Origin of the sequence: Pseudoxanthomonas spadix BD-a59, from assembly GCF_000233915.3 — a bacterium.
Classification (GTDB): domain Bacteria; phylum Pseudomonadota; class Gammaproteobacteria; order Xanthomonadales; family Xanthomonadaceae; genus Pseudoxanthomonas_A; species Pseudoxanthomonas_A spadix.
The window spans coordinates 2,555,820-2,611,956 of record NC_016147.2; the positions used below are offsets into that span (position 1 = coordinate 2,555,820).

Genomic DNA, 56,137 nt, shown 5'->3' on the forward strand with positions numbered 1-56,137 from the left:
GCCGAAGCGGCGCGCGGCACTCGCAGGACGAGGCGCAATCTGGCACTCTCCAATGCATTGATCAATCTTGATCGCATCAATCAACCTGTTGAGCCTCCACGCCCAGATGGACGACGACCTCATCCCCGCCGCCCAGGCCTGCCAACTGCTGGGCATCAGTGCGGCCACGCTGTACGCCTACGTCAGCCGCGGCCGGCTGGTGTCCCGGCCCGGCACCGACCATCGCAGCCGCATGTATCGCCGCCAGGACGTGGAGCGCCTGGCCCGCAACAAGCGCGCCGGCCGCGGCGCCGCGCGCGGAGCGGCGCAAAGCCTGGACCGCGGCCTGCCGGTGCTGGAAACCCGGATCTCGCTGATCCAGCCCGACGGGCCTTACTACCGCGGGCAGTCGGCGGTGGCCGCGGTCCGCGCTGGCGCCACCCTGGAGGACGCCGCCCGGCTGCTGTGGGATTGCGGAGCGCACGACCCGTTCGCCGCCACGCCCGCGCCCTGGCCCGAGACACTGGCAGGCCTGGCCGACAACGCCGCCCTGCCCCCGCTGGAACGCACCCTGGCCTGCATGCCGTTGCTGGCCCTGGAGGTGCGCCACTCCTTCAACCTGGCCCTGCCGGTGCGCCACGACCTGGCTGCGCTGCTGCTGCGCCAGAACGCCGCGCTGCTGACTGCCGGCCATCCCAGTGCGGCTCCGGTCCACCAGCAGCTGGCCGACCACTGGGCGCCCGGCAACGCAGAACTGGCCGAGCTGGTCCGGGCCGCACTGGTGCTGTGCGCCGACCACGAACTGAACGTGTCGGCCTTTGCCGCGCGCGTGGTGGCCTCCACCGGTGCCCACCTGCACGCCACGGTGTGCAGCGGCCTGGCCGCGCTGTCCGGCCCACGTCACGGCGGCGCGACCGCCCGCGCCCATGCACTGCTGGAAGCGGGCGCCGACGAGGTCATCGCCCGCTGGAACCATGGCGACGATCTTCCCGGCTTCGGCCATGCGCTGTATCCGCACGGCGATCCGCGCGCGGCCGAACTGCTGGCCATGCTGCGCCAACGCGCCGCCGGCACGCCACGGCTGGCGCAGGCGGAAACGGTGATCGCGCGTGCGCACGAAGTCAGCGGCCTGCGCCCGAACGTGGACCTGATGCTGGCCACGCTCTGCTATGTCCATGGCCTGCCCGCCCCGGCCGCGCTGGTGCTGTTCGCCTGCGGGCGCCTGGCCGGGTGGCTGGCGCACGTGCTGGAGCAGCAGACCCTGGGCAAGCTCATCCGCCCGCGCGCGCAATACACCGGCGTGGCGCCGGCGCGCGTCGAGCCGTAGGGCGGGTCTTGACCCGCCACCGCCACACCGATTGAACCATGCGTAGCGGGTCAAGACGGCCACCGCCACACACTGGTTGAACCATGCGTGGCGGGTCTTGACCGGCCACCGCCACGCCGGTTGAACCATGCGTGGCGGGTCAAGACCCGCCCTACGCGCCCGAATCCGGCCCGCGGCTCAGCGCGCGCCGCACTTCCTCCAGCGCGTTGGGATCATCCAGCGTGGACAGGTCGCCCGGGTCGGCGCCCTGGGCCAGCGCCTGGATCGAGCGTCGCAGCAGTTTGCCCGAGCGGGTCTTGGGCAGGCTGCTGACGATGTAGACACGCGCCGGCCGTGCCAGCGCACCCAGGTCGGTTTCCACCATCTTGCGCATGCCGTCGGCCGCCTGGTGGCGGGCCTCGGTTTCCTCGGTGTTCTGCCGCAGAGTGGCGAACACCACCGGCACCTGCCCCTTGAGCGGGTCGGCCACGCCAACCACGGCCGCTTCGGCCACCGCGTTGAAACCGGACACTGATTCCTCGATCTCGCGGGTGCCCAGGCGATGACCGGCCACGTTGATCACATCGTCGGTGCGGCCCTGGATGAAGATGTAGCCGTCCTCGTCCTTGATCGCCCAGTCCAGTGAGCTGTACAGCAGTTCCTTGAAGTGGCTGAAGTAGCTGTCCAGGAAGCGCTGGTCGTCCTTCCAGATGGTGGTCATGCAGCCCGGCGGCAGCGGCGGCTCGATCACCAGCACGCCCTTGGTGTTGGGCGGCACTTCGGCACCGGTGGACTCGTCGATGATCTTCATCTTGTAGCCCAGGTTGGGGAAGCCCGGCGAGCCGAACCGCAGCGGTTTCATGTCCAGGCCCGGCAGCAGGGTCAGCGCCGGCCAGCCGGTTTCGGTCTGCCAGTAGTTGTCGATCACCGGCTTGCGCAGCGCATCGGTGATCCAGTGCGCGGTGGGCTCGTCCAGGGGTTCGCCGGCCAGGAACAGGTACTTCAGCTGCGACAGGTCGTGGCGACGGATGAAGTCCACGTCGTGCTTCTTCAGCACCCGGATTGCGGTGGGCGAAGAAAACATGGTGCGCACGCCGTACTGCTCGCACAGCGCCCACCAGATGCCCGGGTCGGGGTTGGTCGGCAGGCCTTCGTAGAGGATCGCGGTGCAACCGCCGATCAGCGGGCCATACACGTTGTAGGAATGGCCCACCGCCCAGCCCACATCCGAGGTGCACAGCATCACCTGGCCCGGCGCGCAGTCGAAGATCGTGCGCATCGATTGCGCCATCGCCACCGCATAGCCGCCGACATCGCGCTGCACGCCCTTGGGCTTGCCAGTGGTGCCGGAGGTGTAGAGCAGGTAGCTGGGTTCGTTGGCTTCCAGCCATTCCACCGGCACTTGGGCATTGCCCACCTGCGCGCGCAGTGTGGCGTAATCCTGGTCGCGTCCGGGCACTTTCGGTTCGGCCGGATCCAGCCCACGCGAGACGATCAGGACCTTGGGCGGCGGGAATTGCGCCTCGGCGCAGGCCGTATCGATCAACGACTTGTACGGAATCAGCTTGCCGCCGCGAATGCCGGCATCGGCGGCAATCAGCAACTTGGGCTGGGCGTCGTCGATGCGCAGGGCCAGGTTGTGCGCGGCGAAGCCCCCGAACACCACCGAGTGGATCGCGCCGATGCGCGCGCAGGCCAGCATCGCGAACACCGCCTCGGCCATGTTCGGCATGTACACCACCACCCGGTCGCCGCGCGCCACACCCAGGCCCAGCAACACCGCGGCAAAGGCATTCACCTCGGCGTGCAGTTCCCGGTAGGTGATCTCGCGGGTGACGTTGGTCTCGGTGGACACCGCCACCAGCGCCAGCTGGTCGCCGCGTTCGTCCAGGTGGCGGTCGATCGCGTTGTAGCAGAGGTTGGTCTGGCCGCCGACGAACCACTTGCGGAACGGCGGGTTGGAGTAGTCCAGGATCTTCTGCGGCGGGACGTGCCAGTGGATCGCCTTGGCCTCTTCGGCCCAGAAGGCCTCGGGCTGTTCGATCGAACGGCGGTAGACCTCTTCATACGACATTGCAATCTCTCCAGGAACATGTCGTCGAGCATAGAGGGGGCCCGCCGGCCGCACCTCACGACCTTGGTCGAAGCTGCAGGTCCGCGTCAGCTGCCCGACAGGTCGCGCGCGCGCTCGCGCAGCAGGAATTTCTGCACCTTGCCGGTCGAGGTGCGCGGCAGCTCGCCGAACACGAAGGCGCGCGGCACCTTGAAGCCGGCCAGATGAGTGCGGCAATACTGCTGCAGGGCGTCGGCTGGCAGCGGCTCGCTGCCGGCCTTGAGTTCAATGAAGGCGCATGGGGTTTCGCCCCATTTTTCGTCCGGCCGCGCCACCACCGCCGCGGCCATGACCGCAGGATGACGACACAGCGCGTCTTCGACCTCGATGGAGGAGATGTTCTCGCCGCCGGAGATGATCACGTCCTTGGAACGGTCGCGGATCTTGACGTAACCGTCCGGATCCACCACTGCCAGGTCGCCGGTATGGAACCAGCCGCCTTCGAACGCCCGCGCGGTGGCGTCCGGATTCTTCAGATAGCCCTTCATGGTGATGTTGCCGCGGAACATGATCTCGCCGATGGTCTGGCCATCCCACGGCACCGGCTGCAGGGTCTGGGGATCGAGCACCTGCATGTCCTCCTGCAGCAGGCAGGCCACGCCCTGGCGGCTGTTGAGGTCGGCGCGGGCCTGGATATCGAGCGCGCTCCATTCTTCTTTTTGCTGGCACAGCGAGGCCGGGCCGTAGGTTTCGGTCAGTCCGTAGACGTGGGTGATGTGGAACCCCATGCGCTCCATGCCTTCGATCACCGCTGCCGGCGGCGCCGCGCCGGCCACCTGCGCGTGCACACCGCTGATGCCGTGCTTCCACTCCTCCGGGGCAGCCACCAGCGCGCTGTGCACGATCGGCGCGCCGCAGTAATGGGTCACGCGGTGTTCGCGCATCAACTCGAGCACGTGCCTGGGCTCGAACCTGCGCAGGCACACCTGGGTGCCGGCCACCGCCGCCATCGTCCACGGGAAGCACCAGCCGTTGCAGTGGAACATCGGCAGTGTCCACAGGTACACCGGATGCGGCGGCATGGACCAGTCGATGATGTTGGCCACCGCGTTCAAGTACGCGCCGCGATGGTGGTAGACCACGCCCTTCGGGTCGCCGGTGGTGCCGGAGGTGTAGTTGAGCGAAATCGCATCCCACTCATCGTCCGGCAAGGCCATCTCCAAGGCCGCATCACCGCCGGCGATGAAGGCCTCGTATTCGATCTCGCCGACGAAGTCGCCTGCGGTCACTTCCGCATCGTCAACGTCGACCACCCGCGGCGGCTGCCTGCACAGCTTCAGCGCCTGGGCGATGACTGGCGCGAACTCGCGGTCGACCAACAGCACCTTGGCTTCGGCGTAGTCCAGCATGAAGGCGATCGTGGGCGCATCCAGGCGGGTGTTGAGCGTGTTGAGCACCGCGCCCAGCATCGCCGGCCCATAATGCAGCTCGAACATGGCCGGCGTATTGGGCAGCATCGCCGCCACCGTATCGCCACGACCCACGCCCCAGCGCTGCAGCGCGGACGCCAGCTGGCGGCAACGTCGGTACTCCTCGCCCCAGGTCAGGCGGCGCGGGCCATGGATCAGCGCCACCCGCTGCGGATGCAGCAGCGCCGCCTTGCGCAGGAAGCTCAGCGGCGACAACGGCGTGTAGTTGGCCTGGTTGCGTTCCAGCCCCTGTGTGTAAGCCTCGTGCGACATTGAAATCCTCCCGGTTGCGGGCCGATGGAACGGCTTGAAGCGTAGTGCGCCCAGACCGCGCCCGCGTTTCGACCTTGGTCTTTAGTCACTGGCAACGCCGGACCTTGCGGCCCGGCGTTTTCATGACACCGGCGTCAGCGTGGATCAGCCGAGCAGATGGGCCACGCCCGAACGCTCTTCTTCCAGCTCGGCCAGGGTCTTGTCGATGTACTTCTGGCTGAAGTCGTCGATCGGCAGGTCCCTGACCAGGGTGTACTCACCGTTGGCCGTGGTCACCGGGAAGCCGAAGATCAGCCCTTCCGGGATCCCGTAGGCGCCATCGGAGGGCACGCCCATGGTCACCCACTTGCCGTTGCTGCCCAGCACCCAGTCGCGCATGTGGTCGATGGCCGCATTGGCGGCCGAGGCGGCCGAGGACGAGCCGCGCGCCTCGATGATCGCCGCACCGCGCTTGCCCACGGTCGGGATGAACGTGTTGGCGTTCCACTCCTGGTCGTTGATCGCCTCGCCGATCGAGACGCCATCAGCGGTGGCGAAGCGGTAGTCCGGGTACATGGTCGGGCTGTGGTTGCCCCACACCACCAGCTTCTCCATGCCGGCCACCGGCTTGCCGAGCTTGAGCGAGAGCTGGCTCAGGGCGCGATTGTGGTCCAGGCGCAGCATCGCGGTGAAGTTCCTGGCTGGCAGGTCCGGGGCGGACTTCATGGCGATGTAGGCGTTGGTGTTGGCCGGGTTGCCGACCACCAGCACCTTGACCTTGCGGCTGGCGACCTTGTTCAGCGCCGCGCCCTGGGCGGTGAAGATCTTGGCGTTTTCCAGCAGCAGGTCCTTGCGCTCCATGCCCGGGCCGCGCGGCCGCGCGCCGACCAGCAGCGCGTAGTCGGCGTCCTTGAATGCCACTTCGGCCTCATCGGTGCCGACCATGCCGGCCAGCAGCGGGAAGGCACAGTCCTCCAGCTCCATCATCACGCCCTTCAGCGCGGCCTGGGCTTTCTCCATCGGCAGCTCCAGCAGCTGCAGGATGACCGGCTGGTCCTTGCCCAGCATTTCGCCGGAGGCGATGCGGAACAGCAGGGCATAGCCGATCTGGCCGGCAGCGCCGGTGACGGCAACTCGGACGGGTTGTTTCATGGTCAGGATTTCCTCGAAGCATCGTGGGCGGGCCACGGCCCGCCGCGTGGGAGAAGGCGCGCTAGCGGCGCCGGACGGTGGAGGGGAATGCGAAGGCGGCGGCGCGGCGGGAGCCGGCATGGGCCAGACACGGGGCGGCGCGGGGCGGCTTCAAGACGGCAACACCTCTTGGGTGGATCTGGCGCCGCAGCGATTTTTGCGGCGCGGCATTTTACCACGCAGGCCGCTGTCGGCCGGTGTCAGGTGCTTGCGACCAGCGCCGGGCACCCCTGCAGCCCTGGGTTCAGGCGGCCAGGTGCTTGTTCCACTCGGCCACCCGATCGGCCCGGGCGGCCAACGCAGCGTCGGCATCGCCCTCGATCACCACCGTGTCGATGGTGTCACCCTGCTTGACCGCGTCGACCACTTCCAGGCCGGAAACGACCTTGCCGAACACGGTGTGCTTGCCGTCCAGCCACGGGGTGGCCACGTGGGTGATGAAGAACTGGCTGCCGTTGGTGTTGGGGCCGGCATTGGCCATGGACAGCACCCCGCGCTCATGGCCCAGGCCGTTGTTGGTTTCGTCCTCGAAGCGATAGCCCGGGCCGCCGCGGCCGGAGCCTTCCGGGCAACCGCCCTGGATCATGAAATCGGGGATGACCCGGTGGAAGCTCAGGCCGTCGTAGAACCCGCGTTTGGCCAGATTGACGAAATTGGCCACCGTCAGCGGCGCCTTGTCGGGATAGAGCTCGACCTGAATGGGGCCGCGGGAGGTGTTGAACGTGGCAGTCAGGGACATTGATTTAACTCCTGGAGAGCAAGCAGCCCGGAGCCGGGCGGTAACCGGCTATAATACGCGCTTCCCTCCCCAGCCCTGCGTGCATCCTGCGCGCCCGCCGACGCATGTCCATCGAGAACCTCCGCAATATCGCCATCGTCGCCCACGTCGACCACGGCAAGACCACCCTGGTCGATCAACTGCTCAAGCAGTCCGGCACCCTGTCCGAGCGCACCGTGCTGGCCGATCGGGTGATGGACAGCAACGACCAGGAAAAGGAACGTGGCATCACGATCCTGGCCAAGAACACGGCCATCACCTGGGAAGACAAGCGCACCGGCGTCAAGAACCGGATCAACATCGTTGACACCCCCGGCCACGCCGACTTTGGCGGCGAGGTCGAGCGCGTGCTGTCGATGGTGGACACCGTGCTGATCCTGGTGGACGCCATGGACGGGCCGATGCCGCAGACCCGCTTCGTCACCCAGAAGGCCTTCGCGATGGGCTTCAAGCCGATCGTGGTGGTCAACAAGGTCGACCGCCCCGGCGCACGTCCCGAATGGGTCGTGGAGCAGGTGTGGGACCTGTTCGACCGCCTCGGCGCCACCCCCGAGCAGATGGACTTCCCGATCGTCTACGCCTCGGCCCTCAATGGCTACGCCGGTCTGGAAGACACCGTGCGCGAAGGCGACATGACCCCCCTGTACGAGGCGATCATGCAGCACGCGCCCAAGCCGGAAGTGGATCCGGACGGCCCGTTCCAGATGCGCATCAGCCAGCTGGACTACAACAATTTCGTCGGCGTGATCGGCATCGGCCGGATCCAGCGCGGCACGTTGCGCAAGAACATGCCGGTGGCGGTGATCGACCGCGAGGGCAAGAAGCGCCAGGGCAAGGTCCTGCAGGTGCTGGGCTTTCTGGGCCTGGAGCGCATCGAGCAGGACAGCGCGCAGGCCGGTGACATCGTGGCCATCTCCGGCATCCAGGAGCTGACCATCTCCGACACCATCTGCGCGCTGGACACGCCCGAGGCGCTGCCGGCGCTGACCGTGGACGAGCCGACCATCTCGATGACCTTCCAGGTCAACAACTCGCCGTTCGCCGGCAACAAGGACCTGTCCGGTGGCAAGTTCCTGACCAGCCGCCAGCTCAAGGAGCGCCTGGAGCGCGAGACCGTGCACAACGTGGCGCTCAAGGTCGAGCAGCTGGAAGACGCGGACAAGTTCCTGGTCTCCGGCCGCGGCGAGCTGCACCTGTCGGTGCTGATCGAGAACATGCGCCGGGAAGGCTACGAGCTGGCCGTCTCGCGTCCGGAGGTGATCATCAAGGAGATCGATGGCCAGCTGATGGAGCCGATCGAACAGCTGGTGGTGGATGTGGAGGAAGTCCACCAGGGCGGGGTCATGGAAAAGCTGGGCATGCGCAAGGGCCAGCTGAAGAACATGGAGTCCGATGGCAAGGGCCGGGTGCGCCTGGACTATGAAATCCCGGCGCGGGGCCTGATCGGCTTCCAGAACGAATTCAAGACCCTGACCCAGGGTTCGGGCCTGCTGTTCCACGTGTTCGACCATTACGGCCCCAAGGAACAGGGCGCCATCGCCAAGCGTCCCAACGGGGTGATGATTGCCAATGCACCAGGCGCCACCCCGGCCTATTCGCTGGGGCCGCTGCAGGAGCGCGGCAAGCTGTTCGCCGCCGAGGGCGACCACGTGTACGAAGGCCAGCTGATCGGGATCCATTCCAAGGACAACGACCTGACCGTCAACGCGATCAAGACCAAGCCGCTGACCAACATGCGTGCTTCGGGCAAGGACGATGCAATCGCGCTGACCCCGGCGATCAAGTTCTCGCTGGAACAGGCCCTGGATTTCATCGACGATGACGAGCTGGTGGAAATCACGCCCAAGGAAATCCGCCTGCGCAAGAAGTTCCTGACCGAAAGCGACCGCAAGCGCGCTTCCCGCGCGGCCTGATCTGGCCCGCCACGGGCCTGCTGGCCCTGATTGCCTGCGCCAGTGTGGACGTGGCGGCCTCGGACTCAATCCGCCGCTCCACCCGATGATCGCCCGGTTCAACCTGGACGATGTTGCGCGCCCTGTCGCCTGCGTTTAGCCTGCGGCCTTCCCCCATGCGGAAATCACCGATGCGTGCCTGGCCTGCGCTGACCCTGTCGTGCCCGATGCTGCTGGCGCTAGTCGTGGCCGGCTGCTCGGCCCCGGCCACCGCGTCCAGGGACGCCGCTGCCGCGCCGACGCAGTTCCTTTATGCCGAGCAAACCATCGCCCAGCTGCAGCAGCGCATGCAGGCCGGCGAGCTGGACAGCCGAACCTTGACCCGCGCCTATCTGGACCGGATCGCCCAGATCGACCGCGCCGGGCCCAGGCTCAACGCGGTCATCCAGCTCAATCCGCAGGCCATGACCGAAGCGGCCCTGCGCGACCGCGAACGCGCCGGCGGCGCGGCCCGCGGCCCGCTGCAGGGCATCCCGATCCTGCTCAAGGACAACATCGACGCCACGCCGATGGCCACCACCGCCGGCTCGCTGGCGCTGAAGGACTTCCGGCCCAGGCAGGACGCTTTTTTGGTCAAGCGCCTGCGCGAAGCCGGGGCGGTGATCCTGGGCAAGGCCAACCTGAGCGAATGGGCCAACTTCCGCGCCAGCGATTCGATCTCCGGCTGGAGCGCCGTGGGCGGCCAGACCCGCAATCCCTACGTGCTGGACCGCAACCCCTGCGGCTCCAGCGCCGGCAGCGGCGTGGCTGCTTCGGCCAACCTGGCCGCGGCCACGGTCGGCACCGAGACCGACGGCAGCATCATCTGCCCGGCCGCGGTCAACGGCGTGGTCGGCCTGAAGCCCACCGTCGGCCTGGTCAGCCGCGATGGCATCGTGCCGATCTCCTGGAGCCAGGACACTGCCGGCCCGATCACCCGCACCGTTGCCGATGCCGCCATCCTGCTGTCGGTGATGGCTGGTCGCGATGCCGCCGACGCCAGTACCGCCCATGCCGCGCTCAACGCCCCGCTGGACTACCAGGCACGCCTGCGTCCAGGTGGCCTGAAGGGCGCGCGCATCGGCGTGATCCGCAGCAGTTTCAGCTTCGGTCCGGACGTGGCCAGGGCGATGGAAGGCGCGGTCGCCACCCTGCGCGCGGCCGGGGCCACCGTGGTCGATGCCGAGATTCCCACCGTCGGCCAATGGGACGATGACGAGCTGCTGGTGCTCAAGACCGAGTTCAAGAACGGCCTGGCGCGCTACCTGACCACCCACGATGCGCCACTGTCCTCACTGCAGCAGCTGATCGGCTTCAACCAGCAGCACGCGCGCGAGGAGCTGGGCCTGTTTGGCCAGGATCTGTTCGAGCAGTCGGCGGCGATGGGAGGGCTCAACGATCCGGTCTACATCCAGGCTCGTTCGCGGATCAGACGCCTGGCCGGCCCGGAAGGCATCGACGCCGCGCTCAAGGCCCAGCACCTGGACGCGCTGGTGTCGGCCGCGACCGGCCCGGCCTGGCGCACCGATCCAGCGTTCAAGGACCCCTTCCCCGGCGCCGGCTATGGCGCGGCGGCGGTAGCCGGCTACCCGAGCCTGACCATTCCGATGGGCAGCAGCCAGGGGCTGCCGCTGGGAATCCTGTTCATGGGCACGGCCTGGAGCGAGGCCAGGCTGATCGAGCTGGGTTACGACTACGAACAGCGCACCCAGGCGCGGACACCGCCGCAGTACCTGCCCACCTTGCCAGGCGCGCCCGCCGCCTCGAAATAGGCCGGCCGCCTCAGCCTGCCGGCAGATCAGGCGACGCGACCGACGGCGGCCCGTCCTCGGGGCTGGGCGAGACGGTCTGATGCACGCTGGGCACGATCTGCGGGGTGTCCGGTGGCGTGTGCTCGCGGGTGAGTTCGTTGCGCTGACGCGGCAGTGCGTAGGGATGTTCGCGCGCCAGGAAATCCAGGACCCGCTCGCGCACCACGCAGCGCAGGTCGAAGGCATCGCCGGAATTGCGCGCGCTCACCAGCAGGCGGACCTGCATCGCGGTTTCCGAGGTCTCGGTCACCTGGGCGATGCAGACCCTTCCGTCCCAACGTGGGTCGCTCCGGCAGACCCGCTCGGTTTCGGCCCGCACCTGGGCCATCGGCGTGCGGTAGTCCAACCACAGGAACACCGTGCCCAGCATGTCGGCCTCGCGCCGGGTCCAGTTCTGGAAAGGGTTCTCGATGAACCAGTTCAGCGGCACCACCATCCGGCGCTGGTCCCAGATGTGCACCACCACAAATGCGCTGGTGATCTCCTCCACGCGGCCCCACTCACCTTCCACGATCACCACGTCATCTATCCGGATCGGCTGCGACAACGCGATCTGCAGGCCGGCAATGAGGTTGCCGAACACCGGCTTGGCCGCGATGCCCGCCACCAGTCCCAGGATGCCGGCCGACGCCAGCAGCGTCCTGCCCAGCTGGCGCACGCCGTCAAACTGCAGCAGCACCATGGACGCGCCGAGCACGATCACCAGCCCTGTGGCCACCCGTCCCAGGACCCGCGTCTGGGTATGGATCTGACGCGCAGCCAGGTTGTCGGCCACCTCGATCGGGTGTTCGCGCAGGATCGAGGCGACGATCCCGTTGACCACCCGCACCGCCAGCCAGGTCACGCAACCGACGACACCGACATACAGGCTCAGCTTCACCAGCGCCAGCTGTGCATCCTTCAGCGGTGTGGAGTCCAGACCGACGCGCAGGAACAGCAGCGGCAGCAACAATGCCAGCGGCGGGCTCAGCATGCTGGTGATGCGTGCGCGCCGGTAATCCTTGCCGCGCGAGCGGTGCGCCAGCCAGGCGAACAATGCCCAGGCCAGCACGCCCAGCAGCGCCGAGATGCCCAGCGGAACCGCATACGGGCTGATGTCATTCCAGTGGAGGTCACTCATTGGCGAGCGAGACTGCCAAAGCCGGCGTGCATGCGGTGTCGGCGCGCGATCTCGCCGGTTGATCTCCGGTTTTAGGAGCCGGGCCGCCGGCCCTGGCGCTGCTTGCGCACGATCAGCATCGCGATCTCCAGCGACTGCTCGTAGTTCAACCGCGGATCGACGCTCGAACGGTACGCGCGCTCCAGGTCGATGTCGGTCAGTTCGCGCGCCCCGCCGGTGCATTCGGTGACGTCCTCGCCGGTCAGCTCCAGGTGCACACCGCCCAGGCGCGTCCCGGCGGCCGCGTGCAGCTCGAAGGACTGCTCCACCTCGCTGCGGATGTTGTCGAAGCGCCGGGTCTTGAAGCCATTGGAAGTGCTTTCGGTATTGCCGTGCATCGCATCGCAGACCCACAGCACGCGGCGACCGTCGCGCTTGACCGCCTCCAGCAGCGCCGGCAGCTTGTCGGCGATCTGCGCCGCGCCCATGCGGTGGATGAAGCTCAGCCGGCCCGGCTCGTCGTCCGGGTTGAGCACGTCGATCAGCCGCAGCAACTGGTCCGGCTGCACCGAGGGCCCGATCTTGATCGCGATCGGGTTGCGCACCCCGCGCAGGTACTCCACGTGGGCGCCGTCCAGCGCCGCGGTGCGCATGCCGATCCACGGGTAGTGCGTGGACAGGTTGAACCAGCCCCGCTGGCGCGGCACCTGGCGGGTCAGCGCCTGTTCGTAGGGCAGCAGCAGCGCCTCGTGCGAAGTGTAGAAGTCGATGCGGTTGAGGTTGTGCACTTCCACCCCGGCCAGGGTTTCCATGAAGCGCACCGCGCCACCGATGTCGGCGACCATCTGCTGGTATTCGGCCGCCAGCGGCGAATAGCCGACCCAGTTGAGGTTCCAGTACTCGGGATGGTGCAGGTCGGCGAAGCCGCCGTCGATCAGCGCCCGCACGAAGTTCATGGTCATGGCCGAGCGCGAATGCGCGCGGATCATGCGCTGCGGATCGGCCATGCGCGCAGCAGCGCTGAACTCCGGACCGTTGACCAGGTCGCCGCGGTAACTGGGCAAGGTGATCTCGCCGCGGGTCTCCATGTCCGTGGAACGTGGCTTGGCATACTGCCCGGCGAAGCGGCCCACGCGCACCACCGGCAGCTGCAGACCGTGCACCAGCACCAGGCTCATCTGCAGCAGCACCTTCAGGCGATTGGAGATCAGCCCGGATTGGCAATCGGAGAAACTCTCCGCGCAGTCGCCACCCTGCAGCAGGAAACGCTTGCCTTCCTGCGCCTGGGCCAGTTGCTTCTTCAGCGCGAAGATCTCCCACGAGGTCACCAGCGGCGGCAGCCGAGCCAGTTCGTCCAGTGCTGCCTTCAGCGCGGCCGCATCGGGATAGGTCGGCATCTGCAGCGCCGGGCGCCCACGCCAGCTATCGGGCGCCCAGTCCTTGGGCAGGCACCCAGCCGAGGGAGGAAGATCAGCAGCATTCATGGCCATGGCATCCGCGGCGCCGGGCGCCGCACGGGAAACGACGCGGGACGCGTCAGGAGCGCAGATCGCGCAGCAGGTCAGGCTTGCGGCTGCGGAAGGCGGCCGCAAGCAGCCACACCGTCAGCACCGCGAACCACAGCAGGCTCCACTCGGGCATCGACAGGCCCAGCAATCGCCAGGTGACCTCGGCGCACTCACCAGACCCGGTCAGCACCTGACGCAGCATCGCGCCCAGCGGGAAGGCTTCCATCATGTAGGCCAGGTCCGGGCCGCAGGCCGGCACCTGCTCCGGCGGCAGGTACTGCAGCCACACGTGGCGAGCGGCAATGCCAAGGCCGATCAATGCCGGGATCAGCGCCAACATCCCGTACGCCGCCCGACCGCCAGGCTTGCGCGGCGCGTGCAGGCCGCCGATCAGGAACATCGTGCCCAGCAGCGCGAATGCGCCGCGCTGGAAGGTGCACAGCGGGCATGGAATCTGGTTCTGGTAATACTGCGTATACAGGGCCGCACCAAGCAGCGCCACGCACACCACAAAGCCGGACAGGAACTGCGCGCGGAACGACCAACGGAAAGGATTCATGGGCAGCAGCATGTGGAAGGTGCCCGCATTATCTCCATCCCCGCCTCTGCCGGCCAATGCGAAAGTCGCCGCTCGCCCTGTCCATAAATGCAAGACCCCGACATCGAGCCGGGGTCTGCGTGGGCGGCATCTGGGCGCCGGCCCGATTACTCGTCGGCCGCGGCCGCGTCCGGACGGTCAACCAGTTCCACGTAGGCCATCGGCGCGTTGTCGCCAGCGCGGAACCCGCACTTGAGGATGCGCAGATAACCGCCAGGGCGAGATACGTAGCGCGGGCCCAGCGTGGTGAACAGGGTTCCCACTGCTTCCTTGTCGCGCAGGCGCGAGAAGGCCAGGCGGCGGTTGGCCACCCCATCGACCTTGGCCAGGGTGATCAGCGGCTCGGCGACACGGCGCAGTTCCTTGGCCTTGGGCAGGGTGGTCTTGATCAGGCCGTGCTTGATCAGCGAGGCGGCCATGTTGGAGAACATCGCGGCGCGATGCGAGCTGGTGCGGTTGAACTTACGACCGGCTTTCTGGTGGCGCATGACAGTGGTTCCTGGAAAATGTTGTGTCTGTTGAGGTTCGCTGTCGCCATCGTGGCGTTATTGCATGGACTGCGGTTGGTCCTGGATCCGGTCATCCTGTCCGGACGACATCGCGGGCCTTTGCGGCGCGTCGATGCGTGGGTGTTGCTTGCTTCTAAGTGATCGAGACTTTTATCACCGCCATCGGTGGCGCAACAGCACGGACTTCGGAACGTCCGGCCCGGCCATCCTTGGCCGGGCGTCTCGTTTCAAGAGGGCTGGGACAACGCCCCGGCCCGGCGCAGCGCGCCGGGCGTTCGATAGCGCGCGAACCAGTGCTTCGCAAACGCTATCTCACCCCAGCATGCCGTGCTGGGAGACGCCGGCCGGCGGCCAGTTCTCCAGCTTCATGCCCAGCGACAGGCCACGCTGGGCCAGCACTTCCTTGATCTCGGTCAGCGACTTCTTGCCCAGGTTCGGGGTCTTGAGCAGTTCGACTTCGGTCTTCTGGATCAGGTCGCCGATGTAGTAGATGCTCTCGGCCTTGAGGCAGTTGGCCGAACGCACGGTCAGCTCCAGGTCGTCGATCGGACGCAGCAGGACCGGATCCACCCCGCCGGTCTGCGGCTTGGGTGCACCGCGGTCGCGGTGGGTGAAGTCACCGAACACCGACAGCTGATCGCTCAGGATGTCGGCGGCGGTGCGCACGGCTTCCTCCGCGTCAATGGTGCCGTTGGTCTCGATGTCCAGGACCAGCTTGTCCAGGTCGGTGCGCTGCTCGACACGCGCGGACTCGACCGCGTAGGCCACGCGGCGGACCGGCGAGAACGAGGCATCCAGAACCAGGCGGCCGATGGCGCGGTTTTCTTCGTCCGGACGACGACGGGCGGAGGCCGGCTGGTAGCCGAAACCACGCTCGATCTTCAGGCGCAGGTTGATTGCGATGTCCTTGGTCAGGTGCGCGATCACGTGGTCGGGATTGAGGATCTCGACGTTGTGGTCGGTCTTGATGTCACCTGCGGTGACCACGCCCGGGCCCTGCTTGGTCAGGCTCAGGGTGGCGTTGTCGCCGGTATGGATGCGGATGGCCACATCCTTGAGGTTCAGCAGGACTTCCAGCACGTCCTCCTGCAACCCCTCGATGGTGCTGTACTCGTGCAGCACGCCGTCGATCTCGACCTCGGTGATGGCGAAGCCGGGGATGGACGACAGCAGCACGCGGCGCAGCGCATTGCCCAGCGTGTGACCATAACCCCGCTCCAGCGGTTCGATGACCACCTTGGCGCGGTTCTCGGTCAGGCGCTCGATCTGCGGGCCGCGGGGGCGCAGCACTTGCTGAGTGATACCCGTCATGTTGCTATGTCTCCTGCAAACACCCCTGCCAGGGCAGGGGTGCGAATGTGATTACTTCGAGTAAAGCTCGACGATCAGCGCTTCGTTGATGTCGGCGGGCAGATCCGAACGGACCGGCACGGCCTTGAACACGCCTGCGAACTTCTTCGAATCCACTTCCACCCACGACGGACTCAGGTCCAGCTGTTCGGCCACGGTCAGGGATTCCTGCACGCGCAGCTGCTTCTGGGCCTTCTCCGACAGCTCGATGGCGTCGCCGGCCTTGACCTGGTAGGACGGCAGGTTGACCGACTTGCCGTTGACCAGCACGCCGCGATGGGAGACCAGCTGGCGGGCGGCCGGACGGGTGACCGCAAACCCCATGCGGTAGATCACGTTGTCCAGGCGGGTTTCCAGCAGCTGCAGCAGGTTCTCGCCGGTGTTGCCCTTCTTGGTCGAGGCCTTCTTGTAGTAGTTGCGGAACTGGCGCTCCAGCAGGCCGTAGATCCGCTTGACCTTCTGCTTTTCACGCAGCTGGGTGGCGTAGTCGGACAGCTTGCCCTTGCGGGCGGTGGCGCCGTGCTGGCCGGGCTTCTGTTCCAGCTTGCACTTGGAGTCCAGCGCGCGCGCCGGGCTCTTGAGGGACAGGTCTGCGCCTTCGCGGCGGGCGAGCTTGCAGGTAGGACCGATGTAACGAGCCATTTGTTATCGCTCCCTTAGACGCGACGCTTCTTCGGCGGACGGCACCCGTTGTGCGGGATTGGCGTCACGTCGATGATGTTGGTGATCTTGTAGCCGACGTTGTTGAGCGAACGTACGGCCGACTCACGGCCCGGACCCGGACCCTTGATGCGCACTTCCAGCGACTTCAGGCCGTAGTCCAGTGCTGCACGGCCGGCCTTCTCGGCGGCGACCTGTGCGGCGAACGGAGTGGACTTGCGCGAACCGCGGAAGCCTGCACCGCCGGAGGTGGCCCACGAGAGCGCATTGCCCTGGCGGTCGGTGATGGTGACGATGGTGTTGTTGAACGAAGCGTGGACGTGGGCAACGCCGTCGGTGACGACGCGCTTGATCTTCTTCTTCGGTGCCTTTGCAGCTGGCTTGGCCATGATGTGCGCCCCTTACTTCTTGATGGCTTTGCGCGGACCCTTGCGGGTACGGGCATTGGTACGGGTGCGCTGGCCGCGCAGCGGCAGGCCACGGCGATGGCGCAGGCCGCGGTAGCAGCCCAGGTCCATCAGGCGCTTGATCGCCATACCTACTTCGCGACGCAGGTCGCCTTCGACGATGTACTTGCCGATCTCGGCGCGCAGGCGCTCGACCTCGGGTTCGGACAGGTCACGGATTTTGGTGGTCACCGTCACGCCTGCGGCTTCGCAGACCTTCTTGGACCGGGTACGGCCAATGCCGTAGATGCTCTGCAGCCCCACCCAGACGTGCTTCTGGGCAGGCAGGTTGACACCTGCAATACGCGCCATGACGCGATTCTCCAAACTGTTTGATGGCCGGCGAGCGCCTACCCGGTCGACGGACAGACGCGCTTGTGGCGTAGTGAACTGGAAATGATAGCAAGGTCTCGGGTTACTTGGAAGCCCATGGAACCTTTCGGTTCCACGGACCCGGCATGGGGAGTGTGCCCATGCTCCGGCGCCGGAAACGGCCTGGCGGTCCGGCCCGGGGGCCGTTCCGCCGCCCCGCGCTACTCCGGCGCAGGGACTGGACGCTTCACACCCGCGCGCGAGACCGCCGCACGAGCCGCCCATTTTGAAAGTCCGGCCGATGGCCGGGCTCGATGGCGGATGGGACCGCCTGTGTTCTTCCGCCGGGCTTCCTGCCCACGTCATGCCTGGTGGAGGAGACCCGGCGCAAAAAAGCAAGTTACTCCGGGGAACTTCCTGCCGCCATCCATGGCGCGCCATGGCCGGCTTGCGGGCCGTCCGGCCCGGCCATCCGTGGCCGGGCCGGACGGCAGCACGGCGCGGCAGTGCCGCGCTAGCGCGTGCCGCCTCGCCCCTTCAGGTTGGCCTTCTTCAACAGGCTTTCATATTGGTGCGACATCAGGTGCGCCTGGATTTGGGCAATGAAGTCCATCACCACCACGACCACAATCAACAGCGAGGTGCCACCGAAGTAGAACGAGGTGCCCAGCTGGGTGCGCATCACTTCCGGCAGCAGGCACACCGCCACCAGATACAACGCACCGGCGGCCGTCAGCCGGGTCAGCACCGCGTCGACGTAGTCGGCGGTCGCCTTGCCCGGACGGATGCCCGGGATCAGCGCCCCGGACTTCTTCAGGTTTTCGGCCGTCTCCTGCGAATTGAACACCAGCGCGGTGTAGAAGAACGCGAAGCCGATGATCATCGCCGCGAACACGATCATGTGCAGCGGCTCGCCCGGGGCCAGTGCCTGCGAGATGCGCTGCAGGGTCAGCGCGGCCGGGGACTGGCCGGACCACATCGCCAGCGTCGCCGGGAAGGCCAGGATCGAGGAGGCGAAGATCGGCGGGATCACCCCTGCCATGTTCAGCTTGAGCGGCAGGAACGAGGTCTGGTTCATGTACGCGTTGCGGCCGCCCTGGCGGCGGGCGTAGTTCACCGTGATCCGCCGCTGCCCGCGTTCGACGAACACCACGAACCAGGTGAAGGCAAACACCACCACGGCCACGATGATCAGCGCGATCGGGCTCATCGTCCCGTCGTTGACTGCACCGAAGGTCTGGATCACCGCAGCCGGCAAGCCGGCGACGATGCCCGCGAAAATGATCAGTGACACGCCGTTGCCGACGCCGCGCTCGGTCACCTGTTCACCCACCCACATCAGAAAGATGGTGCCGGCGGTCAGCGCAACGATGGCGGTCAACACGAAGCCGGCGCCCGGCATGTACACCACCGGCGCGCCACCCGGCGCGGTCTGGTTCTGCAGGGCCAAGGCGATGCTGCCGCCCTGAACCACCGCCAGCAGCACCGCGCCGATGCGCGAGTACTGGGTGATCCTGCGCCGGCCCGACTCGCCCTCCTTCTGCAGCGCCTTGAGCGCCGGAAAGATATGTGCGCCCAGCTGGATCACGATCGATGCCGAGATATACGGCATCACGTTCAGTGCAAAGATGCTGAAGCGATGCAGGGCGCCACCGGAGAACATGTTGAACATGTCCACGATGCTGCCGCCCTGCTGCTGCATGAGCGCAAGCATGGCATCGGGATTCACACCCGGCACCGGGACGAAGCAGCCGATCCGGTACACGATCAAGGCCCCGAGCACGAACAGCAGACGCTGCCGCAGCTCGGTGAACTTGCCCAGACCCCCTGCAATGCCCTGTTGCGCCATGCCTCGCTTACTCCTGGATGCTGCCGCCGGCGGCTTCGATCGCCGCCTTGGCGCCGGCCGTGGTGGCTACACCCTTGAGGGTGAAAGCCTTGCTGAGGTCACCCTTCTTCACGATCTTGGCACGCTTGGCGGTGCTGGGCACCAGCCCGGCGGCGCGCAGCGCAGCGAAGTCGATCTCACCGGCTTCCAGCTTGTCCAGCTGGTAGGACAGCACTTCGGCGCACTCCTTCTTCAGCTTGGAGCGGAAACCGACCTTCGGCAGACGCTTGACCAGCGGCATCTGGCCGCCTTCGAACTTCGCCTTGATCTTGCCCTTGCCCGAACGGGCGAAGGAACCCTTGTGGCCGCGGCCGGCAGTCTTGCCCAGGCCCGAACCGATACCGCGACCGACGCGCTTGCGGTCGGTACGGGCGCCATCGACGGGCGCGAGAGTGTTGAGACGCATGTTGATTACTCCTCGACGCGGACGAGGTAGTGAACCTTGGCGATCAGGCCGCGCACCTGCGGGCTGTCCTTCAGTTCACGCACATCGTTGAGCTTGTTCAGGCCCAGCGCCTTCACCGACAGGCGGTGACGCGACTGGGAACCACGCAGGCCGCGCACCAGGCGGACCTTGACCGTCTTGTTGGACTCATTAGCCATGGGTAAGTTCCTCCACCGACTTGCCACGCTTGGCCGCGATGTGCGCCGGCGACTGCATGTCTTCCAGCCCCCGCAGGGTGGCGCGGACCAGGTTGATCGGATTGCGCGAACCGACCGCCTTGGCCAGCACGTTCTTGACCCCGACCGCTTCGAGCACGGCGCGCATCGCGCCGCCGGCGATCACGCCGGTACCTTCCGAAGCCGGCTGCATGAACACGCGCGCCGCACCATGACCGGCCTTGACCGGGTGCCACAGGGTGCCGTTGTTGAGGTTCACGCTGAGCATGCCCTTGCGGGCATATTCCATCGACTTCTGGATGGCGACCGGCACTTCACGCGCCTTGCCATAGCCGAAACCGATGCGGCCGTTGCCATCGCCCACCACCGTCAGTGCGGTGAAGGTGAACTGGCGACCACCCTTGACGGTCTTGCTGACGCGATTGACCGCGATCAGCTTCTCGATCATGCCGTCGTCGACTTTCTCTTCGCGGTTGCGGTCGCGTCCGCGCGAGCGTTGTTCTTCTGCCATGTGAATATTCCTGTTGAAAGGGTCTGTACGGCTTGGCCGCTTATGGTTGTGGTCTGGAGCGGTAACGCGTGGCCGAATGCAGAAGAAACGGTACGCCCGGTGCAGCCCGCACCGGCAGGGAGAGTCGAGGCGTGCGCGGCGCGCCGCCGGTCCGGCATGCCGGACCACCTTGGCGAACGCCCGGTCGTCATGGATGACCGGGCCGGAGTCTCACCGCGCGGAGATGCTACGCCAACGATGGCCGCAGCAGAACCGCCAACACGCCGTCAACGCCTAGAACTGCAGGCCGCCTTCGCGGGCTGCATCGGCCAGCGCCTTGACGCGACCATGGTAGCGGTAGCCGGAACGGTCGAAGGCGACCTTCTCCACCCCTGCGGCCCTGGCGCGCTCGGCGATCAGCTTGCCGATCTTGGCGGCGGCGTCGCTGTTCTTGCCGTTCTTCAGGCCTTCCTTGACGTCGGCCTGCAGGGTGTTGGCTGAAGCCACCACCTTGGAGCCATCGGCGGTGAAGACCTGCGCGTACAGGTGTTGGCCGGTACGCAGCACGGTCAGGCGATGCACGCCGAGCACCCGGATGTGCGAACGGGTGGATTTGGCGCGACGCAGGCGGGCGGTATTCTTGATGCTCATATTCAGTGACCTCACAGAAGCGGATCGGCGTTGAGCGAGGAGTGAGCGGGGAACAGTGAGGAGTGAGCGAAAGCCTGGCAGTCTGCCTTTTCTTCCCCACTTCTCACTGCTCGACCCTCTCCGCTCGCCTTTAGGCCTTCTTGGCTTCCTTGCGAATGATGGTTTCGTCGGAGTACTTCACGCCCTTGCCCTTGTACGGCTCCGGCGGGCGGAAACCGCGGATCTTGGCCGCGACTTCACCGACGCGCTGCTTGTCTGCGCCCTGCACCAGGATTTCGGTCTGGCTCGGGGCCGCCAAGGTGATGCCTTCGGGCGCCTTGAACAGGATCGGGTGCGAGAATCCAAGCGCCAGGCTTAGGTCCGCGCCCTGCATGGTGGCGCGGTAACCCACGCCGACCAGGTCCAGCTTGCGCTGGAAGCCTTCGGACACGCCCTGGACCATGTTGGCCAGGATCGCGCGAATGGTGCCGGTGATGGCGTCGTCGCCCGGGGCAACAGAGGAGAGGTTCAGCACGCCGTTTTCCAGGGTGATCTCGACGCCGGCCGGCTTGGCCAACGACAGAGTGCCCTTGGGGCCCTTGACGGTCAGCGTGTCACTCTCGTTCTTGTATTCAACACCCCTGGCCAGGGTGATCGGCTTCTTGGCTACGCGGGACATGGTCGCAAGCTCCTTCGATTAGGCCACGAAGCACAGGACTTCACCGCCGACGCCCTGCTGGCGCGCCTGCGAATCGGTCATGATGCCCTTGGAGGTGGAGATGATGGCGATGCCCAGGCCGTTGAGGACCTTCGGCAGTTCGTCCTTGCCCCGGTAGTGGCGCAGGCCCGAACGCGATACGCGCTTGAGCGTATCGATGACCGGCTTGCCCTCGAAGTACTTGAGGACGATTTCCAGCTCGGCCTTGTTGTTCTCGGTCTTGGTGACGCGCGAGTCGGCGATGTAGCCCTCGGCCTTCAGCACGCCGGCAATGGCGACCTTGATGGTGGAGGACGGCATTTTCACCGTCTGCTTGCCAACGGCGGTCGCATTCTTGATGCGGACCAGCATGTCGGCGATGGGATCAGTCATGCTCATTGTTATGGAACCTTTGAGTGCACCGATATCCGCGGGATGCGAATTTCGTTCGATTGACCCGGGACCCGGGACCCGGCACTTTCTACCAGCTGGCCTTGCGCAGGCCAGGCACGTCGCCACGCATGGTGGCTTCGCGCAGCTTGTTTCGACCCAGGCCGAACTTGCTGTAGACGCCACGCGGGCGGCCGGACAGCTCGCACCGGGTGCGGAAACGGCTCGGCGACGAATCGCGTGGCAGCTTCTGCAGCTTGGTCGACGCGTCGATCCTTTCCTCGTAGGACGCATCCTGGCTGGAAATGATCTTCTTCAGTGCTTCGCGCTTGACCGCGTACTTCTTGGCCAGCTTCGCCCGCTTGATGTCGCGGTTGACCATGGAGGTCTTTGCCATGCGTGTCTCCTCGACTTAGTTGCGGAACGGGAACTTGAACGCTTCGAGCAACGCCTTGGCTTCGGCATCGGTCTTGGCGGTGGTGGTGATGGCGATATCCATGCCGCGGACCGCGTCGACCTGGTCGAAGTCGATTTCCGGGAAGATGATCTGCTCCTTCACGCCCATGTTGTAGTTGCCACGGCCATCGAAGGAGCGACCGGATACGCCGCGGAAGTCGCGCACACGCGGCAGGGCGATGCTCACCAGGCGATCGAGGAATTCGTACATGCGGGCGCGGCGCAGGGTGACCTTGCAGCCAATCGGCCAGCCGTCACGGATCTTGAACGAGGCCACCGACACGCGTGACTTGGTCGTGATCGGCTTCTGGCCGGAGATCTTGGCCAGGTCGGCGACGGCGTTTTCCAATATCTTCTTGTTGGCCGCCGCTTCACCCACACCCATGTTGATGGTGATCTTGGTGATCTTGGGCACTTCCATCGGATTGGTGTAGCCGAACTTCTTGGTCAGGTTCGGAACGACCTCTTCCTTGTAGATTTTTTCGAGACGGGTGGTCATGACCTCATTCCTCAGGCGTCGAGCGCCTCACCGCTGGAGCGGAACACACGCAGTTTGCGTCCATCCTCCAGCACCTTGAAGCCAATGCGCTCGCCCTTGCCGGTAGCGGCGTTGAACGGAGCGACATTGGAGATATGGATCGAGGCTTCGCGCTCGACGACGCCACCAGCAACACCAGCCTGGGGGTTCGGCTTGGTATGGCGCTTGACGATGTTGACGTTGGACACGACCACGCGGTCGCCTTCCACACGCAGCACATCGCCCTGCTTGCCCTTGTCCTTGCCGGTCAGGACGACCACGCGGTCGCCTTTCTTGATTCGGTTAGCCATTGTAGTTTCTCTGGTTGGAAAGCCGCTGCCATCCCTGGCGTCACTTCACCACTTCGGATCGCCCTGCCCGGCCATCCTGGCCGGGCGTTCGCCGGGGCAGTGCGGCATAGGCCGCGCCCGGCTCACCCTCCGCTCACAGCACTTCGGGTGCGAGCGAGACGATCTTCATGAACTTCTCGGAGCGCAGTTCACGTGTCACCGGTCCGAAGATACGGGTCCCGATCGGCTCCTGCTTGTTGTTGAGCAGCACCGCGGCGTTGCCGTCGAAGCGGATCAGCGAACCGTCGGCGCGACGCACACCCTTGCGGGTCCGCACCACGACCGCGTCGTAGACTTCACCCTTCTTGACCTTGCCGCGCGGGATCGCATCCTTCACGGTGACCTTGATGATGTCACCGATGCCGGCATAGCGACGCTTGGAGCCGCCCAGCACCTTGATGCACATCAGCTCCTTGGCGCCGGAGTTGTCGGCCGCGTCGAGATAGCTCTGCATCTGGATCATGATTCAGACTCCTCTTATTCGGCCGCGCGGGCGACGATCTCGACCACGCGCCAGTTCTTGGTCTTGGACAGCGGCGCGATCTCCACGATCCGGACCAGGTCGCCTTCGTTGCAGGCATTGTCGGCGTCGTGGGCGTGCAGCTTGGTCGAGCGCTTGATGTACTTGCCGTACAGGGCGTGCTTGACCTGACGCTCCACCAGAATGGTGACCGTCTTGTCCATCTTGTTGCTCACGACACGGCCTTCGACCGTGCGCTGCGTTTTCTGTTCGTTGTCACTCATGTCGGCGGTCCTTACTTCTGCTTGCTCGATCGCGGCCGGCCGAGCAGGGTCTTGACGCGAGCGATCTCGCGGCGGACCCGGCGGGTTTCGTGGGTCTTCGGCAGCTGGCCGGTGGCCTTCTGCATGCGCAGGGAAAACTGCTCCTTGCGCAGCTCGCCCAAATGGGCGTTGAGCTCGTCAGCAGACTTCTCGCGGAGTTCGTTGATGGCCATTAGCGCACCGTCCGGGCAACAAAGGTGGTGGTGACCGAAAGCTTGGCGGCAGCTAGGCGGAACGCCTCGCGCGCCGTTGCCTCATCCACGCCTTCGATTTCATAGATCATGCGGCCCGGCTGAATCTGGGCGACCCAGTACTCCACGTTGCCCTTGCCGGAGCCCATGCGCACTTCGATCGGCTTCTTGGTGATGGGCTTGTCGGGGAACACGCGGATCCACATCTTGCCGCCGCGCTTGACATAGCGACTGATGGAACGCCGCGCAGCCTCGATCTGACGCGCGGTCAGCTGGCCGTGCGCCGTGGCCTTCAGGCCGTACTCGCCGAATGAGACGAGGTTTCCGCTCCAGCTCAGGCCCGAATTGCGGCCCTTGTGCATCTTGCGGTATTTGGTTCGCTTGGGTTGCAACATTGCCGGTTACCTCGCATCACGATCGCGGGACGGGCGCGACGGACGTTCACTGCGCTCGGGGCGCGAATCGTCCTGCTTTTCCTGACCCACCTGGCTGAAGTCGAACACTTCGCCCTTGTAGACCCACACCTTGATACCGATGATTCCGTAGGTGGTCTTGGCTTCGGCAAAACCGTAGTCGATGTCCGCGCGCAGGGTGTGCAGCGGCACACGACCCTCGCGGTACCACTCGGAACGGGCGATCTCGGCACCGTTCAGACGGCCAGCCACGTTCACCTTGATGCCCAGGGCACCGAGGCGGATCGCGTTACCGACCGCGCGCTTCATCGCGCGGCGGAACATGATGCGCCGCTCCAGCTGCTGGGCGATGGACTCGGCCACCAGCTGGGCGTCCAGCTCGGGCTTGCGCACTTCGGTGACGTTGATGTGCGCCGGAACGCCCATCATCTCGCTCACTTCCTTGCGCAGCTTCTCGATGTCCTCGCCGCGCTTGCCGATCACCACGCCCGGACGGGCGGTGTGAATGGTCACGCGGGCGGTCTTGGCCGGACGCTCGATCAGGATCCTGCTGATGCCGGCCTGGGCAAGCTTCTTGCGCAGCATCTCGCGAACCTTGAGGTCGGCGGCCAGATAGCTGGCGTAGTCGCCCTTGTTGGCGAACCACTTGGAGTTCCAGTCCTTGGAGATGCCAAGGCGGATACCGGTCGGATGTACTTTATGGCCCATAGTCTTATTTGCCCTTGCCTTCGCCAACCACCACGGTGATATGGCTGGTGCGCTTGAGGATGCGCGTGCCGCGGCCCTTGGCGCGGGCCATGAAACGCTTCAGCGTCGGGCCTTCGTCGACCATGATGGTCGTGACCTTCAGCTCGTCGACGTCGGCGCCCTGGTTGTTCTCGGCATTGGCGATGGCCGACTCGACCACCTTCTTGATCAGGGCCGCAGCCTTCTTGTCCGAGAACTTCAGCAGGTTGACGGCGCGCTCAGCCGACAGACCGCGCACCTGGTCGGCGACCAGGCGGGCCTTCTGCGGGGAGATGCGCGCGGTGCGCAGGATGGCTTTCGCTTCCATTGTCATCTCCTCAGCGCTTGCCGGCCGACTTCTTGTCGCCACCGTGACCCTTGAAGGTCCGGGTGACGGCAAATTCGCCGAGCTTGTGGCCGACCATGTTCTCGTTGACCAGCACCGGAACGTGGTTCTTGCCGTTGTGCACGGCGATGGTGAAACCCACCATTTCCGGCAGGATCATGGAACGACGCGACCAGGTCTTGATCGGACGCTTGCTACCGGCCGCAGCCTCCACCTTCTTGATCAGGTGGTGATCGACGAACGGGCCTTTCTTGAGTGAACGTGCCATGGTCGATTAGCCCCTACGATCGCGGACGATGAATTGCTGGGTGCGCTTGTTGTGGCGCGTCTTGTAACCCTTGGTCGGTACGCCCCAGGGCGTGACCGGATGCGGGTTGCCCTGGCCAGCCTTGGCCTCACCACCGCCGTGCGGATGGTCGACCGGGTTCATGGCTGCGCCGCGGACGGTCGGCTTGACACCGCGCCAGCGCTTGGCGCCTGCCTTGCCCAGCTTCTCGAGGCTGTGCTCGTCGTTGCCGACTTCACCGACGGTGGCGCAGCATTCGGCCGGCACCTTGCGCATTTCGCCGGAGCGAAGACGCAGGGTGGCAAAGCCCTGCTCGCGGGCCACCAACTGCACCGCGGCACCGGCAGCGCGGGCGATCTGCGCGCCCTTGCCGACCTTCAGCTCGATGCAGTGGACCGTCGTACCGACCGGGATGTTCAGCAGCGGCAGGGTGTTGCCGGCGCGGATCGGGGCGTCACGGCCGGCGATCACCTGGTCGCCGGCCTTCAGGCCCTTGGGCGCGATGATGTAACGGCGCTCACCGTCGACATAGCACAGCAACGCAATGTGCGCGGTGCGGTTGGGATCGTATTCGATCCGCTCGACACGGGCGGGAATGCCGACCTTGTCGCGCTTGAAATCGATGATGCGGTAATGTTGCTTGTGGCCACCGCCGATGTGGCGGGTGGTGATGCGGCCATGGTGGTTGCGACCGCCGGTCTTGCTCTGCTTCTCCAGCAGCGCAGCATGCGGGGCACCCTTGTGCAGGTCCGGCGTCACCACGCGCACGGCCGAACGACGGCCGGGGGAAGTGGGTTTGAATTTCATCAATGGCATGTGGGTCTACCTCAGGCCGTGGCCGACACGTCGATGGCCTGGCCATCGGCCAGACGCACATACGCCTTCTTCCAGTCGCCGCGGCGGCCGCTGCGGTTACGGAAGGACTTGTTCTTGCCCTTGACGTTCACCACGTTGACAGCCTCGACCTTGACGTCGAACAATTGCTCGACCGCGGCCTTGATATCAGCCTTGGTGGAATCGTTCGAGACTTCGAAGACATACTGATTGGATACTTCCTGCAGCCGTGCCGTCTTTTCAGACACGCGCGGCGCGCGCAGCACACTGAAGATTTTCTCGTTACTGATGCTCATGCCAGCCACTCCTCGATCTTCTTCACCGCCTCAGCGGTGATCACGACCGTGTCGGCACCGACCAGCGATGCCGGGTCCAGACCCTGCACGTCACGCACCTGGACGTAGCGCAGGTTGCGGGCCGACAGGTACAGGTGCTCGGAAGCGTCTTCGGTCACGATCAGCGGACGCGTGCCGACGTTCAGGCCCTGGAGCTTGGAAATCAGGCTCTTGGTGCTGGTCGCCTCGACGTCGAAGGTATCGACGACGGTCAGGCGGTCCTGGCGAGCCAGCTCGCTCAGGATGGCCTTCATCGCCGCCCGGTACATCTTGCGGTTGACCTTCTGCTCGAAGCTGCGCGGCTTGGCCGCAAAGGTCACGCCGCCACCAACGAAGATCGGAGCCGTCAGCGCGCCGTGACGCGCACCGCCGCCCTTCTGCTTCTTGGACTTCTTGGTGGTGCCGTTGACTTCCGAACGGGTCTTCTGGGCCTTGGTGCCCGCGCGACCTGCGTTGCGGTAGGCCACGACGACCTGGTGGACCAAGTCCTGACTGAATTGGCGGCCAAACACTTCGTCGGAGACCGACAGGGTGTTGGCGCTGCCGTTAATGGCAAGTTCCATCATCGTTCTCCTTAGCCCTTGCTCGCCGGCCGCACGATCACGTCGCCACCCGGCGCGCCCGGCACGGCACCGCGAATGGCGATCAGGCCACGCTCGAGGTCCACGCGGACGACTTCAAGGTTCTGCGTGCTCTGCTGCACGGCACCCATGTGGCCGGACATCTTCTTGCCCGGAAACACACGACCCGGGGTCTGGCGCTGACCGAGCGAACCCGGTGCGCGATGCGACAGCGAGTTGCCGTGGGTGGCGTCACCCATCCGGAAGTTGTAGCGCTTGATCGTGCCCTGAAAGCCCTTGCCCTTGGTCACACCCTGGACGTCGACCTTCTGGCCCACTTCAAAGATGTCGGCCTTGATCTCGCCGCCAATGCTGAAGTCGCCGATCCTGTCAGGTTCCACGCGCAGCTCCCACAGGCCGCGACCTGGCTCGACCTTGGCCTTGGCCAGGTGACCGGAAATCGGCTTGTTGATCAGACCCGCACGACGCGTTCCCACGGCAACCTGCACGGCGCTGTAGCCGTCGGTCTCGGTGGTCTTGATCTGGGTGATGCGATTGGGGGTGGCTTCGATCAGGGTGACCGGGATGGACTTGCCATCTTCGGTGAACACCCGGGTCATGCCGGCCTTGCGGCCAACGATGCCCAACGAAAATTTCTTCGCAGTCATGGTCGTTTGCCTCAGGTCAACTTGATCTGGACGTCAACGCCAGCCGCCAGCTCGAGCTTCATCAGCGCGTCGACGGTCTTGTCGTTGGGATCCACGATATCCAGCACACGCTTGTGGGTGCGGGTCTCGTACTGATCGCGCGCGTCCTTGTCGGCGTGCGGCGACACCAGAATGGTGTAGCGCTCGATCTTGGTGGGAAGCGGGATCGGGCCGCGCACTTGCGCGCCGGTCCGCTTGGCCGTTTCGACGATCTCGCTTGCCGATCGGTCGATCAGGCGATGATCGTAGGCTTTGAGCCTGATACGGATCTTCTGGTCCGCCATGACGATTTCCTGTGTTGAAAGAGCGACGGGCGCGGCCTCTGGGATGCCTTGCCCCGGTAATGGTTCACGTGCTTTTTTGAAGGTCCCTGCGCCGTGTGCTGCCTGATCCAGGCTGCGCGCCGGGGCCGTCAAAGGCCCGGGAATCTTCCTGACAAACAAGGCAGACCGATGAACGGCCTGCCCAGACGGGGAAGTATAGAACGCATGAACTACGGCCGTCAACTACTCGGGCGCAATACCAGCGCGAAAAGTTGCCTTTTCACGCCATCGATTCACACGTCAACGTCCTGTCTGGCGAACACGAGGCACTTCCTGCGCCTCTTTTCGCGGTAGGCCGGTCGCATCTCCCAGGATGGACCGGCGGTCACTGCAGTACTTACTGGCGGGGATGGGAAACCCAAGTCCTGCCGAGCCCCTGGATCCCCGATTGAAGCATTCGGGGATGACGATCTGACAAAGCCCTGCGCGTCCTTTGGATCCCCGATTGAAGCATTCGGGGATGACGATCTGACAAAGCCCCGCGCGTCCTTTGGATCCCGCCTGCGCGGGGATGATGTTCCGGCAAAGGCCTGCGCGTCCTTTGGATCCCCGCCTGCGCGGGGATGATGTTCTGGCGAAACCCTGCGCGTCCTTTGGATCCCCGCCTGCGCGGGGATGATGTTCCGGCAAAGGCGTTCGCGCGGGTGCGCGAACGCGCCGTCACATCACTTGATGATCTTGGCTACGACGCCGGCGCCGACGGTGCGGCCGCCTTCGCGGATCGCAAAGCGCAGGCCTTCGTCCATCGCCACCGGGTTGATCAGGGTCACGGTCATCTTCACGTTGTCGCCCGGCATCACCATCTCGGTGCCTTCCGGCAGCGTCACCGCACCGGTGATGTCGGTGGTGCGGAAGTAGAACTGCGGACGGTAGCCCTTGAAGAACGGGGTGTGGCGGCCGCCTTCGTCCTTGCTCAGCACGTAGACCTCGGCCTCGAACTCGGTGTGCGGCTTGATCGAACCGGGCTTGGCCAGTACCTGGCCGCGCTCGACGTCGTCGCGCTTGGTGCCGCGCAGCAGCAGGCCGGCATTGTCGCCTGCCTGGCCCTGGTCCAGCAGCTTGCGGAACATCTCCACGCCGGTCACGGTGGTCTTCTGCACCGGACGGATGCCGACGATCTCGATTTCGTCGCCAACCTTGATCACGCCGCGCTCGATTCGGCCGGTCACCACGGTGCCACGGCCGGAAATCGAGAACACGTCTTCGACCGGCATCAGGAACGCCTTGTCGATGTCGCGCTGCGGTTCGGGAATGAACGTATCCAGCGCATCGACCAGCTTCAGGATCGAGGGCACGCCGATCTCGCTCTGGTCTCCTTCCAGCGCCAGGCGGGCCGAGCCGTGGATGATCGGGGTGTCATCGCCGGGGAAGTCGTACTTGCTCAGCAGCTCGCGCACTTCCATCTCGACCAGCTCGAGCAGCTCGGCGTCATCGACCATGTCAGCCTTGTTCAGGTAGACCACGATGTGCGGCACGCCGACCTGGCGCGACAGCAGGATGTGCTCGCGGGTCTGCGGCATCGGGCCGTCGGCGGCCGAGCACACCAGGATCGCCCCGTCCATCTGCGCCGCACCGGTGATCATGTTCTTGACATAGTCGGCGTGGCCCGGGCAGTCCACGTGCGCGTAGTGGCGGTTGGGCGATTCGTATTCCACGTGCGCGGTGGAGATCGTGATCCCGCGCGCCTTCTCTTCCGGCGCCGCGTCGATCGCGTCATAGGCCTTGAACTCGCCACCGAACCGCTCGGCACCGACCTTGGTCAGTGCAGCGGTCAGCGTGGTCTTGCCATGGTCCACATGACCGATGGTGCCCACGTTCACGTGCGGCTTGGTGCGCTCGAACTTACCCTTTGCCATTGTCGTAATACCCTGCTGATAGTTTTCCGGAATTTTGGTCCCGGGACCCGGGACCGGCGACCGGCGACCCGAAGAAGCAAAAGCGCCATGGCTCTTGATCTTCCGGGTCCCCGGTCCCGGGCCCCGAATCCCGGCTCTTATTTCTTGGTGACCGCTTCGGCGATGTTGGCCGGCGCTTCGGCGTAATGGTCGAACTCCATCGAGAAGGTCGCCCGGCCCTGCGACATCGAGCGCAGCGTGGTGGCGTAACCGAACATCTCGCCCAGCGGCACCATCGCCTTGATCACCTTGCCCGAGGGTGTGTCATCCTGGCCCTGCAGGATGCCGCGACGACGACTGACATCGCCCATCACGTCGCCCAGGTAATCCTCGGGGGTGACGATCTCGACCTTCATGATCGGCTCCAGCAGGACCGGACTGGCCTTGCTGAAGGCCTCCTTGAACGCCATGGAGCCGGCGACCTTGAACGCCATTTCGTTGGAGTCCACGTCGTGGAACGAACCATCGACGGCCTTGATGGACACATCGACCACCGGGAAGCCGGCGAGCACGCCGTTCTTCAGTGCGTCCTCGATGCCCTTGCCGGCCGCAGCGACGTATTCCTTCGGCACCACGCCACCGACGATCGCGCTCTCGTAGGAGAAGCCCGCGCCGCGCTCGGCCGGCTCCATCTCGATGACGATGTGGCCGTACTGGCCGCGGCCACCGGACTGGCGCACGAACTTGCCTTCCTGCCTGACCGCCTTGCGGATGGTCTCGCGGTAGGCCACCTGCGGCTTGCCGACGTTGGCTTCAACGTTGAACTCGCGCTTCATGCGGTCGACGATGATTTCCAAGTGCAGCTCGCCCATGCCGGCGATGATGGTCTGGCCGGATTCCTCATCGGTACGGACACGGAAGGACGGGTCTTCCTGCGCCAGGCGACCCAGCGCCACGCCCATCTTTTCCTGGTCCGACTTGGTCTTGGGCTCGACCGCCATCGAGATCACCGGCTCCGGGAACACCATCCGCTCCAGGGTAATGATCTTGTCCTGCGCGCACAGCGTGTCACCGGTGGTGACGTCCTTCAGGCCCACCGCGGCAGCGATGTCGCCTGCGCGCACTTCCTTGATTTCCTCGCGATTGTTGGAATGCATCTGCAGGATGCGACCCACCCGCTCCTTCTTCGACTTGACCGGGTTGTACACCGCGTCGCCAGAGTTCAGCACGCCCGAGTAGACGCGGAAGAAGGTCAGCGAACCCACGAACGGGTCGGTCATGATCTTGAACGCCAGCGCCGAGAAGGGCTCGCTGTCGCTGGCCTTGCGGGTGTCTTCCTTCTCGTTCTCGTCGATGCCCTGCACCGGCGGACGATCGGTTGGCGAGGGCAGCAGCTGGATCACGCCGTCGAGCATGGCCTGCACGCCCTTGTTCTTGAAGGCGGTGCCGCAGTACACCGGCACCACTTCCACGCGCAGGGTGCGCTCACGCAGACCCGACAGGATCTCTTCCTCGGACAGCTCGCCCTCGTTGAGGTACTTGTCCATCAGCGTTTCGCTGGCTTCGGCCGCGGCTTCGACCATGAAGCTGCGCGCGGCTTCGGCCTCTTCCCGCAGATCGGCCGGGATGTCGCGGTACTCGAACACGGTGCCCTGGGAGGCGGTATCCCAGTGGATTGCCTTCATCTTGATCAGGTCGACCACGCCCTCGAAGCCGTCCTCGGCGCCGATCGGCACCTGCATCGGCACTGCATAGGCTCCCAGGCGGGTCTTGAGCTGCTCGACCACCTTGTTGAAGTTGGCACCGGTGCGGTCCATCTTGTTGACGAACGCAAGCCGCGGCACCGCGTACTTGTTGGCCTGGCGCCACACGGTCTCGGACTGCGGCTGCACGCCGCCGACCGCGCACAGCACGAACACCGCGCCATCAAGCACGCGCAGCGAGCGCTCCACTTCGATGGTGAAGTCCACGTGCCCGGGGGTGTCGATGATGTTGAAGCGGTGTTGCGGCATGGACTTGTCCATGCCCGACCAGAACGCGGTGGTCGCAGCGGAGGTGATCGTGATGCCACGCTCCTGCTCCTGCTCCATCCAGTCCATCGTGGCGGCGCCATCGTGCACTTCACCGATCTTGTGGCTGACGCCGGTGTAGAACAGGATGCGCTCCGACGTGGTGGTCTTGCCCGCGTCGATGTGGGCCATGATGCCGAAGTTGCGGTAACGCTCGATGGGAGTGGTGCGAGCCACGAGGAGTCTCTCTTGTTTGTTGATAGAACGCCGCGCGCTGAGCGTGCGGACGGGGGCGGAGGATCACCGGTTTCCTAAAGACCGAACGCCGCCCGAGGGCGGCTTTCGTCGTCTTGGCGCGGTGATCACCGCAGCGTGGCGCCTGAATGGCGCCTGGGGGCCGTTGAATCAAGCCCCCGGCATGGCTGTTACCAGCGGTAGTGCGCGAACGCCTTGTTGGCTTCGGCCATGCGGTGGGTTTCTTCCCGCTTCTTGACGGCGCCGCCACGATTTTCCGAGGCGTCCAGCAGTTCGGCGGCCAGCTTCCTTGGCATGGTGTTTTCACCACGCTTGCGGGCCGACTCGATCAGCCAGCGCATGGCCAGGGCCAGGCGGCGCGAGGCGCGCACTTCGACCGGCACCTGGTAGGTGGCACCACCGACGCGGCGCGACTTGACCTCGACCGCCGGGGAGATATTTTCCAACGCCTTCTCGACCAGCTCGAGGGGGTTGGGATTCTTCTCGCCAATGACGTCCATGGCGCCGTAGACGATCTTCTCGGCGACGGACTTCTTGCCGCTCAGCATCACCATGTTGATGAAGCGGGCGATGGTCTGCGACCCGTGCTTGGGGTCAGGCAGAACAGTGCGCTGCGGCGCGGAACCTTTACGTGACATTGTCTTATTCCCTTAGCTCTTCGGGCGCTTGGCGCCGTACTTGGAACGGCCCTGGCGACGCTTGGCAACGCCGGCGGCGTCCAGCGAACCGCGCACGGTGTGGTAACGGACGCCCGGCAGGTCCTTGACGCGACCGCCGCGGATGAGCACCACCGAGTGCTCCTGCAGGTTGTGCCCTTCGCCACCGATGTAGCTGATGACTTCTTCCTGGTTGGTCAGGCGCACCTTGGCCACCTTGCGCAGCGCCGAGTTCGGCTTCTTGGGCGTGGTGGTGTAGACGCGGGTGCAGACGCCACGGCGCTGCGGGCAGTTGTCCAGCGCGGGCGACTGGCTCTTGTACGTGGGTGCCTGCCGCGGCTTGCGGACCAGCTGGTTGATCGTTGCCATCTTTGGATTCTTCGAATGAAGGCACCGGAGAAACCGGGCCTTGAGCGTGAAAACGACAGCAGGCCGTAAAAGCGGCCCGCCGAGACAGGAGAGTATAGCGGGCTATCGAATTTGTCGTCAACCGATCAAATCCATCCAGCCGTCTGGTCGATCCCCGACCGGGAGACGGGGCACCTCCTGCGCCCCTTTCCACCTGGCCCGGCCAGCCCTGGCAAGGGCCGGCCGGTGTTGCTTACTGCCCGGCGCCGCTTTCGGACTCGGCATCGCCGCCTTCGGCGATCGCTTCGGTGCTGGCCGGACCGGACAGGGCTGCCATTTCCGACTCGGTCAGGCCCGCGGCGTTGCGCCGGCGGCCGGCGTGGTAGGTCAGACCCGTGCCTGCAGGAATCAGCCGGCCGACGATCACGTTTTCCTTCAGGCCGCGCAGGTTGTCGCGGGTGCCGCGCACGGCGGCCTCGGTCAGTACCCGGGTGGTTTCCTGGAAGGACGCTGCCGAGATGAACGACTCGGTGGCCAGGGACGCCTTGGTGATGCCCAGCAGGACCGGATCGGCCTGGGCCGGCAGCTCGTTGCGGGCCACCAGCTTGGCGTTCTCCTCGATCATGCGTTGCTTCTCGACCTGCTCGCCGGCCAGGAACTTGCTGTTGCCGGGATCGGTGATTTCCACCTTGCGCAGCATCTGGCGGGTGATCACTTCGATGTGCTTGTCGTTGATCTTCACGCCCTGCAGGCGGTAGACGTCCTGGATTTCCTTGACCAGATAGGCCGCCAGCGGCTCGACACCCAGCAGGCGCAGGATGTCCTGCGGGCTCGGCTCGCCGTCCACGATGGTTTCGCCCTTGGCCACGTGCTCGCCTTCGAACACGATGATCTGACGGAACTTGGGAATCAGCTCCTCGTGCTCGGTGCCGTCGGTGTCCTTGATGATCAGGCGCTGCTTGCCCTTGGTGTCCTTGCCGAAGCTGACCACGCCCGATCGCTCGGCCAGGATCGCAGGATCCTTGGGCTTGCGCGCTTCGAACAGGTCGGCCACGCGCGGCAGACCGCCGGTGATGTCGCGGGTCTTGGAAGCTTCCTGCGGCACCTTGGTGACCACGTCGCCCACGCCGACGGCGGCGCCGTCCTGCAGGTTGACGACCGAACGCGGCGGCAGCAGGTACTGCGCCGGCAGGTCGGTGCCCGGGATGTTCAGGTCATTGCCGTCGGCGTCGACGATGCGCACCAGCGGACGCAGGTCCTTGCCCTGCGAGCCACGACGCTTCGGATCGGTGATCTCGCGCGAGGCCAGGCCGGTCAGCTCGTCGGTCTTCTCGATGACGGTGATGCCGTCGACGAAGTCCACGAAGCGCACGAACCCGGCCACTTCCGACACGATCGGGTGGTTGTGCGGATCCCAGTTGGCCACGGTCTGGCCAGCCTTGACCGGATCGCCGTCCTTGACATTGATGGTCGCGCCGTAGGTCAGCTTGTAGCGCTCGCGCTCACGGCCGTGCGCGTCCAGCACCGACAGTTCGCCCGAGCGCGACACGGCCACCAGGTTGCCGCTGGCGTGTTCGACCGACTTGAGGTTGTTGAACTTGACCGAGCCGGTGGTCTTGACCGTGATGTTGTCCACCGCTGCCGCACGCGAGGCCGCGCCACCGATGTGGAACGTGCGCATGGTCAGCTGGGTGCCGGGCTCACCGATCGACTGGGCGGCGATCACGCCGACCGCTTCGCCGATGTTGACGGTGTGGCCGCGGGCCAGGTCGCGCCCGTAGCACAGCGCGCACACGCCGAACTCCGAAGTGCAGGTGATGGTCGAGCGGACCTTCAGTGCCTGCACGCTGGCGTCCTCGAGCTTCTGCACCCACGCTTCGTCCAGCAGCGTGTTGCGGGTGACGATCGGATCCTCGTCGTTGCCCGGCAGGAACACGTCCTCGGCCACGATCCGGCCCAGCACGCGCTCGCGCAGCGGCTCGACCACATCGCCGCCTTCCACGATCGGGGTCATGGTAAGACCTTGCGATGTGCCGCAATCGACTTCGGTGATCACCACGTCCTGGGCCACGTCGACCAGGCGACGGGTCAGGTAACCGGAGTTGGCGGTCTTGAGCGCGGTATCGGCCAGGCCCTTGCGGGCACCGTGGGTGGAGTTGAAGTACTCCTGCACGTTCAGGCCTTCGCGGAAGTTGGCCTTGATCGGCGTCTCGATGATCGAGCCATCGGGACGGGCCATCAGGCCGCGCATGCCGGCCAGCTGGCGGATCTGGGCCTGGCTGCCGCGGGCACCGGAGTCGGCCATGATGTACAGCGAGTTCATCGACTTCTCGTTGATGGTCTCGCCCTTGGCGTTGACCACCTTCTCGGTGCCGATGGTGTCCATCATCGCCTTGGCGATGCGCTCGTTGGTCCGCGACCAGATGTCCACGACCTTGTTGTAGCGCTCGCCGGCGGTCACCAGGCCGGACTGGTACTGTTCCTGGATCTCCAGCACTTCCTGCTCGGCCTCGCTCAGGATGCTCTTCTTCTCCTCGGGGATGACCATGTCGTTGATGCCGATCGACACGCCGGCGCGGGTGGCGTAGGCAAAGCCGGTGTACATCAGCTTGTCGGCGAACACCACCGTGTCCTTCAGGCCCAGCTGGCGGTAGCTGGAGTTGATCAGGCGCGAGATGTTCTTCTTGGTCAGGTCGGTGTTGGCCAGCGCAAACGGCAGGCCATCGGGCAGGATTTCGGCCAGCAGCGCACGCCCGATCGTGGTCTCCACGATCGCGGTCTTCTTCTCCCGGCTGCCGTCCTCGCCGATCACCGTCTCGGTGATGCGGACCTTGACCTTGGCATGCAGTTCCACCACCCGGTTGTCGTAGGCGCGCTTGACTTCGGCGATGTTGGCAAAGGCCATGCCCTCGCCCTTCTTGTTTTCCAGCGCGCGGGTCATGTAGTACAGGCCCAGCACCACGTCCTGCGAGGGCACGATGATCGGCTCGCCATTGGCCGGCGACAGGATGTTGTTGGAGGACATCATCAGCGCGCGCGCTTCGAGCTGGGCCTCCAGCGAGAGCGGCACGTGCACGGCCATCTGGTCACCGTCGAAGTCGGCGTTGAACGCGGTGCAGACCAGCGGATGCAGCTGGATGGCCTTGCCTTCGATCAGCACCGGCTCGAACGCCTGGATGCCCAGGCGATGCAGGGTCGGTGCACGATTCAGCAGCACCGGATGCTCGCGGATGACTTCTTCCAGGATGTCCCAGACTTCGCCTTCCTCGCGCTCGACCAGCTTCTTGGCCGCCTTGATGGTGGTGGCCAGGCCGCGACGCTGCAGCTTGGCGAACACGAACGGCTTGAACAGCTCAAGCGCCATCTTCTTGGGCAGGCCGCACTGGTGCAGCTTCAGGTACGGACCGACCACGATGACCGAACGGCCCGAATAGTCCACACGCTTGCCCAGCAGGTTCTGGCGGAAGCGGCCCTGCTTGCCCTTGATCATGTCGGCCAGCGACTTGAGCGGGCGCTTGTTAGTGCCGGTGATGGCGCGGCCGCGGCGGCCGTTGTCCATCAGCGCGTCAACCGACTCCTGCAGCATGCGCTTTTCGTTGCGCACGATGATGTCCGGCGCATTGAGCTCCAGCAGCCGGCGCAGGCGGTTGTTGCGGTTGATGACGCGGCGGTACAGGTCGTTCAGGTCCGAGGTCGCGAAGCGGCCGCCATCCAGCGGCACCAGCGGACGCAGGTCCGGCGGCAGCACCGGCAGCACGGTCATGACCATCCATTCCGGACGATTGCCCGACTCGAGGAAGGCTTCGACCAGCTTGATCCGCTTGGTCAGGCGCTTGAGCTTGGTTTCCGAACCGGTGCTGGCGATTTCCTCGCGCAGCTTGACCATCTCGGCCTGCAGGTCGATGCCGCGCAGCAACTCGAACACCGCTTCGGCGCCCATGGCGGCATCGAAGTCGTCGCCGTGCTCCTGGCGCGCAATCATGTACTGCTCTTCGTTGAGCAGCTGGCGGCTTTCCAGCGGGGTCAGGCCCGGCTCGGTCACCACGTAGGCTTCGAAGTACAGCACCCGCTCGATGTCGCGCAGGGTCATGTCCAGCATCAGGCCGATGCGCGAGGGCAGCGACTTGAGGAACCAGATGTGCGCGACCGGCGAGGCCAGGTCGATGTGGCCCATGCGCTCGCGGCGCACCTTGGCCAGGGTGACCTCGGTGCCGCACTTCTCGCAGACCACGCCGCGGTGCTTCATGCGCTTGTACTTGCCGCACAGGCACTCGTAGTCCTTGATCGGCCCGAAGATGGCGGCGCAGAACAGGCCGTCGCGCTCGGGCTTGAAGGTCCGGTAGTTGATGGTTTCCGGCTTCTTCACTTCGCCGAAGGACCACGAGCGGATCAGGTCCGGGGAGGCCAGCGCGATCTTGATCGCGTCGAAGTCCAGGGTCTGGCGCTGCTGGTTGAAGAGGTTGAGCAGGTCTTTCATTGGGGTTTCTCCAGGTCGGAGGAATTCGTATCAAAGATGGGCTGAAAGGCTGTTCGTCGGGACCCGGGGCCGGGGACCGGGGACCCGGAAAGTCAAAAGCACCTGGCTCCTGACTTTCCCGGGTCCCGGGTCCCCGGTCCCGAATCCCGGCTACATCAGTTGTCTTCCAGCTCCATGTTGATGGCCAGCGAGCGGATTTCCTTCACCAACACGTTGAAGGACTCCGGCATGCCCGCGACCATCTCGTGTTCGCCATCGACGATGTTCTTGTACATCTGGTTGCGGCCCTGCACGTCGTCGGACTTGACCGTGAGCATTTCCTGCAGGGTGTGCGCCGCGCCGTAGGCTTCCAGCGCCCAGACTTCCATTTCGCCGAAGCGCTGGCCACCGAACTGCGCCTTGCCGCCCAGCGGCTGCTGGGTGACCAGCGAGTACGGGCCGGTCGAACGGGCGTGCATCTTGTCGTCGACCAGGTGGTTCAGCTTGAGCATGTGCATGTAGCCCACGGTGGTGTGGCGATCGAATGCCTCGCCGGTGCGCCCGTCATACAGCTGGGTCTGGCCACTGGTGGGCAGGTCGGCCAGCTCGAGCATGTGCTTGATCTCGCTTTCCGCCGCGCCGTCGAACACCGGGGTGGCCATCGGCACGCCATCGGTGAGGTTCTTGGCCAGGGCGATCAGCTCGGCGTCACTGAACTGCGACAGGTCCACGCGGTCCTCGCCCAGCTTCTGGTCGTGGTTGTAGATCTGGGCCAGGAAGGCACGCAGGTCGCTCACCGCAGCCTGGGCCTCGAGCATGCCCTGGATCTTGCGACCCAGGCCCTTGGCGGCCCAGCCCAGATGCACTTCCAGGACCTGGCCGATGTTCATGCGCGAAGGCACGCCCAGCGGGTTCAGCACGATGTCCACGGTCTCGCCGTTGGCCATGTACGGCATGTCCTCCACCGGCACGATGGTCGACACCACGCCCTTGTTGCCATGACGGCCGGCCATCTTGTCGCCCGGCTGGATCCGCCGCTTTACGGCCAGGAACACCTTGACCATCTTCAGCACGCCCGGGGCCAGGTCGTCGCCGGCGGTGATCTTGCCGCGCTTGTCGGCGAAGCGACGCTCGAACTCCTTCTCGTGCGCCTGGATCTGCTTCTGGGCGCGCTCGATGGCGTCGGCAGCGTCGTCGTCCTTCATGCGGATCGCGAACCAGTCGGCCTTCTTCAGGCCGTCCAGGTAGGCGTCAGTGATGGTGTCGCCCTTCTTCAGGTTGGTGCCACCGTTGGCGACCTTGCCCACCAGCTGCCCGCGAAGACGCGCGAAGATCGCGTTCTCCAGGATCCGGAACTGGTCGTCGAAGTCCTTCTTGACCCGCTTGATCTCCGATTCCTCGATCTGGCGCGCGCGCTTGTCCTTCTCGATGCCGTCACGGGTGAAGACCTGCACGTCGATGACCACCCCGTCCATGCCCGGGGGCACGCGCAGCGAGCTGTCCTTCACGTCCGAAGCCTTCTCGCCGAAGATCGCGCGCAGCAGCTTCTCTTCCGGGGTCAGCTGGCTCTCGCCCTTGGGCGTGACCTTGCCGACCAGGATGTCGCCAGCGCGCACTTCGGCGCCGATGTACACCACGCCGGACTCGTCCAGGCGGTTCAGTGCGCTCTCGGACACGTTGGGAATGTCGGCCGAGATCTCCTCCGGACCCAGCTTGGTGTCGCGCGCCTGGACGGTGAGTTCCTCGATGTGGATGGTGGTGTAGCGATCCTCTTCCACCACGCGCTCGGACAGCAGGATGGAGTCTTCGAAGTTGTAGCCGTTCCACGGCATGAACGCGATCAGCATGTTCTGGCCCAGGGCCAGTTCGCCGATGTCGGTGGACGGGCCGTCGGCCAGCACGTCGCCACGGGCCACCACGTCACCCACGTTCACCAGCGGGGTCTGGTTGATGCAGGTGTTCTGGTTGGAGCGGGTGTACTTGATCAGCGAATAGATATCCACGCCGGCATCGTGCTCGCCGGAGATCTCCTCCTCGTTGACCTTGACCACGATGCGCGCCGCATCGATCTGCACCACCTCGCCGCCGCGACGGGCGTTGACGGTCACACCGGAGTCGCGCGCCACGGCGCGCTCGATGCCGGTGCCGACCAGCGGCTTCTGCGAACGCAGCGTCGGCACGGCCTGGCGCTGCATGTTGGCGCCCATCAGCGCGCGGTTGGCGTCATCGTGCTCCAGGAACGGCACCAGCGCGGCGGCGATGGACACGGTCTGCATGGGCGAGACGTCCATGAAGTCCACTTCCGCCGGCGGCTTGAGCAGCGATTCGCCCTGGAAGCGGCACGGCACGAACTGCTCGGTCAGACGGCTCTTGGCATCGTGCAGCGCATTGGCCTGGGCGATGACGTACTCGTTCTCCTCGATCGCCGAGAGGTATTCGATCTCGTCGGTGATCTGGCCGTCCACGACCTTGCGGTACGGCGTCTCGAGGAAGCCATACGCGTTGGTGCGGGCATACACGGCCAGCGAGTTGATCAGGCCGATGTTCGGGCCTTCCGGGGTCTCGATGGTGCAGACCCGGCCGTAATGGGTCGGATGCACGTCGCGCACTTCGAAGCCGGCGCGCTCGCGGGTCAGGCCGCCCGGGCCAAGGGCCGAGACGCGACGCTTGTGGGTGACTTCCGACAGCGGGTTGTTCTGGTCCATGAACTGGGACAGCTGCGAGGAACCGAAGAATTCCTTGATCGCCGCGGCCACCGGCTTGGCGTTGATCAGCTCCTGCGGGGTCAGGCCCTCGGACTCGGCCATCGACAGGCGCTCCTTGACCGCACGCTCGACCCGGACCAGGCCCACGCGGAACACGTTCTCGGCCATTTCGCCGACCGAACGCACGCGCCGGTTGCCCAGGTGATCGATGTCGTCCACCACGCCGCGGCCGTTGCGGATCTCGGTCAGGGTCTGGATCACTTCCAGGATGTCCGAGGTATCGCCATTGGTGGCGACCAGACGCTTGGATTCCTCGTCGTTGCGGGCGCTGAAGTACTTGTGGTCGTACAGGACCGACTCGCCGGTGGTTTCCTTGCGGCCCACGCGGCGGTTGAACTTCATGCGGCCGACGCTGGACAGGTCATAGCGCTCGAAGGTGAAGAACAGGTTGTGGAACAGGTTCTGCGCGGCGTCCTTGGTCGGCGGCTCGCCCGGACGCATCATCCGGTAGATCTCCACCAGCGCTTCGAGCTGGGTCCTGGTCGGATCGATGCGCAGGGTGTTGGACAGGTAGGCGCCACGGTCCAGGTCGTTCACCCACAGGGTGCCGACCGTTTCCACGCCGGCCTTGCGGAACGCGGCCAGCTGCTCTTCGGTGATCTCATCGTTGGCACTGGCCAGCAGTTCGCCGGTCGCCGGATCGACCACGTCGTGCGACAAGATGCGGGTGATCAGGTATTCGTCCGGCACGGCCAGGGCGGCCACGCCAGCGGCCTCGAGCTGCTTGACATGGCGGGCGGTGATGCGCTTGCCGGCCTCGACGATGACCTTGTCGCCATCGGCCAGGTCGAAGTTCAGCGTTTCGCCGCGCAGGCGCTCGGGCACCAGCTCAAGCTGCACGCCTTCCTTGGGGTCGATGTGGAAGGTGTTGATCTCGAAGAAATGGTTGAGCATCTCCTCGTTGTTGTAGCCCAGCGCGCGCAGCAGGATCGACACCGGCAGCTTGCGGCGACGGTCGATGCGGGTGAACAGCGCGTCCTTGGGGTCGAACTCGAAGTCCAGCCAGGAGCCGCGGTAGGGAATGATGCGGGCGCTGTACAGCAGCTTGCCCGAGCTGTGGGTCTTGCCCCGGTCGTGGTCGAAGAACACGCCCGGCGAACGATGCAGCTGGGAGACGATCACCCGCTCGGTGCCATTGACGATGAAGGTGCCGTTGTCGGTCATCAGCGGGATTTCGCCCAGATAGACCTCCTGCTCCTTCACGTACTTGATGGCCTTGGTCGAGGACTCACGGTCGTAGATCACCAGGCGCACGGTCACCCGCAGCGGGGCGCCGTAGCTCATGCCGCGCTGGCGGCACTCGCGCTCGTCGAACGCCGGCTCGCCCAGCTTGTAGCCGACATATTCCAGCGCGGCGTTGCCGGAGTAGCTGGAAATCGGGAACACCGACTTCAGCGCGGCGTGCAGGCCGCGGTCCTGGCGCTTGGCGGGGTCAACGCGCTCCTGCAGGAAGTCGCGGTAGGAATCGACCTGAATGGCGAGCAGGAACGGGACCTCCAGGATCGATCGCTGCTTGCCGAAGTCCTTGCGGATGCGCTTTTTTTCCGTGAACGAGTATGTCGTCGACATGGGGACATTGCCTCTGGCATCTGAGGAGCCACGCGTCCGCGGCCCCAGGGGGAACATTCTTTCGAATGGGAAGAACTGTCAGTTGGAAGTCGCTGGTATTGCCGGCACCAGCACGCCATCTCCCGCTACTTCCAACTACCAACTCGTGGGTTTTCTCGGCCGCGTCCGCGGCCCACTGCACCTGCGCTGCGGTCCTTGCGAGCGCCTTTCAACAACGACCGAAGGCCAGGGGCTTTCGCCCCCGGCCTGTGGGTGTCGCCGATGCAACCTGGCGACGAATTGCGGTTACTTCACTTCGACGGTCGCGCCCGCGGCCTCGAGGTCCTTCTTCATCTTCTCTGCGTCTTCCTTCGACACGCCTTCCTTGAGCACGCCACCGGCCTCGGTGAGGTCCTTGGCTTCCTTCAGGCCCAGGCCGGTGATGACACGCACCGCCTTGATGACGTCGACCTTCTTGGCGCCGGCTTCCTTGAGGATGACGTTGAACTCGGTCTGCTCTTCAACCACGGCAGCGGCGGCGGCCGGGCCAGCAGCAACAACCGGGGCGGCGGCGGACACGCCAAACTTCTCTTCGATCGCCTTGACCAGCTCCATGACTTCCATGAGGGTCTTTTCGGCGATGGCGTCGACGATCTGTTCGTTGGACAGGGACATTGTAATTACCTTCGGTCAATATTCTGGAATGGGATACGGAAATTAAGCCGTTTCAGCCGGGGCTTCCGCCTCGACCGACGCTGCCTGGTCACCACCGCCCTGCTTGTCGGCCACGGCCTTGACGGCGCGGGCGAACATGGCGGCCGGTTCGGCCAGGACGCGGGCGAGCATGGCCAGGGCCTGATCGCGGGTCGGCAGCGAAGCCAGGACGTCGACGTGGCTGGCCGGGTACAGCTGGCCACCGACGGCGACCACCTTGGGCTGCAGCTTGTCGTTGCTCTTGGCGAATTCCTTGATCAGGCGACCGGCAGCGCCGGGCTCCTCGGTCGAGAACGCGTACAGCAGCGGGCCGACCAACGAGTCCTTGGTGCACTCGTACTCGGTACCTTCCACTGCACGGGCGGCCAAGGTGTTCTTGACGACCCGCAGGTACACGCCGGACTCACGCGCCTGCTTGCGCATCGCGGTCATCTGACTGACCGTGGTGCCTGCGTACTCGGCGGCGATCAAGGAGTGCGCCTTGGCGGCGACCTCTGCCAGCTCGGCGACAACTTCTTGCTTCTGGGACAGATTGAGAGCCATTAATCACTCCTCTTGTGAACTCCGCTCACGGCTCCTGCCGCTTGCGGTCCAGGGCAGCGTCCATCCTGGACGCCGGGGATGCGATGCACCCCATCTGGTGGCCTTATCAACTGGCGCCCGAACCGGGAAACCAGAACAAACCGATGAAGGCGGCACCATCTGCGCGGGCTGGCCATCAGGCCAATCAAGCAGTCCCGCTAGCGCCGACGCCGAATCCCTGCCAGGACCGAGCTTCCCTGCCCGTCGTCGGAGCGCGCTGACCGCACCTGCGGTCTTTGACGGCTGTCGTTTTTGGCCAATGAAGCCCTTCACGACCGCCCCCAAACTTTTCACCGTCATCCCCGCGGATGCGGGAACCCAGTGACTTGGATCTTCCGGCGACCCGAAGCTTTGCTTCAAGTCGCCAGATCCCCGCCTTGGCGGGGATGAAGATTTGACAAAGCCGCGCGCAAGGCGAGCGGGTCAAATCGTCACTTCAGGCTCAGCGAGGACTGGTCCACGGTCACGCCGGGGCCCATGGTCGAGCTGAGCGAGATCTTCTGCAGGTACTGGCCCTTGGCGGTGGACGGCTTGGCCTTGACCAGGTCAGCCAGCAGTGCCTGCAAGTTGTCTTTCAGCGCTTCGTCCTCGAAGGAGGCCTTGCCGATGGTGCAGTGGATGATGCCGCCCTTGTCGGTGCGGTAGCGCACCTGGCCCGACTTGGCATTCCTCACCGCCTCACCCGGGTTCGGCGAGACCGTGCCGACCTTGGGGTTGGGCATCAGGCCGCGCGGGCCGAGGAGCTGGCCCAGCTTGCCGACCACGCGCATGGCGTCCGGGGTGGCGATGACCACGTCGTAGTTCAGGTCGCCGGCCTGCATCTTCTCGGCCAGATCGTCCATGCCGACCGCTTCGGCGCCAGCGGCCAGGGCTTCGTCAGCCTTGGCGCCGGCCGGGGCGAATACCGCCACCCGCACCGACTTGCCGGTACCGGCCGGCAGCACGGTCGAACCGCGCACCTGCTGGTCGGACTTCTTGGCGTCCACGCCCAGGCGCACGGCCACGTCAATGGATTCGACGAACTTGGACTTGGTGGCGCCCTTGAGGATCTTCACGGCCTCGTCAAAGGCATATGCCTTGCCGGGGGTTACGGCGGCCTGGATGGCCTTCTGTCGCTTGCTCAATGCCATCTCTCAGCCCTCCACCGTCAGACCCATGGAACGGGCCGAGCCCGCAATCGTACGCACCGCTGCTTCCAGTTCGGCGGCCGTCAGGTCGGCCTGCTTGGCAGTGGCGATTTCTTCCAGCTGCTTGCGGGTGACCTTGCCCACCTTTTCGGTGTTCGGGCGCTTGGAACCGGAGGCGACGCCAGCGGCCTTCTTCAGCAAGACCGAAGCCGGGGTCGACTTGGTGACGAAGGTGAAGGTACGATCCGAGTAGGCCGTGATGATGACCGGGGTCGGCAGGCCCGGCTCGAGCTTCTGCGTGGCGGCGTTGAACGCCTTGCAGAACTCCATGATGTTCAGGCCGCGCTGACCCAGCGCAGGACCGACCGGCGGCGAGGGATTGGCCTGGCCGGCCTTCACCTGCAGCTTGATGTAACCGACAACTTTCTTTGCCATTTCAATGCTCTCCGGGTGCTAGCGCCTGGGCTTCAGGCTCCCCATCGGATCGGGAAAATCACGCGTCCCGACATCGCGTATCGCTTGCGACAAAGGCCACCTGCGAGGGTGGCCATTGGCTTGCCCGGCTCGACCGGACAGGGAGCCGCGCACTATATCAGGTTTTTTGCCACCCGGCGCGCGCGTGGGCGGCGCCGGGCGACCCGGATCAGGCCTTCTCGACCTGGCCGAATTCCAGCTCCACCGGGGTGGAGCGGCCAAAGATAAGCACGGCCACGCGCAGGCGGCTCTTCTCGTAGTTGACCTCTTCGACCACGCCGTTGAAGTCGTTGAACGGGCCATCGACCACCCGGACCAGCTCGCCCGGCTCGAACAGCACCTTGGGACGGGGCTTTTCCACGCCTTCCTGAACACGATCCAGGATGGCGGCCGCCTCTTCGTCTCGGATCGGCAACGGACGGTCGGCGGTGCCACCGATGAAACCCAGGACCTTGCCGGTTTCCTTCACCAGGTGCCAGGACTCGTTGTCGATGCGCGGGATCCCGCCTTCCTCGTGGGTCTCGATCTGGACCAGCACGTAGCCGGGGAAGAACTTGCGCTCGGAGCGCCGCTTCTGGCCGGCGCGCATCTCCACGACCTCCTCGGTCGGCACCAGCACGTCACCGAAGCGCTCCTCCATGCCGTTGCGGACGATGCGATCGCGCAGCGCCTGCGCCACCGACTTCTCGAAGCCCGAATAGGCATGTACCACGTACCAACGCTTCACAGCTCAATTCTCCTCAACGACCCATCGTGAACAGTTTTTCGATCATCCACTGGATGCCGAAATCGAAGCCAGCCAGGATCAGGCTGAGGATCAACACCACCACCATCACCACCCAGGTCATGCGCAGCGATTCCTGGCGCGTGGGCCAGACCACCTTGCGCAGCTCGAAGCGGGATTCGGACAGGAACTCGAGCGTGTCCTTGCCCTTGGCCGTGGAAATGAACACCGCAGCACCAGCCACCAGGCCCGCCACGACCGCCAGTGCACGCAGCGGCGTGGCCCACTGACCGGCAAACCACCACCACACCACCAGGCCTGCCACCACCAGTGCCGCGGCCGCCACATACTTGGCCATGTCGGCGCCGGAGGTGCCTGCCGCCTTGGATTGCTGGATCTTGCTGTTCATTGAACTCGAATGTGCCGCCTTGCACTGCACCGGCGCCGGTCGGCGACGGGACGAACGGGACAGTGGCACGCCAGGAGGGACTCGAACCCCCAACCTGCGGTTTTGGAGACCGCTGCTCTGCCAATTGAGCTACTGGCGTATTAACTGCAAAGGCACAGGCGAATCAGAGCTCGCCTGTGCCGGTTCTGGATCCCCGCCTGCGCGGGGATGATGTTCCGGCAAAGCCTTCGCGTCCACCTGGATCCCCGCCTGCGCGGGGATGATGTTCCGGCAAAGCCTTCGCGTCCACCTGGATCCCCGCCTGCGCGGGGATGATGTTCCGGCAAAGGCGTTCGCGCGGGTGCGCGAACGCGCCGTCACATCACTTGATGATCTTGGACACGACGCCGGCGCCGACGGTGCGGCCGCCTTCGCGGATCGCGAAACGCAGGCCCTCGTCCATCGCCACCGGGTTGATCAGCGCCACCACCATCTTCACATTGTCGCCCGGCATCACCATCTCGGTGCCTTCCGGCAGCTGCACCGCACCAGTGATGTCGGTGGTGCGGAAGTAGAACTGCGGACGGTAGCCCTTGAAGAACGGGGTGTGGCGGCCGCCCTCGTCCTTGCTCAGCACGTAGACCTCGGCCTCGAACTCGGTGTGCGGCTTGATCGAACCGGGCTTGCACAGGACCTGACCACGCTCGACGTCGTCGCGCTTGGTGCCGCGCAGCAGCAGACCGGCATTGTCGCCTGCCTGGCCCTGGTCCAGCAGCTTGCGGAACATCTCCACGCCGGTCACGGTGGTCTTCTGGGTCGGGCGGATGCCCACGATCTCGATTTCGTCGCCGACCTTGATCACGCCGCGCTCGATCCGGCCGGTCACCACCGTGCCGCGGCCGGAAATCGAGAACACGTCTTCGACCGGCATCAGGAACGCCTTGTCCACGTCGCGCTCGGGCAGCGGGATCCAGGTGTCCAGCGCCTCGACCAGCTTCAGGATCGACGGCACCCCGATCTCGCTCTGGTCGCCGTCCAGCGCCAAACGGGCCGAGCCGGTGACGATGGGCGTGTCATCGCCGGGGAAGTCGTACTTGCTCAGCAGCTCGCGCACTTCCATCTCGACCAGCTCGAGCAGCTCGGCATCGTCGACCAGGTCGGCCTTGTTCAGGTAGACCACGATGTACGGCACGCCCACCTGGCGGGCCAGCAGGATGTGCTCGCGGGTCTGCGGCATCGGGCCGTCCGCGGCCGAGCACACCAGGATCGCCCCGTCCATCTGCGCCGCACCGGTGATCATGTTCTTGACATAGTCGGCGTGGCCCGGGCAATCCACGTGCGCGTAGTGGCGGTTGGCCGATTCGTATTCCACGTGCGCGGTGGAGATCGTGATCCCGCGTGCCTTCTCTTCCGGCGCCGCGTCGATCGCGTCATAGGCCTTGAACTCGCCACCGAAACGCTCGGCGCTGACCTTGGTCAGTGCGGCGGTCAGCGTGGTCTTGCCATGGTCCACATGACCGATGGTGCCCACGTTCACGTGCGGCTTGGTGCGCTCGAACTTACCCTTTGCCATGGCTGCGTATTCTCGGATCGTTAGATAAGATAAGAGGGTGAAACGGGACTGCTTGGATGGTGCTCACGAAAGGAATCGAACCTTCGACCTCCTCCTTACCAAGGAGGTGCTCTACCGACTGAGCTACGTGAGCGTGAAACCCTTGGTGTCGCTGCGGCGCAAGCTGACGACGATGGAACCGAAGCTCAATGGAGCGGGAGACGGGAATCGAACCCGCACCATCAGCTTGGAAGGCTGAGGTTCTACCGTTGAACTACTCCCGCGCCGGGATACCGCAACAACGAAAAACTGGTGAAATTGGTGGAGGGAGGTGGATGACTCGGGACTTCGTCCCTCGCCCTCCGGGCCGCACCTCCGGTGCGTTCAGAAGCCCCTTCGGGACTTCTGTCGAACCACTCGGCGGTTCTCACCCACCTCGCGCTCCGCTTGTCCGAACATCGCCAGCAACTGCCACATCCGGATCCTGCAATTTGGTGGAGGGAGGTGGATGACTCGGGACTTCGTCCCTCGCCCTCCGGGCCGCACCTCCGGTGCGTTCAGAAGCCCCTTCGGGACTTCTGTCGAACCACTCGGCGGTTCTCACCCACCTCGCGCTCCGCTTGTCCGAACATCGCCAGCAACTGCCACATCCGGATCCTGCAATTTGGTGGAGGGAGGTGGATTCGAACCACCGAAGGCGTAAGCCAGCAGATTTACAGTCTGCCCCCGTTGGCCGCTTGGGTATCCCTCCGATCCTGCCTGGGGTCCCGACCTGGTGGGGCCGGGGTGAAACAGCCGGAGATTCTGGCGCCAGATCCATGCCCTGTCAACGACAAATCACCGATTTCCTGCCCGAGACGGCCGGCGCGCCGGATCTGGCACCCGCCCGCTGCAAGGACCGCCCGCGGCGGTGCGATCGCAGGGCGCGCATTGTGGCAGGCATGTGCGGTCACGGGAAGCACCCGGGCTTTGTTCCAACGCACACCGCACCCGCGCCGCCGGCCACGCGGGTCCTGCGCGCCTCAGAATTCGCTCACACGTTGAAGCGGAAATGCAGGATGTCACCTTCCTGCACCTTGTAGTCCTTGCCTTCCAGGCGCAGGCGCCCGGCTTCCTTGCAGCCGGCTTCACCCTTGTACTTGATGAAATCGTCGTAGCTCATCGTCTCGGCGCGGATGAAGCCCTTCTCGAAGTCGGTATGGATCACCGCTGCCGCCTTGGGCGCGGTCGAGCCGGCCTTGACCGTCCACGCGCGCACCTCCTGCACTCCGGCGGTGAAGTAGGTCTGCAGGCCCAGCAGCTGGTAGGCGGCGTAGATCACCCGGTTCAGGCCGGGCTCTTCCAGCCCCAGGTCGGCCAGGAAGGCATCGCGGTCGGCGTCGTCCAGCTGCGCCAGCTCTTCCTCGATCGCGGCCGAGACCGGGACCACGCGCGCGCCTTCCTGCTCGGCGCGGGCGCGCACGGCATCCAGGTGCGGGTTGTTCTCGAAGCCGTCCTCGAGCACGTTGGCGATGTACATCACCGGCTTGAGGGTCAGCAGGAACAGATCGCGCACCAGCGCCCTTTGTTCCTCGTCCAGGCCCGCGCGGCGGGCGGGGATGCCGTCGTTGAGCGCGGCCTGCAGCCTGGCCAGCACCGGCTTGCGTGCGGCCGCTTCCTTGTCCCCGCCCTTGGCGCTGCGTTCGGCGCGGTTGAGCGCCTTTTCCACGCTGTCAAGGTCGGCCAGGGCCAGCTCGGTATCGATGGTCTCGATGTCCGAGATCGGGTCGACCTTGTTATTGACGTGGATCACGTCGTCGTTCTCGAAGCAGCGCACCACGTGGGCGATCGCATCGACTTCGCGGATATGCGAGAGGAACTTGTTGCCCAGGCCCTCGCCGCTGGCCGCGCCGGCCACCAGGCCGGCAATGTCGACGAACTCCACTGCCGTGGGCACCACCCTGTGCGGCTTGACGATCTCGGCCAGCGCCTTCAGCCGCGGATCGGGCACCGGCACGATGCCCACGTTGGGTTCGATGGTGCAGAACGGGAAGTTGGCCGCGGCGATGCCGGCCTTGGTCAGCGCGTTGAAGAGGGTCGACTTGCCGACGTTCGGCAGGCCCACGATGCCGCATTTAATTCCCATGACGGTCTCCGGGACTCGGGACCCGGGACCCGGGACTTGCCAAACCACGGCGCTCTTGCACGTTCATTCGCAGCAATCCTATGTTCAAAGTAAAACCGGGTGACAGCACACGCCCAGGGTTCATCTCTTCCCAGTGCCGAGTCCCGAGCCCAGAGTCCCGGCTGTATGCAGCCGTTTCATCGCCTCGTTGAAATCACCCGAGACCGCCAGCGGCAGCACCTCCAGTGCCGACTCGATCGCGCGCCCGATCAGGATCTCGTCCTCGGCGCCCGGACGGCCCAGCACCCAGCCGGTGACCTTGTCCTTGTGGCCGGGATGGCCGATGCCGATGCGCAGGCGCCCAAAGCGCCCATGCCCCAGCAGCTGCATGGTGTCGCGCAGGCCATTCTGGCCGCCGTGTCCGCCATCGAATTTCAACCGGGCCACGCCCGCGGGCAGGTCCAGTTCGTCGTGTGCCAGCAGCGCCTGTTCGGGCTGGAGCTTCCAGAACCGCAGCGCGGCGGCGACCGACTTGCCCGACAGGTTCATGTAGGTCGACGGCTTGAGCAGTCGCACCGTCTGGCCGTTGATGCCGACCTGCGCGGTTTCGCCGAACACCTTGGCCTCCGGCGCAAACCGTGCGCCCTGCTGCAGGGCCAGGGCGTCCACAAAACGGAACCCGGCGTTATGCCGGGTCCGCGCGTATTCGGGTCCAGGATTGCCCAGCCCGACGATGAGGCGTACGCCTTCCATGCAAGCGGTTGGATCCGACTCCCCCGCGCCGACATCAGCCAGCGCGGAGGGGTTGGATCACTTCTGGCTCTCGTCCTTGGCCACCTTGGCGGCCGGGACTTCGGCGACGCCGCCTTCGGCTTCCGGCTCTTCCTCGACCTTGGCGAACTTGGCGATGACCACGGCCGTATCGTGTTCCTTGCCCAGCTTGAGCTCAGGAATCTCCACGCCCTTGGGCAGCTTCAGCTCGGACAGGTGGATCACATCGCCCTGGACCATGTTGCCCAGGTCGACCTCGATGAACTCGGGCAGGTCGGCCGGCAGGCATTCGACCACCACTTCGTTCAGTTCGTGGGTGATGACCACCTCGGACGACTTGCCGGCCGGCGAGGTTTCCTGGTTCAGGAAGTGCAGCGGCACGGCGGTGCGCAGGGTTTCCCTGTCGTTCACGCGCTGGAAGTCCAGGTGCATGATCTGCTGCTTGAACGGATGGCGCTGCATGTCACGCAGCAGCACCTTCTGCACGTCGCCATTGAGGCTCAGGTCCAGGATCGACGAGTAGAACCAGTCGTGCTGGCTGGCGGTCCAGACTTCGTTGTGGTTGATCTGGATACTGACCGGCTTGAGTTCGCCACCGTAGACGATGGCGGGGACGCTACCGGCGCGACGCAGGCGGCGGCTCGCACCCTTCCCCTCATCTGCGCGGCGCTCCACCTTGATTTCGTGTGTCTTGGCCATTTTTTTAACTTCTTTGGTTGAGTAAAACCGCCTCGCGGCGGCGATGCGACTCTTCCGCGACCAGAAGAGCCGTGCCGGGTGCCCGCCGACCTGGCGACCACCCGAAAACGCACGATCAATCCACGTACAGCGAGCTGACCGATTCGCCGAAGGCGATGCGGCGGATGGTCTCGGCCAGCATCCCGGCCACCGACAGCTGGCGGATCGTGGTGCAGGCCGCGGCGGCCGGCGACAGCGGGATCGTGTCGGTGACCACCAGCTCGTCCAGCGCGGACCTGTTGAGGTTGTCCACGGCCGGGCCGGACAGCACCGGATGGGTGCAGTAGGCGGCGACCTTGGTCGCGCCGCGCTCCTTCAGTGCCGCGGCCGCGGCGCACAGGGTGCCGGCGGTATCGACGATATCGTCCACCAGCACGCAGGCCTTGCCTTCCACGTCGCCGATGATGTTCATCACCGTGGCCACGTTGGCGCGCGGGCGGCGCTTGTCGATGATCGCCAGGTCCGCATCGTCCAGGCGCTTGGCCACCGCCCGGGCCCGGACCACGCCGCCCACGTCCGGCGAGACCACCACCATGTTCTCGGTGCCGTAGGCGCGCCAGATGTCGGCCAGCAGCAGCGGCGAGGCATACACGTTGTCGACCGGGATGTCGAAGAAGCCCTGGATCTGGTCGGCGTGCAGGTCCACGGTCAGCACCCGGTCGGCATTGACCGCGCTGAACATCTTGGCCGCGACCTTGGCCGTGATCGGCACCCGCGAGGAACGCAGCCGGCGATCCTGGCGCGAGTAGCCGAAGTACGGCACCACCGCGGTCACGCTGGCGGCGCTGGCACGCTTGAGCGCATCGATGATCACCAGCAGTTCCATCAGGTGCTCGGCCGACGGTGCACAGGTCGGCTGGATCACGAACACCTCCTGGCGGCGGACGTTCTCCTCGATCTCCACCTGGACTTCGCCGTCGGAGAAATGCGAGACCATCGCCTTGCCTGGACGCACGCCGAGTTCACGGCAGATGCTCTGGGCTAGGGGCTTGTTGGCGTTGCCGGAAAAGACCAGCAGGCTGCGTTCGTCTTGCACGTGGGAATCTCGATGGACTGCTGTGGGCCGAACGCTACACGGGTCCTTTCGCGCACGGAGGGGAACTGGCTGGGGCGGCAGGATTCGAACCTGCGAAATGCCGGGATCAAAACCCGGTGCCTTAGGCCGCTTGGCGACGCCCCAGTGAATCAGTTGGTGTGCTGCGCCTTCCCTTCCAGGGCATCGAGCAGGGGCGAACGGGCCGCACCTGCCACCACCCAGCCGCGCAGGTCCGCAGGCAGCAGCGCCAATCCGGCCTGGGCGGCCTGAAGGCTTGCGAACTCCACGAAACAACCGCTACCGGTCCCCGTCAGCCGTGGCGTCCCGATGCGCGAGAGTGTGGCCAACGCCGCTTCGATGGCAGGCTCACGACGTCGCAGCACCGGCTCGAACACGTTGTCGGGCACCGATCCAGAAAGGAAGTCGGCTATTTTCACGGGTGCGGCAGTGCGCGTCAAATCCGGCGAGGCAAACAGGCGGGCGGTGGCCACGTGGATACCGGGGTCGACCAGCACATACCAGGCCGGCGGCAGGTCCAGCGGGGTGAGCCGTTCGCCCACGCCCTCGGCCCAGGCGTTGCGGCCGCGCACGAACACCGGCACGTCCGCGCCCAGCGCCAGGCCCAGCCCGGCCAGGGCGTCTTCGCCAAGCTCCAGGCCCCACAGCCGGTCCAGCACGCGCAGGACGGTGGCCGCATTGGACGAGCCGCCACCGAGACCGCCGCCGGCCGGGATCCGTTTTTCGACGCAGATGTCCGCACCTTGGGCGACGTTTGCGTGCTCCTGCAGCAGCAACGCGGCCCGGACCAGCAGGTCGTCGGCCTCGGCAACACCGGCCACCGAGGTGCCGACGCGGCTGATCACGCCATCGGCACGCACCCGGATGCCCACCCGATCGCCCCAGTCCAGCAGGCGAAAGGCGCTCTGCAGGTCGTGATAGCCGTCGGCGCGGCGGCCGATGATGCGCAGGCACAGGTTCAGTTTGGCCGGTGCCGGCCACCATGACCAGGCGCCGGGCATCGACGGGCCACTCATGGCGCCGCGCCGGTCCGCCAGCCGTCGATGATCAGGCGCACGCGCGAATCGCCACGTTCGGCCTCGACCCGCGCCGGCATCGCCGGCACCTCGCCGGCGGCAGGCCGCCAGTCGGTGTAGGTGATGCGCCAACCGCCCTGGCGCAGCGCAGACAAGTAGCCGTCCGCGCCATATTCAATGATGGCTTGCGGCAGCCCCGGCGCGGCCTGGCCGCGCACCCAGAAAGCCAGTGCCTGCACCGGGATTTCCCAGCCGGTGGCCTCCAGCAGCAACTGGCCGGCGTCGGCGCCGCGACGCGGACCGCCATCCAGACCCTCCAGCACCACCTCGGCGGCATCGCCGGTCAGACGCCAGCTCTGGCGGGTGACCGGCGCGCTGAGCGAGACCTCGAAACAATCCCCGCGCTGGGTCCAGTCCAGGCGCCCGCTGCCGCCCTTGTCCGCGCGCCGGATCGCCACCCGACCCTGCAGCGACCAGTCGCGATGCGCGTCCAGCCATTGGACCCGTGCAGCCTGGGCCTGCGCGGCGGTCGCGACATCGACCGCCGACGGCAGGGGCTTGCGCACCGAAGTCCCGACGCAGCCCGCCAGCAGGACCACGGCCAGCAGCGCGAGCGCCCGACCCAGGCAACGGTTCATGCGCCGGTCTGTTCCAGCGCGCGGCGCAGCGAGCGGTTCTCCGGATCCAGCTTGCGCGCCTGATCAAAGTAGCGACGCGCCTCGTCCTTGTGGCCCTGCTCCCACAGCACCTGGCCCAGGTGGGCGGCGATCTCCGGGTCCTTCATCAGCGTGAAGGCGCGGCGGAGCTGGACCAGCGCCTCTTCCTTGCGGCCCATCCGGTAGAGCACCCAGCCATAGCTGTCCAGGATCGCAGGTTCATCCGGCGCGGCGGCGCGGGCACGCTCGATCAGCTCCAGCGCCTCGGTGTAGCGGTCGGTGCGGTCGGCCAGGGTGTAGCCCAGCGCGTTGAGCGCGGCGGTATTGGTCGGATCGGTCACCAGCACCCGGCGCAGGTCGGCCTCGGCGCGGTCGATGCGGTCGCGCCGTTCCCAGGCCAGGCCACGCGCATACAACAGGGCGTTGTCGTCCGGATAGGCGGCCAGACCACGGGCCAGGGCGTCCAGTTCGCCGGGATCGTCTTCATTCTTGCGGCGCAGGTCGGCCTCGAGCAGGTAGGCGTCGCGACGGGCGTCGTCATCGACGCTGGCGTCGGCCTGCAGGGCGTGGACCAGATCAAAAGCCTCCGGCTTGCGGTCCAGCTGGAACAGCACGTTGGCCGCACGCAGGCGTGCTTCGACCTGGTGCTCGTCGCCGGCGACACCCTGATACCAGTCCAGCGCGTCCTTGAAGCGCTTGAGGTATTCGGCGATCTGGCCCAGCAGCAGGCGCCGGGCCGGATCCTGGCCGGCCGCACTGGCCGCCTTGACCTCGTCGTAGAGCCGGGCCAGGGCGGCGCTGTCGTCGGCCTTGGCCAGCAGCGAGGCGCGCAGGCCGTAGCTGCGGGTGTCCTGCGGACCCTGGGCCAACACCTGGGCAGCCTGTAGCGGCAGGCCCAGCGCGTCGAACTCGGCGGCCGTGCCCAGGCGCACGTTGGGATCGGCGGCAGCCTGCCGTTGCAAGCTTTCCAGCACCTGGCGGGCCTGCTCGGTCTTGCCGGCCTGGCGCAGCTGGCTGGCGTGCAGCAGCGACACGCGCGGATTGACCGGGAAGCGCTGGATGACCTCGCCGACGATGCGCTCGGCCAACGCCGGCTGGTCCAGCGACTGGGCCAGGCCGCCGAACGCCAGCCACACGTTGAGGTCGTTGGGCAGCGCATTGTCGTCCAGCAGCTGGCCCAGCAGCTTGGCCGAGCGGGCCGGGTCGCGGCCGCCACTGCCCAGCGCGACCAGCGCGTAACGCCAGGCCTGCGGATCGGGGTCGCGCAGCAGCGATTCCAGTTCGCGCCGGGCCACGCGCTCGCGCCCCTGACGCAGCGCCAGGGTCGCCTGGGCGGCACGCATGGCCAGCGATTCGGGGGCGCGCTGCTTCCATAGCTGCAGCGCGCGGGTGGCATTGTCGTCCTGGTTGGCCAGCAGCGAAATGCGGGTGGCCAGTTCAGCCAGGCCCACGTCCTGGCCGGCTTCGGCCGCCTGCAGGTACAGGCGCGAGGCCTCTGCCAGCTTGCCGGCCTGCAGGGAAAATTCGCCGGCCATGACCGGTTCAAGGATGCCGCCGGTCCCCACCCGGG

The 56,137-nt window shown here is 65.7% G+C and carries 57 protein-coding genes, 5 tRNA genes and 2 other RNA genes (1 of these 64 running past the window's edge); 3 read left to right on the plus strand and 61 right to left on the minus strand.

From position 1 onward, the window contains the following. The first annotated feature begins 88 nt into the window (after positions 1-88). Positions 89-1,306, plus strand: a complete 1,218-nt coding sequence (locus tag DSC_RS11545; protein WP_238527643.1) for a citrate synthase family protein — start codon at positions 89-91, stop codon at positions 1,304-1,306. 151 nt (positions 1,307-1,457) lie between these two features. Here the strand turns inward: DSC_RS11545 and prpE are convergent, their stop codons facing one another. The 4 genes from prpE to DSC_RS11565 all read right to left on the minus strand — a co-directional run bounded on the left by prpE (position 1,458) and on the right by DSC_RS11565 (position 6,989). Continuing rightward, complete coding sequence (gene prpE / locus DSC_RS11550) at positions 1,458-3,359, minus strand: propionate--CoA ligase (protein ID WP_014161348.1); 1,902 nt, start codon at positions 3,357-3,359, stop codon at positions 1,458-1,460. Between the two features lie 86 nt (positions 3,360-3,445). Then, positions 3,446-5,080 carry an acyl-CoA synthetase gene (locus DSC_RS11555; protein ID WP_014161349.1) on the minus strand — a complete coding sequence of 545 codons (1,635 nt, stop codon included), beginning with the start codon at positions 5,078-5,080 and terminating at the stop codon, positions 3,446-3,448. 144 nt (positions 5,081-5,224) lie between these two features. Then, positions 5,225-6,211: a malate dehydrogenase gene (locus DSC_RS11560; protein WP_014161350.1), complete on the minus strand. Its 987-nt coding sequence runs from the start codon at positions 6,209-6,211 to the stop codon at positions 5,225-5,227. 283 nt (positions 6,212-6,494) lie between these two features. Beyond that, on the minus strand, positions 6,495-6,989 hold the full coding sequence (locus DSC_RS11565; RefSeq protein ID WP_014161351.1) for a peptidylprolyl isomerase: 495 nt from the start codon (positions 6,987-6,989) through the stop codon (positions 6,495-6,497). Between the two features lie 104 nt (positions 6,990-7,093). Here DSC_RS11565 and typA point away from each other — a divergent pair, with 104 nt between their 5' ends. Together typA and DSC_RS11575 are read left to right on the plus strand one after the other, a co-directional pair. Next, the gene (gene typA / locus DSC_RS11570; RefSeq protein WP_014161352.1) at positions 7,094-8,941 is read left to right on the plus strand and encodes a translational GTPase TypA; all 1,848 of its coding nucleotides are present in this window, start codon (positions 7,094-7,096) and stop codon (positions 8,939-8,941) included. A gap of 170 nt (positions 8,942-9,111) precedes the next feature. Further along, positions 9,112-10,731, plus strand: coding sequence for an amidase (locus DSC_RS11575; RefSeq protein ID WP_014161353.1), 1,620 nt, complete (start codon positions 9,112-9,114; stop codon positions 10,729-10,731). Between the two features lie 10 nt (positions 10,732-10,741). On the opposite strand, the gene DSC_RS11580 is transcribed toward DSC_RS11575, so the two are convergent. The 57 genes from DSC_RS11580 to DSC_RS11850 form a co-directional block, all read right to left on the minus strand. Further along, positions 10,742-11,890, minus strand: coding sequence for a mechanosensitive ion channel family protein (locus tag DSC_RS11580; RefSeq protein ID WP_014161354.1), 1,149 nt, complete (start codon positions 11,888-11,890; stop codon positions 10,742-10,744). A gap of 71 nt (positions 11,891-11,961) precedes the next feature. After that, positions 11,962-13,353: a class II 3-deoxy-7-phosphoheptulonate synthase gene (locus DSC_RS11585; RefSeq protein WP_043291308.1), complete on the minus strand. Its 1,392-nt coding sequence runs from the start codon at positions 13,351-13,353 to the stop codon at positions 11,962-11,964. Between the two features lie 52 nt (positions 13,354-13,405). Next, on the minus strand, positions 13,406-13,936 hold the full coding sequence (locus tag DSC_RS11590; protein WP_043291309.1) for a disulfide bond formation protein B: 531 nt from the start codon (positions 13,934-13,936) through the stop codon (positions 13,406-13,408). 146 nt (positions 13,937-14,082) lie between these two features. Beyond that, positions 14,083-14,463 carry a 50S ribosomal protein L17 gene (rplQ, locus tag DSC_RS11595; RefSeq protein WP_014161357.1) on the minus strand — a complete coding sequence of 127 codons (381 nt, stop codon included), beginning with the start codon at positions 14,461-14,463 and terminating at the stop codon, positions 14,083-14,085. A gap of 333 nt (positions 14,464-14,796) precedes the next feature. Continuing rightward, positions 14,797-15,795, minus strand: coding sequence for a DNA-directed RNA polymerase subunit alpha (locus tag DSC_RS11600; RefSeq protein ID WP_014161358.1), 999 nt, complete (start codon positions 15,793-15,795; stop codon positions 14,797-14,799). Positions 15,796-15,846: 51 nt separating this feature from the next. After that, positions 15,847-16,476: a 30S ribosomal protein S4 gene (rpsD, locus tag DSC_RS11605; protein ID WP_014161359.1), complete on the minus strand. Its 630-nt coding sequence runs from the start codon at positions 16,474-16,476 to the stop codon at positions 15,847-15,849. Between the two features lie 14 nt (positions 16,477-16,490). After that, a complete protein-coding gene (rpsK, locus tag DSC_RS11610) occupies positions 16,491-16,883 on the minus strand; it encodes a 30S ribosomal protein S11 (protein WP_014161360.1) in 393 nt (130 codons plus the stop codon). Between the two features lie 12 nt (positions 16,884-16,895). Further along, positions 16,896-17,252 (minus strand): 30S ribosomal protein S13, encoded by a 357-nt coding sequence (gene rpsM / locus DSC_RS11615; protein ID WP_014161361.1) that lies wholly within the window; start codon positions 17,250-17,252, stop codon positions 16,896-16,898. Positions 17,253-17,766: 514 nt separating this feature from the next. Beyond that, on the minus strand, positions 17,767-19,101 hold the full coding sequence (secY, locus tag DSC_RS11620) for a preprotein translocase subunit SecY (protein WP_014161362.1): 1,335 nt from the start codon (positions 19,099-19,101) through the stop codon (positions 17,767-17,769). A 7-nt stretch (positions 19,102-19,108) separates the two neighbouring features. Continuing rightward, positions 19,109-19,552: a 50S ribosomal protein L15 gene (rplO, locus tag DSC_RS11625; RefSeq protein ID WP_043290599.1), complete on the minus strand. Its 444-nt coding sequence runs from the start codon at positions 19,550-19,552 to the stop codon at positions 19,109-19,111. Continuing rightward, entirely contained in the window at positions 19,552-19,743 is a 192-nt protein-coding gene (gene rpmD, locus DSC_RS11630; protein WP_014161364.1) for a 50S ribosomal protein L30, read from the minus strand. The genes rplO and rpmD overlap by 1 nt, the downstream gene beginning before the upstream one ends. Continuing rightward, on the minus strand, positions 19,736-20,272 hold the full coding sequence (gene rpsE, locus DSC_RS11635; RefSeq protein WP_014161365.1) for a 30S ribosomal protein S5: 537 nt from the start codon (positions 20,270-20,272) through the stop codon (positions 19,736-19,738). Before rpsE ends, rpmD begins: the two co-directional genes overlap by 8 nt. A gap of 273 nt (positions 20,273-20,545) precedes the next feature. Beyond that, positions 20,546-20,902 (minus strand): 50S ribosomal protein L18, encoded by a 357-nt coding sequence (gene rplR / locus DSC_RS11640; RefSeq protein ID WP_014161366.1) that lies wholly within the window; start codon positions 20,900-20,902, stop codon positions 20,546-20,548. A 130-nt stretch (positions 20,903-21,032) separates the two neighbouring features. After that, positions 21,033-21,560, minus strand: coding sequence for a 50S ribosomal protein L6 (rplF, locus tag DSC_RS11645; RefSeq protein WP_014161367.1), 528 nt, complete (start codon positions 21,558-21,560; stop codon positions 21,033-21,035). 18 nt (positions 21,561-21,578) lie between these two features. Then, a complete protein-coding gene (rpsH, locus tag DSC_RS11650; protein ID WP_014161368.1) occupies positions 21,579-21,977 on the minus strand; it encodes a 30S ribosomal protein S8 in 399 nt (132 codons plus the stop codon). An 82-nt stretch (positions 21,978-22,059) separates the two neighbouring features. Continuing rightward, positions 22,060-22,365: a 30S ribosomal protein S14 gene (rpsN, locus tag DSC_RS11655; protein WP_014161369.1), complete on the minus strand. Its 306-nt coding sequence runs from the start codon at positions 22,363-22,365 to the stop codon at positions 22,060-22,062. A gap of 15 nt (positions 22,366-22,380) precedes the next feature. Next, a complete protein-coding gene (gene rplE / locus DSC_RS11660; RefSeq protein ID WP_014161370.1) occupies positions 22,381-22,923 on the minus strand; it encodes a 50S ribosomal protein L5 in 543 nt (180 codons plus the stop codon). 11 nt (positions 22,924-22,934) lie between these two features. Then, entirely contained in the window at positions 22,935-23,252 is a 318-nt protein-coding gene (gene rplX, locus DSC_RS11665) for a 50S ribosomal protein L24 (RefSeq protein WP_014161371.1), read from the minus strand. Positions 23,253-23,385: 133 nt separating this feature from the next. After that, positions 23,386-23,754, minus strand: a complete 369-nt coding sequence (gene rplN, locus DSC_RS11670; protein ID WP_014161372.1) for a 50S ribosomal protein L14 — start codon at positions 23,752-23,754, stop codon at positions 23,386-23,388. 14 nt (positions 23,755-23,768) lie between these two features. Then, the gene (rpsQ, locus tag DSC_RS11675; RefSeq protein WP_014161373.1) at positions 23,769-24,035 is read right to left on the minus strand and encodes a 30S ribosomal protein S17; all 267 of its coding nucleotides are present in this window, start codon (positions 24,033-24,035) and stop codon (positions 23,769-23,771) included. Positions 24,036-24,046: 11 nt separating this feature from the next. Next, positions 24,047-24,247 (minus strand): 50S ribosomal protein L29, encoded by a 201-nt coding sequence (gene rpmC, locus DSC_RS11680; protein ID WP_014161374.1) that lies wholly within the window; start codon positions 24,245-24,247, stop codon positions 24,047-24,049. Next, positions 24,247-24,660, minus strand: a complete 414-nt coding sequence (gene rplP / locus DSC_RS11685; RefSeq protein WP_014161375.1) for a 50S ribosomal protein L16 — start codon at positions 24,658-24,660, stop codon at positions 24,247-24,249. Before rplP ends, rpmC begins: the two co-directional genes overlap by 1 nt. Before the next feature lie 6 nt (positions 24,661-24,666). Continuing rightward, positions 24,667-25,386: a 30S ribosomal protein S3 gene (rpsC, locus tag DSC_RS11690; protein ID WP_014161376.1), complete on the minus strand. Its 720-nt coding sequence runs from the start codon at positions 25,384-25,386 to the stop codon at positions 24,667-24,669. Between the two features lie 4 nt (positions 25,387-25,390). Continuing rightward, positions 25,391-25,732: a 50S ribosomal protein L22 gene (rplV, locus tag DSC_RS11695; protein WP_014161377.1), complete on the minus strand. Its 342-nt coding sequence runs from the start codon at positions 25,730-25,732 to the stop codon at positions 25,391-25,393. A 10-nt stretch (positions 25,733-25,742) separates the two neighbouring features. Beyond that, positions 25,743-26,018 carry a 30S ribosomal protein S19 gene (rpsS, locus tag DSC_RS11700; protein WP_014161378.1) on the minus strand — a complete coding sequence of 92 codons (276 nt, stop codon included), beginning with the start codon at positions 26,016-26,018 and terminating at the stop codon, positions 25,743-25,745. Positions 26,019-26,024: 6 nt separating this feature from the next. Further along, entirely contained in the window at positions 26,025-26,852 is an 828-nt protein-coding gene (gene rplB, locus DSC_RS11705) for a 50S ribosomal protein L2 (protein WP_014161379.1), read from the minus strand. 11 nt (positions 26,853-26,863) lie between these two features. After that, positions 26,864-27,166: a 50S ribosomal protein L23 gene (rplW, locus tag DSC_RS11710; RefSeq protein WP_014161380.1), complete on the minus strand. Its 303-nt coding sequence runs from the start codon at positions 27,164-27,166 to the stop codon at positions 26,864-26,866. Beyond that, positions 27,163-27,768, minus strand: a complete 606-nt coding sequence (rplD, locus tag DSC_RS11715; RefSeq protein ID WP_014161381.1) for a 50S ribosomal protein L4 — start codon at positions 27,766-27,768, stop codon at positions 27,163-27,165. Before rplD ends, rplW begins: the two co-directional genes overlap by 4 nt. Before the next feature lie 11 nt (positions 27,769-27,779). After that, positions 27,780-28,433 (minus strand): 50S ribosomal protein L3, encoded by a 654-nt coding sequence (gene rplC / locus DSC_RS11720; RefSeq protein ID WP_014161382.1) that lies wholly within the window; start codon positions 28,431-28,433, stop codon positions 27,780-27,782. An 11-nt stretch (positions 28,434-28,444) separates the two neighbouring features. Continuing rightward, a complete protein-coding gene (rpsJ, locus tag DSC_RS11725) occupies positions 28,445-28,756 on the minus strand; it encodes a 30S ribosomal protein S10 (protein WP_014161383.1) in 312 nt (103 codons plus the stop codon). A gap of 704 nt (positions 28,757-29,460) precedes the next feature. Then, positions 29,461-30,651: an elongation factor Tu gene (gene tuf, locus DSC_RS11730; protein ID WP_014161384.1), complete on the minus strand. Its 1,191-nt coding sequence runs from the start codon at positions 30,649-30,651 to the stop codon at positions 29,461-29,463. 137 nt (positions 30,652-30,788) lie between these two features. Then, positions 30,789-32,876: an elongation factor G gene (gene fusA, locus DSC_RS11735; RefSeq protein WP_014161385.1), complete on the minus strand. Its 2,088-nt coding sequence runs from the start codon at positions 32,874-32,876 to the stop codon at positions 30,789-30,791. A 188-nt stretch (positions 32,877-33,064) separates the two neighbouring features. Continuing rightward, positions 33,065-33,532 (minus strand): 30S ribosomal protein S7, encoded by a 468-nt coding sequence (rpsG, locus tag DSC_RS11740; protein ID WP_014161386.1) that lies wholly within the window; start codon positions 33,530-33,532, stop codon positions 33,065-33,067. A 12-nt stretch (positions 33,533-33,544) separates the two neighbouring features. Next, positions 33,545-33,919, minus strand: coding sequence for a 30S ribosomal protein S12 (rpsL, locus tag DSC_RS11745; protein WP_014161387.1), 375 nt, complete (start codon positions 33,917-33,919; stop codon positions 33,545-33,547). A gap of 232 nt (positions 33,920-34,151) precedes the next feature. Next, a complete protein-coding gene (gene rpoC / locus DSC_RS11750; RefSeq protein WP_014161388.1) occupies positions 34,152-38,375 on the minus strand; it encodes a DNA-directed RNA polymerase subunit beta' in 4,224 nt (1,407 codons plus the stop codon). A gap of 155 nt (positions 38,376-38,530) precedes the next feature. Further along, positions 38,531-42,688, minus strand: a complete 4,158-nt coding sequence (gene rpoB, locus DSC_RS11755) for a DNA-directed RNA polymerase subunit beta (RefSeq protein WP_014161389.1) — start codon at positions 42,686-42,688, stop codon at positions 38,531-38,533. A gap of 285 nt (positions 42,689-42,973) precedes the next feature. Beyond that, positions 42,974-43,342: a 50S ribosomal protein L7/L12 gene (gene rplL, locus DSC_RS11760; RefSeq protein WP_014161390.1), complete on the minus strand. Its 369-nt coding sequence runs from the start codon at positions 43,340-43,342 to the stop codon at positions 42,974-42,976. A gap of 42 nt (positions 43,343-43,384) precedes the next feature. Then, positions 43,385-43,924 carry a 50S ribosomal protein L10 gene (gene rplJ / locus DSC_RS11765; protein WP_014161391.1) on the minus strand — a complete coding sequence of 180 codons (540 nt, stop codon included), beginning with the start codon at positions 43,922-43,924 and terminating at the stop codon, positions 43,385-43,387. Between the two features lie 470 nt (positions 43,925-44,394). Next, positions 44,395-45,093, minus strand: coding sequence for a 50S ribosomal protein L1 (gene rplA, locus DSC_RS11770; protein WP_014161392.1), 699 nt, complete (start codon positions 45,091-45,093; stop codon positions 44,395-44,397). 3 nt (positions 45,094-45,096) lie between these two features. After that, the gene (rplK, locus tag DSC_RS11775; RefSeq protein ID WP_014161393.1) at positions 45,097-45,525 is read right to left on the minus strand and encodes a 50S ribosomal protein L11; all 429 of its coding nucleotides are present in this window, start codon (positions 45,523-45,525) and stop codon (positions 45,097-45,099) included. A gap of 208 nt (positions 45,526-45,733) precedes the next feature. Next, positions 45,734-46,291 (minus strand): transcription termination/antitermination protein NusG, encoded by a 558-nt coding sequence (gene nusG, locus DSC_RS11780; RefSeq protein ID WP_014161394.1) that lies wholly within the window; start codon positions 46,289-46,291, stop codon positions 45,734-45,736. 13 nt (positions 46,292-46,304) lie between these two features. Then, positions 46,305-46,697, minus strand: coding sequence for a preprotein translocase subunit SecE (gene secE, locus DSC_RS11785; protein WP_014161395.1), 393 nt, complete (start codon positions 46,695-46,697; stop codon positions 46,305-46,307). 63 nt (positions 46,698-46,760) lie between these two features. Next, a tRNA-Trp gene (locus DSC_RS11790) sits at positions 46,761-46,836 on the minus strand. A 222-nt stretch (positions 46,837-47,058) separates the two neighbouring features. Next, a complete protein-coding gene (gene tuf / locus DSC_RS11795) occupies positions 47,059-48,249 on the minus strand; it encodes an elongation factor Tu (protein ID WP_014161396.1) in 1,191 nt (396 codons plus the stop codon). A gap of 57 nt (positions 48,250-48,306) precedes the next feature. Further along, positions 48,307-48,382, minus strand: a tRNA-Thr gene (locus DSC_RS11800). A gap of 56 nt (positions 48,383-48,438) precedes the next feature. After that, a tRNA-Gly gene (locus DSC_RS11805) sits at positions 48,439-48,512 on the minus strand. A gap of 35 nt (positions 48,513-48,547) precedes the next feature. Further along, a non-coding RNA gene (locus tag DSC_RS16190) (RtT sRNA) lies at positions 48,548-48,680 on the minus strand. 40 nt (positions 48,681-48,720) lie between these two features. Continuing rightward, positions 48,721-48,853, minus strand: a non-coding RNA gene (locus DSC_RS16195) — RtT sRNA. A gap of 40 nt (positions 48,854-48,893) precedes the next feature. Further along, positions 48,894-48,979 (minus strand) — tRNA-Tyr (locus DSC_RS11810). Between the two features lie 282 nt (positions 48,980-49,261). Beyond that, positions 49,262-50,353, minus strand: coding sequence for a redox-regulated ATPase YchF (gene ychF / locus DSC_RS11815; protein WP_014161397.1), 1,092 nt, complete (start codon positions 50,351-50,353; stop codon positions 49,262-49,264). A gap of 120 nt (positions 50,354-50,473) precedes the next feature. Next, the gene (pth, locus tag DSC_RS11820; RefSeq protein WP_014161398.1) at positions 50,474-51,085 is read right to left on the minus strand and encodes an aminoacyl-tRNA hydrolase; all 612 of its coding nucleotides are present in this window, start codon (positions 51,083-51,085) and stop codon (positions 50,474-50,476) included. A 57-nt stretch (positions 51,086-51,142) separates the two neighbouring features. Further along, positions 51,143-51,802: a 50S ribosomal protein L25/general stress protein Ctc gene (locus tag DSC_RS11825; protein WP_014161399.1), complete on the minus strand. Its 660-nt coding sequence runs from the start codon at positions 51,800-51,802 to the stop codon at positions 51,143-51,145. 115 nt (positions 51,803-51,917) lie between these two features. Then, positions 51,918-52,877, minus strand: a complete 960-nt coding sequence (locus tag DSC_RS11830; protein WP_014161400.1) for a ribose-phosphate diphosphokinase — start codon at positions 52,875-52,877, stop codon at positions 51,918-51,920. A 66-nt stretch (positions 52,878-52,943) separates the two neighbouring features. Then, positions 52,944-53,021: transfer RNA gene (locus tag DSC_RS11835), tRNA-Gln, on the minus strand. A gap of 5 nt (positions 53,022-53,026) precedes the next feature. Continuing rightward, positions 53,027-53,911, minus strand: a complete 885-nt coding sequence (gene ispE / locus DSC_RS11840) for a 4-(cytidine 5'-diphospho)-2-C-methyl-D-erythritol kinase (protein WP_043290602.1) — start codon at positions 53,909-53,911, stop codon at positions 53,027-53,029. Further along, on the minus strand, positions 53,908-54,549 hold the full coding sequence (gene lolB / locus DSC_RS11845; RefSeq protein ID WP_014161402.1) for a lipoprotein insertase outer membrane protein LolB: 642 nt from the start codon (positions 54,547-54,549) through the stop codon (positions 53,908-53,910). Before lolB ends, ispE begins: the two co-directional genes overlap by 4 nt. Beyond that, positions 54,546-56,137 carry the 3' portion of a tetratricopeptide repeat protein gene (locus DSC_RS11850; RefSeq protein ID WP_043290607.1) on the minus strand. The gene runs 91 nt beyond the window's last position, so 1,592 of the gene's 1,683 nt are visible here — the last part of the coding sequence; its start codon lies off the right edge, out of view; it ends in the stop codon at positions 54,546-54,548. Before DSC_RS11850 ends, lolB begins: the two co-directional genes overlap by 4 nt.

Coding starts and splice junctions, on each gene's coding strand:
- DSC_RS11575 (WP_014161353.1), top strand. CDS start 9,112: ATGCGTGCCTGGCCTGCGCTGACCCTGTCGTGCCCGATGCTGCTGGCG.
- rpsC (WP_014161376.1), bottom strand. CDS start 25,386: ATGGGCCATAAAGTACATCCGACCGGTATCCGCCTTGGCATCTCCAAG.
- rplF (WP_014161367.1), bottom strand. CDS start 21,560: ATGTCCCGCGTAGCCAAGAAGCCGATCACCCTGGCCAGGGGTGTTGAA.
- rpmC (WP_014161374.1), bottom strand. CDS start 24,247: ATGGCCATCAACGAACTCCGCGAGAAGTCTGCTGACGAGCTCAACGCC.
- rpsD (WP_014161359.1), bottom strand. CDS start 16,476: ATGGCTCGTTACATCGGTCCTACCTGCAAGCTCGCCCGCCGCGAAGGC.
- rplK (WP_014161393.1), bottom strand. CDS start 45,525: ATGGCAAAGAAAGTTGTCGGTTACATCAAGCTGCAGGTGAAGGCCGGC.
- rplP (WP_014161375.1), bottom strand. CDS start 24,660: ATGTTGCAACCCAAGCGAACCAAATACCGCAAGATGCACAAGGGCCGC.
- ispE (WP_043290602.1), bottom strand. CDS start 53,911: ATGAGTGGCCCGTCGATGCCCGGCGCCTGGTCATGGTGGCCGGCACCG.
- rpsM (WP_014161361.1), bottom strand. CDS start 17,252: ATGGCGCGTATTGCAGGTGTCAACCTGCCTGCCCAGAAGCACGTCTGG.
- DSC_RS11825 (WP_014161399.1), bottom strand. CDS start 51,802: ATGGCCAAGACACACGAAATCAAGGTGGAGCGCCGCGCAGATGAGGGG.
- secY (WP_014161362.1), bottom strand. CDS start 19,101: ATGGCGCAACAGGGCATTGCAGGGGGTCTGGGCAAGTTCACCGAGCTG.
- rplJ (WP_014161391.1), bottom strand. CDS start 43,924: ATGGCTCTCAATCTGTCCCAGAAGCAAGAAGTTGTCGCCGAGCTGGCA.
- ychF (WP_014161397.1), bottom strand. CDS start 50,353: ATGGGAATTAAATGCGGCATCGTGGGCCTGCCGAACGTCGGCAAGTCG.
- rplB (WP_014161379.1), bottom strand. CDS start 26,852: ATGCCATTGATGAAATTCAAACCCACTTCCCCCGGCCGTCGTTCGGCC.
- lolB (WP_014161402.1), bottom strand. CDS start 54,549: ATGAACCGTTGCCTGGGTCGGGCGCTCGCGCTGCTGGCCGTGGTCCTG.
- rpsL (WP_014161387.1), bottom strand. CDS start 33,919: ATGGCAACGATCAACCAGCTGGTCCGCAAGCCGCGGCAGGCACCCACG.
- rplN (WP_014161372.1), bottom strand. CDS start 23,754: ATGATCCAGATGCAGAGCTATCTCGACGCGGCCGACAACTCCGGCGCC.
- rpsS (WP_014161378.1), bottom strand. CDS start 26,018: ATGGCACGTTCACTCAAGAAAGGCCCGTTCGTCGATCACCACCTGATC.
- DSC_RS11580 (WP_014161354.1), bottom strand. CDS start 11,890: ATGAGTGACCTCCACTGGAATGACATCAGCCCGTATGCGGTTCCGCTG.
- tuf (WP_014161396.1), bottom strand. CDS start 48,249: ATGGCAAAGGGTAAGTTCGAGCGCACCAAGCCGCACGTGAACGTGGGC.
- rplX (WP_014161371.1), bottom strand. CDS start 23,252: ATGGCTAACCGAATCAAGAAAGGCGACCGCGTGGTCGTCCTGACCGGC.
- prpE (WP_014161348.1), bottom strand. CDS start 3,359: ATGTCGTATGAAGAGGTCTACCGCCGTTCGATCGAACAGCCCGAGGCC.
- rpmD (WP_014161364.1), bottom strand. CDS start 19,743: ATGGCTAATGAGTCCAACAAGACGGTCAAGGTCCGCCTGGTGCGCGGC.
- rpoC (WP_014161388.1), bottom strand. CDS start 38,375: ATGAAAGACCTGCTCAACCTCTTCAACCAGCAGCGCCAGACCCTGGAC.
- DSC_RS11600 (WP_014161358.1), bottom strand. CDS start 15,795: ATGACGGGTATCACTCAGCAAGTGCTGCGCCCCCGCGGCCCGCAGATC.
- rpoB (WP_014161389.1), bottom strand. CDS start 42,688: ATGTCGACGACATACTCGTTCACGGAAAAAAAGCGCATCCGCAAGGAC.
- rplL (WP_014161390.1), bottom strand. CDS start 43,342: ATGTCCCTGTCCAACGAACAGATCGTCGACGCCATCGCCGAAAAGACC.
- secE (WP_014161395.1), bottom strand. CDS start 46,697: ATGAACAGCAAGATCCAGCAATCCAAGGCGGCAGGCACCTCCGGCGCC.
- rplC (WP_014161382.1), bottom strand. CDS start 28,433: ATGACTGCGAAGAAATTTTCGTTGGGCATCGTTGGCCGCAAGGCCGGC.
- tuf (WP_014161384.1), bottom strand. CDS start 30,651: ATGGCAAAGGGTAAGTTCGAGCGCACCAAGCCGCACGTGAACGTGGGC.
- rplQ (WP_014161357.1), bottom strand. CDS start 14,463: ATGCGCCACCAGAAAGCCGGTCGTAAGTTCAACCGCACCAGCTCGCAT.
- rpsK (WP_014161360.1), bottom strand. CDS start 16,883: ATGGCCAAGCCAGCTGCAAAGGCACCGAAGAAGAAGATCAAGCGCGTC.
- rpsN (WP_014161369.1), bottom strand. CDS start 22,365: ATGGCAAAGACCTCCATGGTCAACCGCGACATCAAGCGGGCGAAGCTG.
- rpsJ (WP_014161383.1), bottom strand. CDS start 28,756: ATGGCGGACCAGAAGATCCGTATCAGGCTCAAAGCCTACGATCATCGC.
- pth (WP_014161398.1), bottom strand. CDS start 51,085: ATGGAAGGCGTACGCCTCATCGTCGGGCTGGGCAATCCTGGACCCGAA.
- typA (WP_014161352.1), top strand. CDS start 7,094: ATGTCCATCGAGAACCTCCGCAATATCGCCATCGTCGCCCACGTCGAC.
- rplD (WP_014161381.1), bottom strand. CDS start 27,768: ATGGAACTTGCCATTAACGGCAGCGCCAACACCCTGTCGGTCTCCGAC.
- rplE (WP_014161370.1), bottom strand. CDS start 22,923: ATGACCACCCGTCTCGAAAAAATCTACAAGGAAGAGGTCGTTCCGAAC.
- DSC_RS11585 (WP_043291308.1), bottom strand. CDS start 13,353: ATGAATGCTGCTGATCTTCCTCCCTCGGCTGGGTGCCTGCCCAAGGAC.
- DSC_RS11560 (WP_014161350.1), bottom strand. CDS start 6,211: ATGAAACAACCCGTCCGAGTTGCCGTCACCGGCGCTGCCGGCCAGATC.
- DSC_RS11555 (WP_014161349.1), bottom strand. CDS start 5,080: ATGTCGCACGAGGCTTACACACAGGGGCTGGAACGCAACCAGGCCAAC.
- rplW (WP_014161380.1), bottom strand. CDS start 27,166: ATGAGCATCAGTAACGAGAAAATCTTCAGTGTGCTGCGCGCGCCGCGC.
- rpsG (WP_014161386.1), bottom strand. CDS start 33,532: ATGTCACGTAAAGGTTCCGCGCCGCAGCGCACTGTTCTGCCTGACCCC.
- rpsQ (WP_014161373.1), bottom strand. CDS start 24,035: ATGAGTGACAACGAACAGAAAACGCAGCGCACGGTCGAAGGCCGTGTC.
- rplR (WP_014161366.1), bottom strand. CDS start 20,902: ATGAGCATCAAGAATACCGCCCGCCTGCGTCGCGCCAAATCCACCCGT.
- DSC_RS11590 (WP_043291309.1), bottom strand. CDS start 13,936: ATGAATCCTTTCCGTTGGTCGTTCCGCGCGCAGTTCCTGTCCGGCTTT.
- rplV (WP_014161377.1), bottom strand. CDS start 25,732: ATGGAAGCGAAAGCCATCCTGCGCACCGCGCGCATCTCCCCGCAGAAG.
- rpsE (WP_014161365.1), bottom strand. CDS start 20,272: ATGGCAGAAGAACAACGCTCGCGCGGACGCGACCGCAACCGCGAAGAG.
- rplA (WP_014161392.1), bottom strand. CDS start 45,093: ATGGCATTGAGCAAGCGACAGAAGGCCATCCAGGCCGCCGTAACCCCC.
- rpsH (WP_014161368.1), bottom strand. CDS start 21,977: ATGAGCATGACTGATCCCATCGCCGACATGCTGGTCCGCATCAAGAAT.
- DSC_RS11565 (WP_014161351.1), bottom strand. CDS start 6,989: ATGTCCCTGACTGCCACGTTCAACACCTCCCGCGGCCCCATTCAGGTC.